Annotated in this window: 48 protein-coding genes, 1 pseudogene and 1 riboswitch (1 of these 50 only partly in view); of the genes and pseudogenes, 27 read left to right on the top strand and 22 right to left on the bottom strand. The window is 71.7% G+C overall.

Annotated features, from left to right (window positions below):
* Positions 1-131 precede the first annotated feature (131 nt).
* Positions 132-488, bottom strand: a complete 357-nt coding sequence (locus tag MTDSW087_RS14730; RefSeq protein WP_144765103.1) for a hypothetical protein — start codon at positions 486-488, stop codon at positions 132-134.
* Positions 489-831: 343 nt separating this feature from the next.
* On the opposite strand from MTDSW087_RS14730, the gene MTDSW087_RS14725 reads away from it, so the two are divergent.
* Entirely contained in the window at positions 832-2,211 is a 1,380-nt protein-coding gene (locus tag MTDSW087_RS14725) for an alginate export family protein (protein WP_373322069.1), read from the top strand.
* Between the two features lie 300 nt (positions 2,212-2,511).
* Here MTDSW087_RS14725 and MTDSW087_RS14720 read toward each other — a convergent pair whose 3' ends face one another.
* The 9 genes from MTDSW087_RS14720 to MTDSW087_RS14675 all read right to left on the bottom strand — a co-directional run bounded on the left by MTDSW087_RS14720 (position 2,512) and on the right by MTDSW087_RS14675 (position 11,547).
* Positions 2,512-5,070, bottom strand: coding sequence for a TonB-dependent receptor (locus MTDSW087_RS14720; protein ID WP_144765099.1), 2,559 nt, complete (start codon positions 5,068-5,070; stop codon positions 2,512-2,514).
* A gap of 468 nt (positions 5,071-5,538) precedes the next feature.
* On the bottom strand, positions 5,539-6,180 hold the full coding sequence (locus tag MTDSW087_RS14710; protein WP_373321986.1) for a hypothetical protein: 642 nt from the start codon (positions 6,178-6,180) through the stop codon (positions 5,539-5,541).
* A gap of 5 nt (positions 6,181-6,185) precedes the next feature.
* Complete coding sequence (locus tag MTDSW087_RS14705; RefSeq protein ID WP_238179176.1) at positions 6,186-7,073, bottom strand: ABC transporter permease; 888 nt, start codon at positions 7,071-7,073, stop codon at positions 6,186-6,188.
* A gap of 17 nt (positions 7,074-7,090) precedes the next feature.
* Positions 7,091-7,834 (bottom strand): ABC transporter ATP-binding protein, encoded by a 744-nt coding sequence (locus MTDSW087_RS14700; protein ID WP_144765095.1) that lies wholly within the window; start codon positions 7,832-7,834, stop codon positions 7,091-7,093.
* Positions 7,831-8,073, bottom strand: a complete 243-nt coding sequence (locus MTDSW087_RS14695; RefSeq protein ID WP_144765093.1) for a hypothetical protein — start codon at positions 8,071-8,073, stop codon at positions 7,831-7,833. The genes MTDSW087_RS14700 and MTDSW087_RS14695 overlap by 4 nt, the downstream gene beginning before the upstream one ends.
* Before the next feature lie 2 nt (positions 8,074-8,075).
* Positions 8,076-8,510 (bottom strand): cupredoxin domain-containing protein, encoded by a 435-nt coding sequence (locus tag MTDSW087_RS14690; RefSeq protein ID WP_144765091.1) that lies wholly within the window; start codon positions 8,508-8,510, stop codon positions 8,076-8,078.
* A gap of 17 nt (positions 8,511-8,527) precedes the next feature.
* Positions 8,528-9,514, bottom strand: a complete 987-nt coding sequence (locus tag MTDSW087_RS14685) for a YVTN family beta-propeller repeat protein (RefSeq protein WP_144765089.1) — start codon at positions 9,512-9,514, stop codon at positions 8,528-8,530.
* Positions 9,515-9,787: 273 nt separating this feature from the next.
* The gene (locus MTDSW087_RS14680) at positions 9,788-11,020 is read right to left on the bottom strand and encodes an ABC transporter substrate-binding protein (RefSeq protein WP_306421686.1); all 1,233 of its coding nucleotides are present in this window, start codon (positions 11,018-11,020) and stop codon (positions 9,788-9,790) included.
* 83 nt (positions 11,021-11,103) lie between these two features.
* Complete coding sequence (locus tag MTDSW087_RS14675) at positions 11,104-11,547, bottom strand: DUF3291 domain-containing protein (RefSeq protein WP_144765085.1); 444 nt, start codon at positions 11,545-11,547, stop codon at positions 11,104-11,106.
* 129 nt (positions 11,548-11,676) lie between these two features.
* Here MTDSW087_RS14675 and MTDSW087_RS14670 point away from each other — a divergent pair, with 129 nt between their 5' ends.
* From MTDSW087_RS14670 to MTDSW087_RS14635, 7 genes are read left to right on the top strand one after another with little or no spacing between them, the layout of a single operon-like run.
* Complete coding sequence (locus MTDSW087_RS14670) at positions 11,677-12,213, top strand: DUF3280 domain-containing protein (RefSeq protein ID WP_144765083.1); 537 nt, start codon at positions 11,677-11,679, stop codon at positions 12,211-12,213.
* Entirely contained in the window at positions 12,213-12,929 is a 717-nt protein-coding gene (locus MTDSW087_RS14665; protein WP_144765134.1) for a (5-formylfuran-3-yl)methyl phosphate synthase, read from the top strand. The genes MTDSW087_RS14670 and MTDSW087_RS14665 overlap by 1 nt, the downstream gene beginning before the upstream one ends.
* Entirely contained in the window at positions 12,926-13,681 is a 756-nt protein-coding gene (locus MTDSW087_RS30820) for an amino acid kinase family protein (RefSeq protein WP_238179173.1), read from the top strand. Before MTDSW087_RS14665 ends, MTDSW087_RS30820 begins: the two co-directional genes overlap by 4 nt.
* Positions 13,678-15,252 (top strand): DUF6513 domain-containing protein, encoded by a 1,575-nt coding sequence (locus MTDSW087_RS14650; RefSeq protein WP_144765081.1) that lies wholly within the window; start codon positions 13,678-13,680, stop codon positions 15,250-15,252. The genes MTDSW087_RS30820 and MTDSW087_RS14650 overlap by 4 nt, the downstream gene beginning before the upstream one ends.
* A 5-nt stretch (positions 15,253-15,257) precedes the next feature.
* Positions 15,258-15,854 (top strand): DUF447 domain-containing protein, encoded by a 597-nt coding sequence (locus MTDSW087_RS14645; RefSeq protein ID WP_144765080.1) that lies wholly within the window; start codon positions 15,258-15,260, stop codon positions 15,852-15,854.
* A 24-nt stretch (positions 15,855-15,878) separates the two neighbouring features.
* Positions 15,879-16,409 (top strand): SRPBCC family protein, encoded by a 531-nt coding sequence (locus MTDSW087_RS14640; protein ID WP_144765076.1) that lies wholly within the window; start codon positions 15,879-15,881, stop codon positions 16,407-16,409.
* Positions 16,406-17,395, top strand: a complete 990-nt coding sequence (locus MTDSW087_RS14635; RefSeq protein ID WP_144765074.1) for a beta-propeller fold lactonase family protein — start codon at positions 16,406-16,408, stop codon at positions 17,393-17,395. The genes MTDSW087_RS14640 and MTDSW087_RS14635 overlap by 4 nt, the downstream gene beginning before the upstream one ends.
* A 517-nt stretch (positions 17,396-17,912) precedes the next feature.
* On the opposite strand, the gene MTDSW087_RS14625 is transcribed toward MTDSW087_RS14635, so the two are convergent.
* On the bottom strand, positions 17,913-18,167 hold the full coding sequence (locus tag MTDSW087_RS14625; protein ID WP_144765072.1) for a hypothetical protein: 255 nt from the start codon (positions 18,165-18,167) through the stop codon (positions 17,913-17,915).
* 365 nt (positions 18,168-18,532) lie between these two features.
* Between MTDSW087_RS14625 and MTDSW087_RS14620 the strand changes: the two genes are divergently transcribed.
* The gene (locus MTDSW087_RS14620) at positions 18,533-18,994 is read left to right on the top strand and encodes a Ros/MucR family transcriptional regulator (protein ID WP_144765070.1); all 462 of its coding nucleotides are present in this window, start codon (positions 18,533-18,535) and stop codon (positions 18,992-18,994) included.
* Between the two features lie 179 nt (positions 18,995-19,173).
* The gene (locus tag MTDSW087_RS30160) at positions 19,174-19,323 is read left to right on the top strand and encodes a hypothetical protein (protein ID WP_185157001.1); all 150 of its coding nucleotides are present in this window, start codon (positions 19,174-19,176) and stop codon (positions 19,321-19,323) included.
* Positions 19,324-19,327: 4 nt separating this feature from the next.
* On the opposite strand, the gene MTDSW087_RS14615 is transcribed toward MTDSW087_RS30160, so the two are convergent.
* On the bottom strand, positions 19,328-21,553 hold the full coding sequence (locus MTDSW087_RS14615) for a TonB-dependent receptor (RefSeq protein WP_144765068.1): 2,226 nt from the start codon (positions 21,551-21,553) through the stop codon (positions 19,328-19,330).
* Positions 21,554-21,826: 273 nt separating this feature from the next.
* Positions 21,827-22,036: riboswitch (cobalamin riboswitch) on the bottom strand.
* 49 nt (positions 22,037-22,085) lie between these two features.
* On the bottom strand, positions 22,086-22,982 hold the full coding sequence (locus MTDSW087_RS14610) for a helix-turn-helix transcriptional regulator (RefSeq protein WP_144765066.1): 897 nt from the start codon (positions 22,980-22,982) through the stop codon (positions 22,086-22,088).
* A gap of 363 nt (positions 22,983-23,345) precedes the next feature.
* Here MTDSW087_RS14610 and MTDSW087_RS14605 point away from each other — a divergent pair, with 363 nt between their 5' ends.
* Genes MTDSW087_RS14605 through MTDSW087_RS14595 form a run of 3 tightly spaced genes read left to right on the top strand, consistent with a single transcriptional unit; the run spans position 23,346 to position 27,179 of the window.
* Positions 23,346-25,580 carry a TonB-dependent receptor gene (locus tag MTDSW087_RS14605; protein WP_238179171.1) on the top strand — a complete coding sequence of 745 codons (2,235 nt, stop codon included), beginning with the start codon at positions 23,346-23,348 and terminating at the stop codon, positions 25,578-25,580.
* Positions 25,581-25,584: 4 nt separating this feature from the next.
* Complete coding sequence (locus tag MTDSW087_RS14600; RefSeq protein ID WP_144765064.1) at positions 25,585-25,947, top strand: hypothetical protein; 363 nt, start codon at positions 25,585-25,587, stop codon at positions 25,945-25,947.
* Complete coding sequence (locus tag MTDSW087_RS14595) at positions 25,944-27,179, top strand: MFS transporter (protein WP_280525269.1); 1,236 nt, start codon at positions 25,944-25,946, stop codon at positions 27,177-27,179. The genes MTDSW087_RS14600 and MTDSW087_RS14595 overlap by 4 nt, the downstream gene beginning before the upstream one ends.
* On the opposite strand, the gene MTDSW087_RS14590 is transcribed toward MTDSW087_RS14595, so the two are convergent.
* Positions 27,167-28,369, bottom strand: a complete 1,203-nt coding sequence (locus MTDSW087_RS14590) for an MFS transporter (protein ID WP_144765062.1) — start codon at positions 28,367-28,369, stop codon at positions 27,167-27,169. The two genes, MTDSW087_RS14595 and MTDSW087_RS14590, sit on opposite strands and share 13 nt — an antisense overlap.
* 154 nt (positions 28,370-28,523) lie before the next feature.
* Here MTDSW087_RS14590 and MTDSW087_RS14585 point away from each other — a divergent pair, with 154 nt between their 5' ends.
* From MTDSW087_RS14585 to MTDSW087_RS14570, 4 genes are read left to right on the top strand one after another with little or no spacing between them, the layout of a single operon-like run.
* Positions 28,524-30,329: an IucA/IucC family protein gene (locus MTDSW087_RS14585; protein ID WP_144765060.1), complete on the top strand. Its 1,806-nt coding sequence runs from the start codon at positions 28,524-28,526 to the stop codon at positions 30,327-30,329.
* Positions 30,326-31,420, top strand: coding sequence for a GNAT family N-acetyltransferase (locus MTDSW087_RS14580; RefSeq protein ID WP_144765058.1), 1,095 nt, complete (start codon positions 30,326-30,328; stop codon positions 31,418-31,420). Before MTDSW087_RS14585 ends, MTDSW087_RS14580 begins: the two co-directional genes overlap by 4 nt.
* Positions 31,421-31,440: 20 nt before the next feature.
* Entirely contained in the window at positions 31,441-33,273 is a 1,833-nt protein-coding gene (locus tag MTDSW087_RS14575; protein WP_238179168.1) for an IucA/IucC family protein, read from the top strand.
* Positions 33,270-34,577 carry a lysine N(6)-hydroxylase/L-ornithine N(5)-oxygenase family protein gene (locus tag MTDSW087_RS14570; protein ID WP_144765054.1) on the top strand — a complete coding sequence of 436 codons (1,308 nt, stop codon included), beginning with the start codon at positions 33,270-33,272 and terminating at the stop codon, positions 34,575-34,577. The genes MTDSW087_RS14575 and MTDSW087_RS14570 overlap by 4 nt, the downstream gene beginning before the upstream one ends.
* Positions 34,578-34,624: 47 nt before the next feature.
* Here the strand turns inward: MTDSW087_RS14570 and MTDSW087_RS14565 are convergent, their stop codons facing one another.
* From MTDSW087_RS14565 to MTDSW087_RS14550, 4 genes and pseudogenes are all read right to left on the bottom strand, one after another.
* The gene (locus tag MTDSW087_RS14565) at positions 34,625-35,557 is read right to left on the bottom strand and encodes a dihydrodipicolinate synthase family protein (protein ID WP_144765052.1); all 933 of its coding nucleotides are present in this window, start codon (positions 35,555-35,557) and stop codon (positions 34,625-34,627) included.
* 116 nt (positions 35,558-35,673) lie between these two features.
* Positions 35,674-35,976, bottom strand: a pseudogene (locus MTDSW087_RS14560) (helix-turn-helix domain-containing protein); the annotation flags it as partial.
* Between the two features lie 17 nt (positions 35,977-35,993).
* Positions 35,994-36,320: a chaperone modulator CbpM gene (locus MTDSW087_RS14555; protein ID WP_238179167.1), complete on the bottom strand. Its 327-nt coding sequence runs from the start codon at positions 36,318-36,320 to the stop codon at positions 35,994-35,996.
* Positions 36,317-37,222 (bottom strand): DnaJ C-terminal domain-containing protein, encoded by a 906-nt coding sequence (locus MTDSW087_RS14550; RefSeq protein ID WP_210248290.1) that lies wholly within the window; start codon positions 37,220-37,222, stop codon positions 36,317-36,319. Before MTDSW087_RS14550 ends, MTDSW087_RS14555 begins: the two co-directional genes overlap by 4 nt.
* Positions 37,223-37,553: 331 nt before the next feature.
* Here MTDSW087_RS14550 and MTDSW087_RS14545 point away from each other — a divergent pair, with 331 nt between their 5' ends.
* The 3 genes from MTDSW087_RS14545 to MTDSW087_RS14535 all read left to right on the top strand — a co-directional run bounded on the left by MTDSW087_RS14545 (position 37,554) and on the right by MTDSW087_RS14535 (position 42,694).
* Entirely contained in the window at positions 37,554-39,188 is a 1,635-nt protein-coding gene (locus MTDSW087_RS14545; RefSeq protein WP_144765048.1) for an OFA family MFS transporter, read from the top strand.
* Between the two features lie 130 nt (positions 39,189-39,318).
* On the top strand, positions 39,319-40,707 hold the full coding sequence (locus MTDSW087_RS14540) for a sigma-54-dependent transcriptional regulator (protein WP_144765046.1): 1,389 nt from the start codon (positions 39,319-39,321) through the stop codon (positions 40,705-40,707).
* The gene (locus MTDSW087_RS14535; RefSeq protein ID WP_144765044.1) at positions 40,682-42,694 is read left to right on the top strand and encodes a sensor histidine kinase; all 2,013 of its coding nucleotides are present in this window, start codon (positions 40,682-40,684) and stop codon (positions 42,692-42,694) included. The genes MTDSW087_RS14540 and MTDSW087_RS14535 overlap by 26 nt, the downstream gene beginning before the upstream one ends.
* Positions 42,695-42,707: 13 nt before the next feature.
* Here the strand turns inward: MTDSW087_RS14535 and MTDSW087_RS14530 are convergent, their stop codons facing one another.
* Entirely contained in the window at positions 42,708-44,087 is a 1,380-nt protein-coding gene (locus MTDSW087_RS14530; protein WP_238179165.1) for a sensor histidine kinase, read from the bottom strand.
* Positions 44,084-44,752, bottom strand: a complete 669-nt coding sequence (locus tag MTDSW087_RS14525; RefSeq protein WP_144765042.1) for a response regulator transcription factor — start codon at positions 44,750-44,752, stop codon at positions 44,084-44,086. Before MTDSW087_RS14525 ends, MTDSW087_RS14530 begins: the two co-directional genes overlap by 4 nt.
* Positions 44,753-45,006: 254 nt before the next feature.
* Here MTDSW087_RS14525 and MTDSW087_RS14520 point away from each other — a divergent pair, with 254 nt between their 5' ends.
* The 7 genes from MTDSW087_RS14520 (at position 45,007) to MTDSW087_RS14490 (ending at position 52,423) form a co-directional block, all read left to right on the top strand.
* Positions 45,007-45,672 (top strand): DNA-binding protein, encoded by a 666-nt coding sequence (locus MTDSW087_RS14520; protein WP_144765040.1) that lies wholly within the window; start codon positions 45,007-45,009, stop codon positions 45,670-45,672.
* 302 nt (positions 45,673-45,974) lie between these two features.
* Positions 45,975-47,264: a metallophosphoesterase family protein gene (locus MTDSW087_RS14515; RefSeq protein ID WP_144765038.1), complete on the top strand. Its 1,290-nt coding sequence runs from the start codon at positions 45,975-45,977 to the stop codon at positions 47,262-47,264.
* A 57-nt stretch (positions 47,265-47,321) separates the two neighbouring features.
* Positions 47,322-48,593, top strand: coding sequence for an arsenic transporter (locus MTDSW087_RS14510; protein WP_144765036.1), 1,272 nt, complete (start codon positions 47,322-47,324; stop codon positions 48,591-48,593).
* Positions 48,594-48,615: 22 nt separating this feature from the next.
* Entirely contained in the window at positions 48,616-49,545 is a 930-nt protein-coding gene (locus MTDSW087_RS14505) for a DMT family transporter (protein ID WP_144765034.1), read from the top strand.
* 399 nt (positions 49,546-49,944) lie between these two features.
* Positions 49,945-51,228, top strand: a complete 1,284-nt coding sequence (locus tag MTDSW087_RS14500) for a TadE/TadG family type IV pilus assembly protein (RefSeq protein WP_186383851.1) — start codon at positions 49,945-49,947, stop codon at positions 51,226-51,228.
* Entirely contained in the window at positions 51,225-51,797 is a 573-nt protein-coding gene (locus MTDSW087_RS14495; protein WP_144765030.1) for a TadE/TadG family type IV pilus assembly protein, read from the top strand. The genes MTDSW087_RS14500 and MTDSW087_RS14495 overlap by 4 nt, the downstream gene beginning before the upstream one ends.
* Positions 51,797-52,423 (top strand): TadE/TadG family type IV pilus assembly protein, encoded by a 627-nt coding sequence (locus MTDSW087_RS14490; protein WP_144765028.1) that lies wholly within the window; start codon positions 51,797-51,799, stop codon positions 52,421-52,423. Before MTDSW087_RS14495 ends, MTDSW087_RS14490 begins: the two co-directional genes overlap by 1 nt.
* A gap of 78 nt (positions 52,424-52,501) precedes the next feature.
* On the opposite strand, the gene MTDSW087_RS14485 is transcribed toward MTDSW087_RS14490, so the two are convergent.
* Entirely contained in the window at positions 52,502-53,518 is a 1,017-nt protein-coding gene (locus MTDSW087_RS14485) for a PAS domain-containing protein (protein WP_144765026.1), read from the bottom strand.
* 291 nt (positions 53,519-53,809) lie between these two features.
* On the bottom strand, positions 53,810-54,836 hold the final stretch of the coding sequence (locus MTDSW087_RS14480) for a hypothetical protein (protein ID WP_144765024.1). Its footprint extends 2,060 nt past the window's final position; only the last 1,027 of its 3,087 coding nucleotides appear in the window; the start codon falls outside the window, past its right edge; the stop codon is at positions 53,810-53,812.

Here is a 54,836-nt window from a genome sequence, read left to right as displayed (position 1 = left end):
GGTCCCCGGTGCAGGCCCCCGAAAGGCATCTCAGGATCGCTCCTGCGATGCCGGGCGGCAGGTGCGGGCAAATGAGCACAAAACAGGAACATTGTCAAGGGGGCAGCGTCGAGATCCGCCCCCGTGCCGCCCTAGGGCAAGGCGCCGGCCTTCTCCTTGGCCTGCAGGATGCTGTCGCGGCAGGCATCGGCCTGGCCGGCCTTGTCCTCGGCGCGGGCCTTCTCCACCAGCTTGCGCGCCGCGTCGATGCCGGAGGCACTCGGCTTGGCGGCGGGGTCGCTCGGCTTCACGTTCGGCGCCTGGTCGAGGGCCTTCGGCGAATGCGAGGTGGTCGCGCCGCCCGGCGGCACCGTGCCGGTCACCTGCGCGGCGCCCGCGCTGTCGAGCCGCCGCTCCAGGGTGGCGATCTCCTCGGCGCAGGGGGTGGCGAGGGCGGGCGCGGCATTGGCGAGGATCAGCAGGCCGGCCAGGGTGGTCGTCATCCGCATCGGGCGTCTCTCCGTCTGGGGGGCGCTCCGGGATCGGAGCGCGAGGGGTCGCGGTGCCAATCGGATGATCGGCAGCGCCGTTCCCGAGACCTGAGGCCGCACACCCCCTCCCCGATCGGACCTGCGCGGGCGCGTAATCCCGCGCGATCCGAAAGATATATCCGCCCGCTCGGACCACATCCCGCGCCGATCGCGTGGAATAATGAATACAGCTTGAGCGTTCGACAGGTAGAGGCCGTGCGCATCGTGTACCCGATCGCCGGACTGATCCTTCCCTGACCTGTCGCGACGGGGCTATCCTTTGACGCGTTCGGTTCTGTATGCGTTTCCATGCGCGGCTCTACTGGCCGCCTGTCCCGGCCCAGCCCCCGCCCAGGAGGCGCCGGTCTTCTCCGCGGTGCCGCGGGAGCCGCGCTTCCTGCTGCACGAGGCCCTCGGCCGGCCGGACTCCTTCCGCATCAGCGGCTCGTTCCGGCCGCGGGCCGAGGGCATCGCCAACCAGTTCCGGCCCCCGAGCTTCGCCCGGGACGACATCCTCAACTCCTATCTCACCACGCTGTTCATGGAGTACCGGGCCGGCCCGGTCCGCATCGGCGGCGAGCTGTTCGACAGCCGCGGCTATTTCCAGAGGCGGAACTCCTCGGCCTTCACCACGGAGGTCAACGCCCTGGAGCCGGGCCAGGCCTATCTCGCCCTCGACCTCGGCGCGGTGGCCGGCGGGACGGGCAGCCTCACCCTCGGCCGCTTCACCAAGAACATCGGCTCGCGCCGGCTCGTCTCCCGGCAGCAGTTCCGCAACACCATCAACGCCTTCACCGGCCTGTCCTACGATTGGCACAACGCGGGCAAGGACCGCCTCACCGTGCTGTGGACCCTGCCGCACACGCGCCTGCCCGACGATCCCGACGGCATCCTCGGCAACGGAATCGCCTTCGACCGCGAGAGCCTCGACCTGCAATTGTTCGGCGCCTCCTACACCAAGGCCGGCGTGCTCGGCGGCGCGCTCGAGGTCTACGGCTACGGCCTGCTGGAGCGGGATTCGGGCACCGGCCTGCGCTCGGTTCAGACGCGCGACCGCCGCCTGTTCACCCCCGGGATCCGGCTGGCCCGCGCCCCCGGGCCCGGGCGGTTCGACTACGATGTGGAGGCGATCTACCAGACCGGCCGCGCCCGCGAGACGGCCGCCGCCACCGACCGGACCGACCTCGACGTCGCGGCCTATTTCCTCCATGCGGAGGCCGGCTACACCTTCGACGCCCCGTGGCGGCCCCGGATCGCCCTGCAATACGACCATGCCAGCGGCGACCGCGGGCGGGGCTCGTTCGGGCGCTTCGACACGCTGTTCGGCGCCCGCCGCTTCGAGTACGGCCCGACCGGGCTCTACGGGCCGGTGCAGCGCGCGAACCTGATCTCGCCGGCGCTGCGCCTGGAGGTGACGCCGAGCCGGACCTGGGACGCCTTCGTCGCCTACCGGCCGCTCTGGCTCGACAGCGCCACCGACGCCTTCGGCGCGACCCAGATCCGCGACCGCACCGGCCGCTCCGGCACCTTCGCCGGCCAGCAGGTCGAGGCCCGGCTGCGCACCTGGATCGTGCCCGACGCGATGCTGCTCGACATGGGCGCCGCCTACCTGATCAAGGGCCGCTTCCTGCGCGACGCCCCCAACGCGCCCGATACCGGGAACACGTTCTACGGCTATCTCAACACCACGTTCTTCTTCTGAGGGCCTGTCTGGCCGGCGCGCTGATCCCAACAGGATGATGTTGGGGGTCGAGCGCGCGACGCGGCATACCCCGACGCCTGCGGCCGAGCGCGACAGGCCCCCTCTCCCGAACGGGAGAGGGGACCCGCGCCTTGTCTGGGCAGCGTCGCGGAGAGCGCGACCGAGGGCACATGACGCGGGGCGATACCGTCGAGGCTTCCGCCATCACCCGCGCAGCACATCGGACATGCGAAGGCCCCGCGGATCCTTCGATCCGCGGGGCCTTCGGTTCTGGTCGGGAGCCTTGCGAGCCCGTACGCGTCAGTACTTGCGGACGATCGGCTCGGCCATCGGCACGGGCGCCTCGCCGAAGGTGTAACGGACGCCGCCATAGACCGAGAGCGGCTGGGCCAGGGTCGTGGTGCGGGTGTCGTTGACCGGGTAGCGGCCGGCGACGAGCCCGGGCTCGAAGAAGGTGCCGAAGGTGGCGTAGCGGTTGTTGGTCAGGTTGGTGACGTAGCCGAACACCTCGAGGTTCCGGTTCACCCGGTAGCTCGTGTTGAGGTTCAGCACGTAGTAGGGCGGCAGCTTGCGGTTCAGGTTCGACTCGTCGCCGCGGTAATAGGACGACGAGTAGGCCTGCAGCGCCATGCCGAGGCGCCAGTTCGGCAGCAGCTCCACGTCGAAGCCGGCCTTGAACTGGTGGTCGGGCACCAGCGGCACCTTGTTGCCCGGCACCACGTTGATGGCGCCGTTGTTCGAGAGCGGGTTGTTCGGCGAGGACAGGGTGCCGTTGAACTGGAAGGTGGCGTCGATCAGCGCGTAGTTCGCGTAGACGGTCAGCCAGTCGGCCACGTATTCGAGCCCGACCTCGACGCCCTGGCGCCGGGTGGCCGGCACGTTGACGAAGTAGCCGCGCGCCGCGTTGCCGGGGGTGGCGAGCTGCAGGATGTCGTTGGTCAGGTCGGTGCGGAAGGCGCCGATCTTATAGTTGACGAGACCCCCGTCGTAGAAGTTCGGCAGCGCGCCGCGGAAGCCCACCTCGTAGGTCTGGCCGGTGACCTGCTTGAGCGGCGGGTCGGCCACCAGCGAGTTCGGCAGCAGGCAGGGCCGCAGCGGGTTGGCGCAGGCGAGCTCCAGCGGGGTCGGGGCGCGGTTCGATTCCGAGTAGCTGCCGTAGAGGTTCAGGCCGGGGCTGAAGCGGTAGGTCAGGCCGGCCAGCGGGTTGATCTTGTTGAAGTAGTGCGTGCCCGTCACGTCCGGCGAGAAGCCGGTGAGGTCCTGCGTCGCGATGCGCGCGAAGTTCAGGCGCGCGCCGGCGGTGAGCGAGAGCGCGTCGGTCAGGTCGATCGTGTCGGTGGTGTAGAGGCCCATATAGAGGTTGGAGCCCTGCACGGCGCTCGGCGCGAGGCCGAGCGCGCCGGCCGTGCGGATGAACTGCGTGCCGAGGCCCGGGATGTTGCCGTAGAACGGGTTGCTCGGATTCGTGGTGACGCTCAGATCCGGGTTGATCACGCCGAGCGTGCTCGACGACTTGAAGCCGTAATTGGCGACGTCGATCGAGCCGCCGACGACGAAGCTGTTGTTGAAGCCGAACACCTTGTCGCGGTTGGCCGCCTGCAGCGAGCCGCCGTAGCCCTCGGCCTCGGTCTTGGTGGTATCGAGGGTGCCGTAGGGCACGCCCGCGGTGAACGGGATCAGCTGGTTCTGGCCGCCGAGGAGGCGCAGCGAGTTGCGGAAGGCGCGGCGCGCGGCGCTGCCCGGGGCGCCGACCGGCGTGAAGCCGTCGTCGTCGAGGCAGAGGTTGTTGGGGAAGTCCGTCTGGTTCGGGCTGCAGCGCTCGAAATCGGAATCGTTGCCGTCGATGTAGCGCTGGCTGAAGCGGCGGTAATAGGCGTTGCCGGAGAGATCCCAGGTCGGCGAGATGTCGACCCGGCCGGTGAGCTGGATGGTGCCGAGCTCGGTCGTCGTGGTCTGCGGGTAGGTGAAGATCGCGCGCGGGTCGACATGGGTGAAGTCGACGGGCGTCGCGGCGGCGGCGCCGAAATAGGTGCGCGCCATCTGCCCGATCAGGTGGAACTCGGAATCCGGCGTGCGGTAGCCGACATCGCCGTAGACGCGGCCGATCGTGCTCGGGCTCTGGTAGCGCCAGCCGCGGTCGTTCAGGCCCTCGCCCGCGAAGTAGAAGCTCCAGTTGTCGACCACCTTGCCGTGCTGGAGCGAGCCGGCGATGCGCCCGTCCGAGCCGCCGAGCGCGGTGATCTCGGTGCCCTGCCAGGTGAAGCCGTTCTTCATCTGGATGTTGAGCGCGCCGCCGAGCGCGTTGAGGCCGAAGACCGGGTTGCCGGTGACCACGTCGATGCGCTGGATCGCCACCTGCGGGATCAGGTCGAGGTTGACGATGTCGCCGAAGGCCTCGTTGATGCGCACGCCGTTCTGGTAGACGGCGAGCCCCTGCGGCACGCCGGTGACCGGCGAGGCCTGGAAGCCGCGGTAGTTGATGTCGACGCGGTTGTTGCTGCCCTGGCTGTCCGACAGGTTGAGGCCGGGCACGCGGCGGGCCAGCGTCTCCACCGTGTTGAAGGTGGCGCGGTCGAAGTCGAGGTCGCGGGCGGTGACCGTCTCGACGGTGCTCGGGATCTTGTAGAGCGGCTGGGCGCCGCCGCGCAGGCGCGGCTCGACCACCTGCGGGATGGCGCCCGGGGGCAGCGGTGCCGGCGCGATGCCGGGATCGTACCGGCCGCCCGCGGCGCCGACCGGCGTGGTCGCCACGACGCTGATCTCGCCGAGCGTCACCGCCGCCGTGCCCTGCGCGGCGGCGGCGAGCGGCAGCAGCGACACGGACGCGGCGAGCACGCCACGAAGCCCCCAAACGGACATTCCCCAACCCTCGAAAAACAGTCGACCCAAGGCCCCTTCTTTGCGCGGGGCTCGGATCAGTCATGCCGGGATCGCGGAGGGACGACAATCGGCCGGACGGGGGCGCCGGGGCAATTCGGGCGGGGCTCGGCGCTAATCACGGCCGCGTGACGTTGGAGCAACAGGATTGTCCTAGAAATTCAAGGACTTAGGGATAATCAAGCAATCAAAGCCGGGATGATTCGGCAAGGTTCTGAAACCCTTGCCTGTGGAGGTGCAATCGTGGGTGGACTGGGCCGGGCGCCTTGCCGGGCGCGGGCCGGCTCGAAGCGAGCCGTCCAGCCGGGGGGCGGCCCCGGCCGGTCCGCCCGGCGCGGGCGCGTCATACACATCCGGGTGATCCCTTCGGGATGGCGGATGTCGCCCTCGCTCAAGCGCCGCGCGGGGCTTGGCCGAGACCGCGCCCGGTCCGATCAACCGGACGCGGTATCAGAGCTTCGCCTGGATCTTGCGCGCGATCTCGCCGAGGCGCTGCTCCAGGAGCTGGGGCACCTCGCAGACATAGGTGAGGGACTGTGAGCGCTCCTGGAAGATGCGCCGGTCCCAGGCGAACTTGGTCTCCAGCTCCGACTGCTCCTTGGGCAATTCGCGGGCATCGGCCGCGCTGGGCGCGTCCTTGGTCTGGCTGATCTGGTCGGCCTCCTCGCGGATGCGCTCGGCCATGCGGCGCTGCCCTTGCGCGTAGCGGCCGATCCCGCTCATCACCTTGGCGCGCTCGCCGTTGATGACCTCGAACACGCCGGCATAGACCCGGGTGAGCCCCGTCTCGCGGGCCGCCTTGTCGGAGCCGAGCGTCTCCAGATAGCCGTCGATGAGTCCGTCGACCTCCGAGAGCTCGGTGCGGCGGGAGGCGATCTTCTGGGCGAGCGCCGCCGCGCCGTTGTCGCTGCCCCATTCGGTGGCGGCGGCGCCGAGCTCCGGCCCGGTCCAGAACTGGCCGGGGCTCAGGGCGCTCACCTTGCGCTGGACGCAGGGCCAGTCGGGATCGGTCTTGGGCTGGGCCAGAGCCGGGCCGGCGAGCAGCAGGGCGAGGAGAGAGGTGCCGAGGCGGGTCATGGATAGACGGGTCATGGGGGTCACGCGTTGTCTCCGGCCGGGCCGCCGCGCCGGGCCATGATGCCGCGGCCGGGATCGTAGGCGACGACCGCGAGGGCGAAGAAGGCGAGCGTGGTGCCGACCACCACGGCGCAGGCGATGGGCTCGAACTGGCCGTAGAGGGCGAAGCGGACGAGCTGCACCGCGTGGCTGAACGGGTTGCACTGGCAGATCCAGTACAGGGTCTCGGAGGATTCCCGGATGCGCCAGAGCGGGTAGAGCGCCGAGGAGGCGAAGAACATCGGGAAGATCACGAAGTTCATCACGCTGGCGAAGTTCTCGAGCTGGCGCACCAGCGAGGACAGGAACAGGCCGATGGCGCCGAGCATCAGGCCCGAGGCCAGGAAGGCCGGGAGCGCCGCCACGTAGCCGATGGGCGGGATGTCGGTCTCCCAGAAATACGCCACCGCCAGGAAGGCATAGGCCTGCACCACCGAGACGCAGACGCCCGCGATCAGCTTGGCGAGCAGCAGCAGCCAGCGCGGATAGGGGCTGGTCAGCAGCACCTTCATCGAGCCGACCTCGCGGTCGTAGACCATCGAGAGCGAGGATTGCATGCCGTTGAAGAGCTGGATCATCACGGCGAGACCCGGCACCACGTAGACCTCGTAGAGCACGTAGGTCTGGTAGGGCGGCTCGATCGAGACGCCGAGCGTGTTGCGGAAGCCCGCCGCGAAGATGAACAGCCAGACGAGCGGGCGCACCATCGCCGAGAAGAACCGCTCCTTCTGATTGAAGAAGCGCAGCAATTCCCGGCGCACGATGCCGCCGAGGCAGATCAGGTAGCCGGCCGCGTCGAGGCGCCCGAGATGGGCGGGCGCGCGGCGGGCCGGCTCGGCAGGGCTGCCGGCGATGGTGGGCGTGCTCATGCGTTCCTCGACCGGGCTCACGCCGCCGCCCTCCCCGGCTCGGAGACGAGGCGGCGGAAGGCCTCCTCCAGGCTCTCGGCCCCCTGCCCGATCGCGCCGGCTTTGCCGCGGGCGACGATCCGGCCCTTGTGCAGGACCACGGCGTCGTCCTCCGGGGAGATCTCCTCGAAGATGTGGGTCGCCCAGAGCACGGAGAGCCCCTCCTCCCGCACCAGGGCGCGCACGATGGCGACGATGTCGGCGCGGGATTCGAGGTCGAGGCCGACGGTGGGCTCGTCGAGGAGGAGCAGGCTCGGGCGGTGGATCAGCGAGCGGGCGATCTCGATGCGGCGCGACTGGCCGCCCGAGAGCGTGCGCACCTTGTCGGCGCGGCGGTCGCTGAGCCCCACCCGGTCGAGCAGCGTGCCGATCCGCTCGCGGGCGGCCTTGCGCCCGATGCCGTGCAGGCTCGCATGGTAGGCGAGGTTCTGCTCGACGGTGAGGTCGGTGTCGAGGGTGCGGGCCTGGAACACCACGCCGAGCCGGGCGAGCGCCCGCGACGGCTCGCGGTCGAGCCCGTGGCCGAAGATCGCGACCCGGCCCTCCTGGTTGTTGTAGAGCCGGGTGATCACCGAGAAGAGCGTGGTCTTGCCCGCGCCGTTCGGGCCGAGCAGCGCCGTGAAGCGCCCGCGCTCCACGCTCAGAGATACGTCCGCGAGCGCGGCGCGCGCGCCGAAGCGGTGGCCGACCTGCGAGACCGAGAGGGCGGGCGCCTCGCTCACCGCTTCAGCACCCGCTTGGCGTCGCCCACCGCGTCGAGGCACTCGTCGAACTCGCCCTCGCCCTGCTCGCGCTCGGCGACGCGCAGCGCCTTCCTCAGCTTCGGCAGGGCGGCCTCGGGCGGAGTCTTCGCGATCGCGTCCTTGATCATGGCGATGCCGTCCGCGCAGGCCGCCTTGTCGTCGGCGCGGGCGGGCGCGGCGAGGAGGAACGCGGCGAGACAGAGGAGAGCGGAGCGCATCGTCACTTCACCGTAATCGTGCCGGTCATGCCCTTGGATTCGAGGCCGCGGGCCGCCCAGGTGTAGGTGCCCGGCTTGATCGCCACGAACTCGATGGCGATCTCGCCCGGATCGTCGAATTCGAGATGGTCCGGCGGGCCGCCGCCATGGATCTCGAGGTGGTTGATCACGATCTGGTTGAACCAGATGTAGCGGAAGAACTCGGGCGCGTAGAATTTGTATTCCTGCCGGCCCTTGGCGACGATGCGCAGGCGGTAGGCCTTGCCGCCTTCCAGCGTGATGTCCTTGTTCTCCACGACGAAGTCGTTGCCCTCCTCGTTGCCGAGAACGAGGTCGGGCAGGTTCTCCCGCTTCTTGGTGAGGTCGAGGGCGGAGGCGGGGGCGGCCGCGAGCAGGGCGGCGAGGCCGAGCAGGGCCGGCCTCATGAGGATGCGCATCGGCAAGGTCCCGGAACTTAGTGCGGAGAGATGGCGACGCCCCAGGGGAGCAGGCCGACGGGGATGCTCTTGACCACCTTCTCGGCCGCGACGTCGATCACCGAGACGTCGTTCGAGGTGCCGTTGGTGGAGAACAGGAGCTTCTGGTCCGGGGTGAAGGCGAGCTGCCAGACGCGCTGGCCCACCGGCAGGTACTTCTGCACCTCGAAGCTCTTCGCATCGATCACGGCGACGCGGTTGGCGGGCCCGAGCGCCACGAAGGCCTTGGCGCCGTCCTGCGTGATGCGCACGCCCACCGGCTGGATCGCCTCGTCGTTCACGCCCGGGATCTTGAAGGTGATCTTCTTCACGACGCGCCGCGTGGCGACGTCGATGACGCTGACCGTGCCGCCGACCTCGGCCGAGACCCAGAGGAACTTGCCGTCGCTGGTGAACTCGGCGAAGCGCGGGCGCGCGTCCACCAGCACGTTGTCGATCACCTGGAAGGTCTTGGTGTCGATGAAGTGGGCCATGTTGGTGGTCTCGGAGGTGTTGACGAGAATCTTCCCGTCCGGCGACAGGCCCATCCCCTCCGGCTCCACGCCCACCGGCACCTCGGCGAGCACCTTGTTCTTCTCGATGTCGATGATGGTGACCTGGCTGTCATCCTCGTTGGCGACGTAGAGGGGGTTGCCGGAGCGGTCGAGGATGAACTGCTCGGGGTCCGGCCCGGAGCGCAGGGAGCGCACCACCTTGCCGGTGGCGGCGTCCAGCACGTCGATGCGGTCGTCGTCGCTCGCGCAGACGAAGACCTCCTTGCCGTCCTTGCTCACCGTGATGCCGCGCGGGCGCCGCCCGACCTTCCAGGTCGCCGTCACCGCCATGGTGGCGGTGTCGATCACGCTGACCGAGTTGCCCTTCTCGTTCGAGACGTAGACCGTGTAGGCCTGCGCCCCGCCCGCCATCCCGCCGGTCAGCCCGGCGAGCACGGCCAGTCCCAACCCTGCCTTCACGCAGCGGTCCATCCCGATCCTCCCTTGGGCGCGCGCTCTTCGACACGGCGCTGGCCCCTCGCGACCCCGATTGTAGTGCCTTTCCCGCCGCTTGCGAGGCCGGCGCGCGTCATCGCCGCATTCCGGCCCTCCCTGGGGGATCTCGGGTTTCGCAAGGGGTCGCCCCTTTCGCGGGTCCAGGGCGGCGCCCCGGAATGGCCATCAGGGCTTCGCCCCGAGACCCCACCAAAGGGATGATCCCTTTGGGATCCCCGGGTTCCGGGCTTCCGATCGGGATCCGATCCCTCACGGGAACTTGCACGTCGTCTCGGGCAGGTCGGTGCCCAGGGTGTCGAGGGGCGTGCGCTGGTGCAGGAAGCCCTGCTCCGGCGCCACCGAGACCAGCATCTTCGGCTGCACCACGATGAGCGGCTGGCGCAGCTGGTGGTCCCAGGGGCGGAAGGTGAGCGACACGCCCTTGTAGGCGGGCAGGCTGAAGGCCGGATCGGTGAGGTAGGGCGCGATCGCGGCCGGGTCGGAGCCCTTCTGCACGGTCGCCGCGTCGCCGACCGCCCGCACCGAGGCCCAGACCTGGTAGTCGAGGGGGCGCATCAGCCGGCCGGCGAGCCGCCGGAAGCGGTTCTGCGCCTGGGCCGCCCCCCAGGTCTCCAGCACCGGCGACCAGGTTGTGGCGACGAGGCCCTGCGTGCCGGCCACGGGGCGCGGATCGACGGTCCGGTAGGGCACGTAGTCGCCCCAGTCGCCCGCCTCGTCGGCGACCACCACCATGTCGTAGTCGAGCCCCCGGGTGAACACCATCGCCTCGGCCCGGGTCGGCGTGTCGCCCCGCGCCTTGGCGAGCGGCCCGAAGGTCCAGGGCTTCTCGGCGGTGATCTTGAGGCCGAACTTGCGCGCGGCGTTCTTCACCGCCTCGGCGTAGAGCTTGTCCGCCGGGTTCGGGCCCACGATCAGGAAGATCTTCCGCCAGCGCATCAGGGTCAGGTACTGCGCCAGCGCGTCCGCCTGCATCGCCCGGGACGGCACCACGTGGAAGACGTTCTTCCGGCAATCGGCCCCGCGCAGACGGTCGTCGGGGGCGGCGGCGTTGAACACGACGGCGCCCGTATCCTTCACCGCGTCGGCGACGGCGAGCACCTCGTCGGCGGGCAGGGCCAGGACGAGGTACTTGGTGCCCTTGGCCACCAGCGCCCGGGCGGCCTCCGCGGCGGAGGGGCCGCCCTCGCTGAGCGCGGCCTCGTCGAGGGCGTAGGCCTGCTTGGTGAAGCGGCCGGTGGTGTTGTTGTCGGCGATGCCCATGCGGGCGCCGGCGAGCCCCTCGTCCTCGGGCGGGGCCTCCGCGTCGTAGGAGGAGGGCTGGGGCTGGACCCGGTAGATCAGGCCGATCCGCGTCTCCGCGGGGGCGGCGCCCTGCGGCTGGGGCGCGGGTGGGCTCGCGGGTTCCTGCCCGGCTGCGGGCGAGGCCAGGACGGCGCCCGCGAGGGCGAGCGACAGGATGAAGGATTGTGCAGGAGCGCGCATGCAGGCGGCACGTAACAGCATTCGTCGCCCGCACTCAACGGGGCGCGGCCCCGCCGCGCGGGCGCGCCGCTCTCATATTTCCCTCAGGATTTCGCCGCCGCCGCCGGGGGGAGCGCGCTGGTCCCGCCGAAGCGCGGCGGGCGGTAGCTCAGGGTGTCGTGCCGCGGGCTCGGGTGGCGCACGCGGGAGGTGCGCCCGCTGTCGCGCATGCGCTTGTCGGCCTCGGGCCAGGCGGGCAGCCCCGCCTCGTCCCGGTCCCAGTGGACCACGGACGCTTCGTCGCACCAGTGCTGGAGATGCGGCATCGCGGCCCGGTGGGCGCCCGCGCCCATGTAGCCGCGCATGCTCTCGATGCGGTCCCAGGCGGTCAGGGTCCAGAAGGTCCAGTCCCGGTCGCGCAGGATCGCGCCGCCGCGATAGCCCGGCGCGCCCCGCACCTGCCGCGCCGTCCGCACCGCATGGAGCGCGAAGGCCGGCAGGAAGCGGATGGAGCGGATCCGCAGGCGCGTGACGCTGATGAACGGCATGACGATCCCCCGACCCCGTCCCTCCTTGTGGCCGGGAACGCACGGGATTGCCAAACCGTCCCGGCGCCCGACCTATGGCTGTCGCGAGGCCGCCTCCCCGAGCGGGCGGCCGCACCAGGGAGAGACGCCATGCCCGCACGCCTGATCGCAGGCGCCCTCGCCGGATCGCTGGCCGGAGTGCTGGTTGCCGGGCCGCTCCTCGCGCTGCCCGCCGCGGCGGGCCAGAAGGCGGCGATCTTCCCCGTGGAGCTGCTCGATCCGGGCGTGGTCGGCGGGCGCAAGGCCCGGCCGGACGAGAGCCGCAAGCTCGCCCTCGTCACCGAGGAGCTCAAGACCGCGCTCGCCAAGCAGGCCGAGGTCGAGCCGGTGGACACCGCCCCGCAATCGGCCGAGATCGCCAAGCAATCGCCCTTCTACAAATGCGAGGGCTGCGCGGCGCCCATCGCCAAGACGCTGGGTGCGGATCTCGCCGTGACCGGCTATGTGGAGCGGGGATCGACCCAGATCTTCAACCTGTTCGTCACCATCGCCGATGCCGGCTCCGGCAAGGTGGTGCGCGCCGGGCAGGTGGTGATCCGGGCCGATACCGACGACACCTGGGCGCACGCCATGCGCTGGGTCGTCAAGAACCGCCTGCTCGCCGAGCCCCTGCCCGGAAAATCGTGATTTTCTCGAAGACCTTCCGCGACGATCCTCACGCGCTCCGTCTCCTCGTCAGCGTCCGCGACGCGGGCGAGGCCGCCCTCGCCCTCGCGGCCGGCGCCGACCTGATCGACGCCAAGGACCCCGAGCGGGGCGCGCTCGGCGCGCTGCCGCCGGAGACCGTGCGCGCCATCGCCGCGCGGGTGGGTGATCGTGCCCTCACCAGCGCGGTTGCCGGCGAGCCGGAGCCCGCGGCGCTGCCCGCGGCGGTGCGCGCCATGGCCGGGACCGGCATCGGCTTCGTGAAGGTCGCCCTGCGACCGGGCTGCCCGCCCGGGGCGCTCACCGAGGCGGCCGGGGCCGCGCCGGGCCGGCTGATCGCGGTGCTCTTCGCCGAGGACGCGCCGCGCGCCGAGGCGGTGCCGGCGCTCGCCGCCGCGGGTCTCGCCGGGGCGATGATCGACACCGCCTCCAAGGACGGGCGGCGCCTCACCGATCTCCTTACGCCCGCCGACCTCGCCGCCTTCACCGAGGCCTGCCGGGCGCACGGCCTGCTCTCGGGTCTCGCCGGATCGCTCCGGGTCTCCGACATCCCGGTCCTCGCGCCCGTCCGGCCGAGCTATCTCGGCTTCCGCGGCGGCCTCTGCCGGGCTCGCGACCGCCGCCTCGGCCTCGATCCGGAGGCGCTCGCCGAGGCGGTCCGCACCCTGCGCGCCCTCCCCGCCCTGGAGGCCGCGTGAGCGCGGCCCCCATCGTGGTGAAGCTCGGCGGCAGCCTGCTCGGCGAGCCCGCCCGCCTGCGCGCCTGGCTCGCCCGCCTCACTGCTGGCGCGCTCGGCCCCTGCCTGATCGTGCCCGGCGGCGGCCCCTTCGCCGACGCCGTGCGGAACGCGCAAGGCGCGCTCGGCTTCGACGACGCCCTCGCCCACCGCCTCGCCCTCGACGCGATGGGGCGGATGGCGGAGGTGTTTTGCGCGCTGGAGCCCGGTTTGGAGATCGTCTCCGACCTGCCGGTGCCTGCGAGCGCGCCGCTTCCGGTGGATGCGCAGGTCTCCTCTCCCGTTCGGGAGAGGGACAGGATGAGGGTCGAGAACGATCCGGAAAGCGCGGAACCGGGGGCGCTTCACCGTTGCGACCTCACTGGCGCGTTCTCGTCCCTCACCCCAACCCTCTCCCGAACGGGAGAGGGGGCGCGTCGCGCTTCCCGAGAGGCGCCACGGGCGCGCGTCTGGGACCCCCGCGCCTTGCGCGCCGGCCATCCGGACATCCCCGAATCCTGGGCTGTCACCTCCGACAGCCTCGCTCTCTGGCTCGCGACGGAGACCGGTGCCCCCGCCTGCCTTCTCGTGAAGTCGGCCCCCGCCCCGCGCGGCAGCGGGCCGCAGGACTGGGCGCGCCTGGGGCTGGTGGATGCGGCCTTCCCGGCCTTCGCCGCGCGTTATCCCGGCGAGATCCGCATCGAGGGACCGGCCGACGGCCGGGTCGCCGCGTGAGCGAGAGCCCCGAACAGAGCCCCGAGCACCTCGTCTTCGTCACCGGCAAGCTCGCCCGCGCCCGGCTGGAGAAGGTCGCGGCCACCCTGCCGCCGGAGCGCTTCGCCTGGAGCATCGCCGATGCCGGCGTGAAGGTCGCCGCGCTGATGACGGAGGAGATCATCCGCCGCCGCGTCACCCTGCCGGAGGGCGCGACGCGGGTGATCCTGCCCGGCCGCTGCCGCGCCGACACGGAGGCGCTCGGCCGCCATTTCGGCCTGCCCGTGGAGCGCGGCCCCGACGAGATCGTGGACCTGCCGGCCTGGCTCGGCCTCGCCGGCCGCAAGCTCGACCTGTCGGGCCACGACCTGCGCATCTTCGCCGAGATCGTGGACGCCTCGAAGATGACGCCGGAGGCGATCCTGGCGAAGGGCCTCGACCTCGCCCGGCGCGGGGCCGACGTGATCGACCTCGGCGGCCTGCCCGACACCGCCTTCCCGCATCTCGAGGACAGCGTGCGGCTGATGAAGGAGGCGGGGCTCACGGTCAGCGTCGATTCCTTCTCCCTCGACGAATTGACCCGCGGGGCGAAGGCGGGGGCCGACTACCTCCTCAGCCTCAACGAGGAGACGCTGGGCCTCGCCTTCGAGACGGGGGCCGTGCCGGTCCTCGTGCCGATGCGCCCCGACGACCTGCCCTCCCTCGACCGCGCCATCGCGCGGATGGAGAAGGCCGGCCTGCCCTATCTCGCCGACCCGATCCTGGAGCCGATCCATTTCGGCTTCGTGAACTCGGTCGCCCGCTACCGCGAGGTCCGCGCCCGTTGGCCGCAGGCCGAGATGATGATGGGCACCGGCAACCTGACGGAGCTGACCGAGGCCGACAGCCTCGGGGTGACGGCGCTGCTCGCGGGAATGTGCTCGGAGCTCGGCATCCGCAACGTGCTGATCGTGCAGGTCTCGAACCACACCCGCCGCACCGTGGAGGAGCACGACGCGGCCCGGCGCGTGATGTATGCGGCCAAGGCCGACGCGGCCCTGCCCAAGGGCTACGGCCGGGCACTTCTGGCACTTCACGACAAGCGCCCCTTCGTGCAGACCCCCGATGAGATCGCTGGCCTTGCCGCCGAGGTCCGCGACCCGAACTATCGCATCGCCGTCGCCGAGGACGGCATCCACGTCTACAACCGCGACATCCACAGGGTCGGCACCGACGCGATGGCCTTCTTCCCCGAACTCAACGTGGCGAGCGACGGGGCCCATGCCTTCTATCTCGGGGCGGAGCTCGCCAAGGCCGAGACCGCGTGGCGGCTCGGCAAGCGCTACGTGCAGGACGAGCCCCTCGACTGGGGCGCCGCCGCCGACGCCGAGGTCGAGGATGCCACCGCCTTCAAGAAGGCCGGGCACACCAAGCATTCCGGCCCCGACGCCCCCCCGCCCGGCACCCGCGACCTGCGCAAGGCCGCCGAGGCCGACGCGGCGCCGCCCGAGACGATCGGCGCGGCGGACGCGCGGGCCGAGACGGACGTCGCCGCGACACCGAATCCCCAAAAGACCCGGCTCGTCTGCGGCAAGCTGGTCGCCGAGGACTGAGAGCCGTGCCGCTGATCCTCGAGACCGTCGTCACCACGCTGTCGCCGGAGGGCGCGCTGCACCTCGTGCCCTTCGGGCTGATCCGCGAGGGCGACGCCTACATCCTGGCGCCGTTCCGGCCCTCGCCGACCATCGCCAACCTGGAGGCGAACCCGTATTTCGCGGCCTCGAGCCCGCGCGACATCCGGGTGATCGCGGGCGCCGTCACCGGCCGGCGCGACTGGCCTGTGGCCGATTGCGAGGCGATTCCCGGCAAGCGCCTCGCCGACAGCTTCGGCCATGCCGAGTTCGCGGTGGAGTCGGTCGAGGACGACGCCACCCGTCCCCGCTTCCGCGGCCGGCTGGTCAAGGCCACCGCGCACGAGCCCTTCATCGGCTACAACCGGGCGCAAGGAGCCGTGCTCGAGGCCGCGATCCTGTCGACGCGGCTGCACATGCTGACCCCGGACAAGATCCTGACGGAGATGGCCTATCTCGCCATCGCGATATCCAAGACCGCCGGGCCGCGCGAGCGCGAGGCCTGGGACTGGATCGAGGACAAGGTCGCCGCCGCCCTCGGGCGCAGCGAGCGGATCCTCGCAAACCCCGGCGCCGCACCCTAGACGGCGCACGAAGGAGAAGCGTCCATGAAGTTCATGAGACTCGCGGCCGTGGCGGCACTCGCCACGGTGTCGTTCACGGCGCAGGCCCATGGCCCGACCCGGCAGAAGGTCGCCGAGACCGTCGAGATCAACGCGCCCGCCGACAAGGTCTGGGCCGTGGTCGGCAACTTCCAGGATGCGAGCTGGATCCCGGTGGTCGAGAAGACCGAGGGCAAGGGCGGCAACGAGGTCAAGGCCACGCGCACCCTGACGCTGAAGGGCGGCGCCACGGTCGAGGAAGAGCTCGCCAAGTACGATGCCGAGAAGAAGACCCTGATGTACCGGATCAACAAGGTCGACGTGAAGACCCTGCCGGTGAACGACTATTCCTCGACCATCGAGGTCGAGGGCGAGGGCGCGAAGACCAAGGTCACCTGGCGCGGCGCCTTCTACCGCGGCTACATGAACAACGATCCGCCGCCGGACCTCAACGACGAGGCCTCGAAGAAGGCCGTGCAGGGCCTCTACCGGGCGAGCCTCGACAACCTGAAGGCCAAGGTCGAGAAGGGCTCGTGAGCCCGGCCGGACGCACGCGTCCCGCGGGAGGCCGGCGCCGCGCCGGCCTCCTCGCGCTCCTCTGCCTGACCGCCGCGATCACCCTGCCACGCTCGGCCGCCGCGGGCGAGGCCCTCGTCACCGTCCAGGGCGGCAACGCCGTCGAGGTGGTCGACCTCGCGGCCGGCAAGGTGGTGCAGTCGATCCCCGTCTCGGGCTCGCCCGCCGGCATCGCGCTCTCGCCCGACCGCGGCACCGCCTACGTCACCCGGCCCGACCTGCCGGGGCTCGCGGTGATCGACGCGAAGGCGCGCACGCTCACGGCCACGGTCAAGCTGCCGGGCGGCCCGCTCGGCATCGGCGTCGATCCGAAGGCCGGCACCGTCTACGTCGCCGACTGGTACGCGCAGCGCATCTTCGTGCTGCGCCCCGAGGGCGGCAGCCTGGCGCCGGACGGCGAGATCGCGGTCGGCGCCTCGCCCTCGGGCGTCGCGGTGACCCCGGACGGCACCACCCTGCTGGTGGCCAACCGCGAGGCCGACACCGTCTCGGTGGTCGACGTCGCGAGCCGCCGCGAGGTCGCGACGATCCCGGTGGGGCATCACCCGTTCGGCCTCGTGGTCGATGCGGCGGGCGCGCGCGCCTACACCGCCAACGTGACCGGCGACGACGTCTCGGTGATCGACATCGCCGCGCGCCGCGAGGTGGGCCGCGTGAAGACCGGCGAGCGGCCCTACGTGGTGGCGCTGGCGCAGGGCCGCGGCTTCGTCACCGACCAGTACGGCAACAGCGTCACCGCCTTCGACCTCGACAGCCTCAAGGTGCTGCGCACGATCGATGTCGGCGACCATCCGGAGGGGATCGGCGCGGACGCGGCCGGCCGCTTCCTCTACGTGGCCAATTGGGGCTCCAACACCCTGAGCGTCATCGACGCCGCGGCGATGACGGTGGTGCGCGAGATCCCGACCGGCGAGAGCCCCCGCGCCTTCGGCGACTTCCTGCGGTAGGTCCTTGCGGGCTCGCAACAGCCCTCTCCTCCCCCTTGCGGGGAGGAGCCGGAGGTGGGGGTGGTGCAGGATCGAGCGGAGCGGTGCCTTCTGAGCCACCCCCACCCCTGACCCCTCCCCGCAAGGGAGAGGGGAAGCCTTCACTCGCCCAGCGCGATGCCGGCCGTGCCGATCACCGTGGCGATCAGGCCGCAGGTGAAGGCGCCGATCATCGCGTAGGTCACGATCTTCGAGAACATGGAGCCCCCTTCGCGCGTCTCTTGCGCGCCTCTCGCGTTGCGGTGGCGTCCCTGCGGACGCGCTGCCTCAACGTGCCATGCGGCGAAGGGTTGCTGCGTCGCAGCATGGCCCCGCGACGCGCGAAGCCCGCATCCGGGGATGCGGGCTCCGGCTGTCTCATACGACATCCGGGTGATCCCTTCGGGATGGCGGATGTCGCCTTCGCTCAAGCGCCGCGCGGGCTTGGCCGAGACCGCGTCCGGTCCGATCGACCGGACACGGTCTCAGGCCTGGGGCGTCAGCAGGAATAGCCGCCCGAGGTCTGGCCGTACTGCTTCACCGGCCGGGTCTGCTGGTTGGCGTTGCCCTCGCTCGCGGAGCTGGAGAAGCAGCGCTCGTAGAAGGGCGTGTCGTGCACGCCGACCGAGCCGGTCACGGCCGGGTCGTGGGGCGCGAAGAACGGGGAGCGGCCGTAGCCGTCGAAGGCCGAGGCGGTGGAGAGGGGCGCGGCGGCCAGAAGCAGGGCGGCGAGGGCGAGGCGGGTCTTGGTCATCCGGGTCGGTCTCCTGTGCGGGACGCGGCGGGGATATTCGTGCCGGGTCTCAAACGTCGATGACCACAAGATAGGGACTATTGTCCGCTCAAGCCGTGTCGATCCGCACGATGCGGCCGGGATTAAAACTTGGATCGACTGTATAGAGCTTGGCCACAGCTTCGCTTCGGAGGCCGGCCCCGATGCGGAGCCCCTGCGCCGGCGCGGCCGGGCGGAAGATGCATCGCCCGAGCATAGTTTCCGTTTCGTTTCCAAGAGGGGCTACCCAGGCAGGGTCGTTTCTGTGTAATGACCCCGACTTCCCTTGATTTCGCCATGTGAATGGTGATTTTAGGCCCCGAGGGGCATCTCAACGGACAGGTGTAATGACAGAAGAATTCCAGGGCCCTGCCCTCGACGTCGTCGAACTCGCGGGTGACATCGTTTCGGCCTACGTGTCCAACAACTCCGTTCCTGCCTCCGAGCTTCCTGCCCTGATCGCCAGCATCCACGCGGCCCTCCTCGGCCTCGGCACGGGCGCCCAGGCCGCGGCGGCCGAGCCGGTCGCCGAGGTGGAGAAGCCGACCGCTGCCCAGATCCGCCGGTCGATCACCGACGAGGGCATCGTCAGCTTCCTCGACGGCAAGACCTACAAGACCCTGAAGCGCCACCTCACCGCCTACGGCCTGGAGCCCCGCTCCTACCGCGAGCGCTTCGGCCTGCCGGCCGACTACCCGATGGTGGCCCCGGCCTATGCCGCCCAGCGCTCGGCGCTCGCCAAGCAGATCGGCCTCGGCCGTCCGGGCGCCCTGGCGGAGCGCCAGCCCAGCCGCCGCCAGGCGGCCTGAGGACGGCCCCGGCGGGGGCGGCCGGGCGCGCCGCGCCCCCTCCCCCGAGCGGTCCCGGCCCTGCCCGAGATCGGCAACGAGAGCCCTTTCCGTGATCCCCGGGTCACGGAAAGGGCTCTCTTTCGTTGAGGGGGCCGCATCGTCCTTCCCGGGGACGGGGCACGCCCTATCCTGATGGCATGCCCCGCTGGATCTTCGTCCTCTTCGCCGCCGCCCTGTTCCTCAGCGTGTTCGGCATCGTCCTGACCTTCATCAAGACCGGGCCGACGCAGAACCAGCCCAGCCGGCCCCCCGAGCAACCCGCGGCGACGGCCCCGCGCAATCCGTGACGCGTCACCACGTCACGGTATAGGCGACCTCCACCGAGCGCGGCCGCCCGAGCAGCCAGTTGGTGCCCACGCCCCCCACCGCGTTGCCGCTGATCGCGTAGACCTTGTCGAACAGGTTGTAGACGCGCAGGCTCAGGCGTGAATCCGCCGTCACCTGATGGTCGAGCACGGCGTTGACGAGCGTGTAGGCCGGCCGCCGGGCGGTGTTGCCGAAATCGCTGTAGACCTGCCCGACATTCTGCAGACCGATCCGCGCGGTCCAGTCCCGCAGACCGTCCCAGGTCAGCCAGAGATTGGCCACGCGCTCGGGCACGTCGATCGGCTGCTTGCCGGCATAGGACACCGCCGCCCCGTTCTCGATCTGGCTGAAGCTGTCGTACTGGGCGTGCAGCAGGGCGAGGTTGCCGTCGAGGCGCCAGCCCGGCGCGACCCGCCAGCCCAGCGCCAATTCGAAGCCTTGCGAGGACTGGCTGCCGACCTGGACCCCGACGGCGGAGCTGCCCGGCAGCCGGGAGATCAGGTTGTCCTTGACGATGCGGTAGCCTGCGACCGTCCATTCGAGCGCGCCGTCGAAGGCCAGCCCCTTGGCGCCGATCTCGACCTGGTCGCCGGTGGCGAGCTTGAAGCCGGCCAGCGACTGGGAGAGCGTGATCAGGCTGCCGACGGGATCGGTGGCGAAGCTGTACTGGGCGTAGAGCGCGCTGTCGGGCGTCGGGTTGTAGACGAGGCCGAAGCGGTAGCCGAGCGACTTGTAGGTGCGCTCGAACTGCGTCCCCGAGCGCAGGTCCTCGCGCTGGAGCGTCGGCGCGTCGAAGCGCACCCCCGTGAGGAACGAGAGCCGGTCGGTGAGGATCACCCGGTCCTCGGCGAAGACCGAGGCCTGGTTGGTGCGCGTCCGGTAGGCCGGCGTCGCCCGGCCCTCCGGCGGGAACGTCCCGAGGAAGCCGCCGACGAGGGGCACGCTGTCGGACTTGTCGAAGAAGAAGTTGTTGGTGTGCCGGAAGTCGATGCGGTTCACGTCGAATCCGGCCAGGAACGCGTTGCGGAACCCGAACAGGCTGCCCTTGAAGGCGGCGTCGAAGCGGTTCCCGACCTGTTCCTGGCTGTGGTAGATCTCGAGATAGTCCGAACGGTCGACGAGCCCCGTGCCGCGGTTGAAGGCGTATTGCTCCACGTCGAGCCAGTGCCGGCTGCTGGTGAGCCGGTAGGCGGTGTTGCGGATGGTGACGTCGGCTGACGGCGTCCACTCCGTCTTCAACTGGGTCCAGTTGTCGGCCCAGGTGACCTTCGGATCGAGGATGTTGTAGTTCCGGAACCGGACCAGATCGGTGATGCGGCCCTCGACGAGCGGCGTGCCCCAGTAGCGGGCCGGCTCCTGGTAGCCGAGATCGTGGCTGAGGGTGAAGGCGAGGTCGGGGCTCGGCTGGAACAGCAGCGCGGCCGAGACCGCGAGGTTGCGGAAGTCGCCGACCGGATGGACCCAGCCGTCGGCGCGGTTGCCGCTGACGTTCAGCCGGTAGGCGAAGGTGTTGCCGAACTCGGCCTGGCCGATCGCCCCGCCGGAATCGAGGGCGAGCCGCGCCACCCCGTCGGTGCCGATCACCGCGCGGGCCGCGTTCACGGACGCGAAGGTCGGCTTCTTGGGCACCACATTGATCACGCCGCCGATGGCGCCGTCGCCGTAGAGCACCGAGGACGGCCCGCGCAGCACCTCGATGCGCTCCACGTTCCAGGTGTCGAACGGGAAGGTCACGGTGCCGGCGCCCACGTAGAAGCGGGTGCCGTCGTAGAGCTGCTGGATCGAGTTCGGTCCCGAGAAGCCGCGGGCCGTGAAGGCGCCGTTGCCGTTGCCGGGCGCGGCGATGGTGGTGATGCCGGTGCCGTCCTGGGTCACGGCCTCGGCGATCGTGTCCTGCCCGCGCAGGCGCGCGGTCTCGCCGGAGATGATGTCGAGGCTCGCCGGCGTCTCCAGCGGCGTCAGGCCGAGGCGGCTGGCGCTGCGGCCCTGTGCGCGCAGGTTGAGGCCCACGGGGCTGACGCGCCCGGGGCCGGAGCCCTCGACGGCGAGCTCGTCGAGGGCGACCGCCTCTTGTGCCCGGGCCTCCCCGCAGAGGAGGCCGCAGGGGAGGAGGAGGGCCGGCAAGGCGCGGAGGGGCAAGCCTCGGAGGGGCAAGGCGCGGATGGTGAGGACGCGCGCGGAAACGCTCCGGCGGGCGGGCCGGGCGGGCATGGACGGGTTCGGCATGGTGCGGGATCACGAAGCGGGCGGCACGCCCGGCCGGATCGTCCTAGCCTGAATGTAACAATGTTACAATCTCTGGTCGAGCGGAACGGCGCGTGCGCTGGGCGCGGCCGTCGCGGGCCGGAGGGAGGCGTCGAGGCGAGCATCGGCGGTGCGGCGGGCCCTGTGGCACGTCACCGCGAACGAGGCCGGCGCGCCGCCTCCTCGCAGGATCGACGGCGCATCGGCACCCGCCAGGACACCCCGCCCGGCGCGCTTCGCGTGTGACCACGGCTGACGGCAGGTCTCCTGGCTCGCGGGTCGCCGCCCTCTCACCGTCTTCCCGGGTGGTGACACCCAGTGACGTGGTGGTGAAGGGCTCGCCGCTCACAGTTGCGGGGGCAGCCGCGGCATCGCGCAGATCCTTGGCAGGCCTGCCCTCACCGCGTTCCCTTTTGATCCCCGAGGGGAACCGTCGGGCGCGAGCTTGACCGTTGCGCGGGGCCGCGTCAACGGCGCCCGGGCCACGCCGGCGCCGGGATCACGCGGGGACGCTGTGGATGCGGCGGACCTGGGACGGCGTGAGGCCGAAGCGCTTGCGGAAGGTGCGGTTGAAGTAGGAGAGGTCGCCGAACCCGACATCGAAGGCGATGGCGCCGACCGGGCGCGTGTCGGCCGGGTCGGTCAGGCGCTGCATCGCCCGGTCGAGGCGGCGACCGAGGACGAAACCGGAGAAGGTCTCGCCCTCCGCCTGGAACATCGCCTGGACCTGCCGGCTGGAGATGCGCTGCGCCTGCGCGACCGCCTCGAGGCTGAGGTCCGCCCGGCCGAGGCGCTGCTCGACCTCGGCCTTGAGCGCCTGGATCCGCAGGTCGCGCCGGCTCGGGACCGGCGCGTCGGCCTCCCGGGTGGGGTCGAGCACGATGAAGGCGAGGAGCTGGATGAGGTGGTCGCGCACCAGCTCCGAGAGCTCGGAGCAGGCGACCGGGATCAGCCCCCGCAGCAGGCTCGCCGCGTAGACGGTCAGGGTCTGCAGGCCGGGATGGTCCCGGCCGATCCGCCGGAGGGTGCCGGGCTCCAGCGCGGCGAGCGGGCCCGTCAGCCGCTCCCGCTCGATCGACAGGAGGTCGATCCGGTCGACGCCCATCGCGTCGAACACGGCGCCGCGGCTCGCCGGGACGAGCAGCGCGTCCCGCGAGCAGCAGGCGAGGCTGCGCGCGCCGAGCGTCACCTGGAGGCGCCCCACCGCCGGCCGCACCAGCAGCAGGCGCTCGCCCGGGCCCTCGTCGCGCCAGCGCTGGGACGGCCCGAACACCGAGGCGATGCCGAGGTCGGGCACGAGGCGGATCGCCGTCTGGCCGCGGAAGGGGACGTCCGCGGGATCCTCGATCACCCGGGGGACGGCGCCGCCGGCCGGATCCCCGGCCGCGGCGCTCACCGCGGCGCTCACCGGGGCGCCCACGGCCGCGCCCGCGCGCGGCCCTTCGAGGCCGCGGCACCGGCCGGAAATCCCTGCTTCGTCATCGCGTCCCCACGCCGGCACCGCTGCGCGGCAGTCCGCACTGTTGCTCGCCCGAGTCCAAGCGGACCAGCAATCATCATGCTAGAGCCGCCGGGAGATGTCGAGAGTTCGTGCGATTTCGACTTCTGGGCCAGGGGTCCTGGACGCACGTGCTTTACATTAGACGCGTTTTAAACTGCGCGCCGGGCGGTTCTCTTGTGGGTTCTACAGGGGAGTGCGGCCCGGTTCTGTCCGGAACGGGCCGCCCCGCCGGGGTGAGCGAAGACGATTCCGTCAAGAGTGGGTCTGAAGGTCATGCGGTATGCCGGTCTCGTCGTGGTCCTCGGTGCGGGGGCGGCCCTCGCGGGGCCGGCCGAGGCGCAGACGGCCGCTCCCTCCGTTGCCCTGGACGAGCTCTCGGTGACGGCCGCGCGCGCGCCGCGGCCGGTGGAGGACATTCCGCAGAGCGTCCAGATCGTCAATCGCGACCAGATCCGCCAGCAGCTCGCCCTCACCTCCAGCCCCTCGGCCGTGCTGTCGAAGCTGGTGCCGGGCTTCTCCGCCCCGAACGGCACCATCTCCAGCGCCTCCGAGAACTTCCGGGGCCGCAACCTGCTGGTCCTGATCGACGGCGTGCCCGTGAACACGCCGCTGCGTGACGTCTCGCGCATCCTCAACCTGATCGACCTGAACTCCGTCGAGCGGATCGAGGTGGTGGCCGGCGCCTCCAGCCTCTACAGCGCGGGCGCCACCGGCGGCACGGTCAACTTCATCACCCGCCGCCCGACGGACGGGACGCCGATCGTCACCGTCAACACGGCGCTCCGGACCTTCACCGCCGATCCGGTGCACGGGCTCGCCCCCGAGACCTCGATCAGCGTGACCGGCAAGGTGCCGGACGGGGTCGACTACGCCTTCACCGGCTCCGGGCGCTTCGCGGCGCGCACCTATGACGGCAAGGGCCGGGAGATGGCCTCCGACGGCCAGCTCGGCCAGGGCGGCGGCGACCGCTTCCAGCTCGGCAACATCAACCTGCGGCTCGGCTACGACCTCGACCTCGCCAAGCGCATCGAGTTCGGCCTCACCCAGATCCTGCTCAACCAGGATCCGCGCTACCTGACCGATTACAGCGCGCCCTTCGCGCGGCCGAACTACGCGCGGCTCTATCCGGGCCTGCCGGTGGCCGAGGACACGCGCTCGCTCTACCTGCGCTACACCGACCGCGACACGCCGCTGGGCAGCCTCTCGCTGCTCGGATTCTACAACGACATCAACAAGCGCTTCAATTACTCGGAGTTCTCCTACCCGGCGAACCCGTTCGTCACCTACTCGCTCAACCCGGCCTCGCCGACGAGCCTCGCCAACCAGACGGCGCTCGCCACCGAGCGCGGCGGCATCAACCTCACCTTCGACACGGACCTCGGCGTCCTCCTGCCCGGGATGAAGCTGACCTGGGGCTCCGACGTGATCTCGGAGAGCACGCGCCAGCGGGCGCGGGACGGCTCGGACGTGTTCACGCCCCTGCAGCAGAACAGCTATGCCGGCTTCGCCCTCCTCCAGATCCCCGTGGGCGAGCGCCTGACGCTGCGCGGCGGCATGCGCTACGAGCATTTCGACCTCGACGTGGCGGGCTTCTCGCGGCCGACCACCTTCGCGGCGACCGCGGCGCGAACGCCGCTCGGCTACTCGACCTTCGTCCTGCCGGCCATCAACGTCACGGGCGGCAGATTTTCTTACTCGGCCCCGACCTTCAACGCGGGCGCGACCTTCAACCTCCTGCCCGGCATCGACCTCTACGGCGGCTTCAGCCAGGGCTACGCGCTCGCCGATATCGGCGCCTTCACGCGGCGGGCCGGCCTGTCGCTGGCCTATGCCTGCCCGGTGACGCGGCCCTTCTGCCTGCCGGCCGGCACCACCATCGCCTATTCCAGCATCGCGCCCCAGGCGCAGATCGTGAACTCCTACGATTTCGGCATCCGCGGCCGGAGCGGGATCTTCTCCGGCAGCCTCGGCGGCTTCGTCTCGACCTCGGACGAGGGCACCACCTTCGACCCGCTCACCAACCGGCTGAGCCAGCAGAAGGAGATGATCTACGGCGTCGAGTTCGTGGGCAACGCCCAGGTCACCGAGCAGCTGAACCTCGGCACCGTGCTCGGCTACCGCGAGGGCCGCTACGACACCAACAGGGACGGGCGCCTCGACAGCTTCCTGCCGAACAACCGCATCGGCGCGCCCTTCCGCGCCACGGTCTCGGGCACCTACCTGTTCGAGAACGGCGTGTCGCTCCGCCTCGAGGGCGAGGGCTTCAGCGGCCGCGACGCCCGCATCGACCTCACGGGCACCCGCTACCGCCTGAAGGACGCCTTCACGGTGAACGCGGCCGTCGGCGCGCCGCTGGCGGGCGGCGAGCTCTACGCCTCCGTCGACAACCTCTTCGACGTCGCCTACTGGAACCCCACCGCGACCTCGGTGCGCAACCTGACCGTCTACGGGCTCGGCCGCACCGTCACGGTCGGCTACCGCCGGACCTTCTGAGCCGATGGTCGCCCTGGAGGAGACGGACGACCTCGTCGTCCTGCGCTATCTCGCCCCGGCGGAGCCCGGCGACGAGACGGCCTATCTCGACGCCCTGGAGCGGGTCGGCGCGCGGCCCGCGCCCTTCGCCCTGATCCTGGTGCTCGGCGGCGTCGGCAAGCTGTCGGCGGCCTCCGAGCGGGCGCAGGCGCTCTGGTTCAAGCGCACCCGCGCCGACCTCGACCGGCGCTGCCGCGGCCTCGTCATCGTGCGGCCGGGCTTCGAGGAGGCGGGGGCCGACGTGTTCCGCCGGCTCTGGGCCTTCCCGATCCGGATCGCGGCGGACGAGGCCGCCGCCCGGGCCGCCGTGCGGGAGCATTTCGCGTGAGCGCCGCCGGGACCGTCCTGGCGCCGCCGCCCGCCCGCGGCGAGCGCCTCTCGCTCTTCGCGGTGCTCGCCGCGCTCTACATGGCGCAGGCGATCCCCTCCTACCTGATCGCCGCGGCGCTGCCGCCGATCATGCGGGAGGCCGGGATCTCGCGCGCCGCGATCGGCTATCTCAGCCTGCTGTTCCTGCCCCTCGTCCTGAAGTTCCTGTGGGCGCCGCTGATCGACCGCGTGCGGCCCTTCGCGCGGGCGCACCGGGCGGGCTGGGTGATCGTCACGCAGGTCGGCGTCATCGGCTGCATCCTCGCCATGCTGCCGCTCGGGCCCACCAACGTGCCCGGCATCATCGGCGTCGGCTTCCTCGCCTCGCTGCTGATCTCGACCCAGGACATCGCCACCGACGGCTACGCGGTGAAGCGGCTGCGGCCCGAGGACCGGGCGGTCGGCAACGCCATCCAGGGCGGCTCGGTCGCCCTCGGCGTGGTGGTGGGCGGCACGCTGAGCCTCGTCCTCTACCACCATGTCGGCTGGGCGGGCATGCTGCTCACCGCCGCCGCCTTCTCGCTGGCCCCGCTCGCCGCCGCCTTCTTCATGCGCGAGGGCGAGCCGGCCCCCGCCGCCGCGCCGCGCCCCTCGATCCGCGCCTTCCTGCGGCGGCCGGAGGTGCGCACCATCCTCTGGGTGGCGCTGACCTACCGGGTGAGCGAGGGGCTCGTGAAGGCGATGGAGGGCCCCTACCTCGTCGATGCCGGCGTGCCCCTCGACCGGATCGGCTACCTCTCCGGCGTCTCGGCGATGACGGCGGGGCTCGCCGGCTCCGGCATCGCGGCGCTGCTCGTGCGCCGCTACGGCACGGCGGCGACGCTCGGGCTGCTCGGGGCGCTGCGCACCCTCTGCTTCGCGCTGTTCACCGCCCACGCGCTCGGGCTCGTGCTCGGCCTGTGGCCGCTCTTCGGCGCCGCCGGGTTCCAGACCCTGATCCGCTACATGGAGATCGTGGCGCTCTACAGCCTGTTCATGGCGGTCTCCTCGACCGACCAGCCCGGCACCGACTTCACGATCCTCGCCTGCGCCCAGCTCGTGGTCTACCTCGTCGGCTCGCTCGTCTCGGGCAAGCTCGCCGACCTCCTCGGCTACGGCGCCCTGTTCGGCCTCGCCACGCTGCTCTCCGGCCTCGCCACCCTGGCGACCGTGCGGATGCTCGGGGTCGGCCGCGCCGGTCAGGCCGCCTGATGGCCGGGCGCGCCCGGCCGCAGCCGCGCGGCGGCGATCGCCAGCGCGCCGCCGAGCGCCGCGCAGGTCCAGAACGGCAAGGCGGGCGCGAGCCCGAACGCCGCGCCGCCGCACAGGGCGCCGATCCCCTGTCCCAGCACGTGCATGCTCGCGAGCCAGCCCGCGGCGGCGGCCTGGGCGTGCTCCGGCACCCGGGCGACGAGGGCGGCGGTGTAGTTCGGCGTCGCCACGGCGATGCCGGTCCCGGCGAGGCTCGCGCCGAGCACGGCGAGCCAGGGGGCCGCCGCGCCGGCGATCAGCCCGGCGCCCAGGGCGAAGCCCGCGAGGCCGAGGCACAGGGTGCGCCGCAGGTCGCGGCCGAGGCGCGGCACCACGAGGAGCTGCGTCAGGATCATCGTCGCGGCGACGAGGGCGAAGGTGGCGCCGGCGAGCCCCGCGGCCTCCGCCGCGCCGAGGCCGAAGCGTGCCTGCAGGAACAGGCCGAGCACGATCTGGATCTGGCCGAGGCCGAAGGTGAGGCCGAAGCCGATCGCGAGCAGCGGCGCGGCCCCGCGCGGGAAGCCGATGCGGAGGCGTCTCCTCTCTTCGGCCGGTCCGGCCCGGCGTTCGCCCGCCGCGAGGTCCGGCGCGGCCAGCAGCAGGAGCGGGCTCGCCGCGAGCGCCGCCAGGGGCGCCGCCGCCCCGAGGATGGCGGCCGCCATCACCAGCGAGCCGAGGATGCGGCCCGCCGACAGCCCGGCGCCGAGCCGGCCGAGGGCGGCCGGGCGCGCGGCCTCCGGCACCGTCCGGACCAGGGCGGCCTGGGCGTGCGGCATCACCCCCGCCGCCCCCGCCCCGTAGGCGACCCGCGACGCGGCGAGGAGGACGAGGGAGGCTGCGGGCAGCGTCTCGAGGGTCAGCGCGAGGCCGAACAGGAGGTGGCCGAGCCCCATCAGCCCGGCGAGCAGGCCGAACAGGCGGCGCAGGCGCCAGCCGGTGCCCCAATGACCCCAGGCGGGCGCGCAGACCAGGAACGCGACCGCGCCCAGGAAGGCGACGCCCCCGATCGCGCCCGCATCGAGCCCCGTGCGCGCGGCGGCGACCGGCACCAGCGCGAGGATTGCCGACTGGCCGAACCCGACCGCGGCGGCAGCGAGCGATAGCCGCGCGGCCAGCCCGCCGCCGTGAGAGCGCATATCGTCCGGAATCATGGAAACCTCGTCTTTGGGAGAGTTCTTATCGAAACATCCTCCGTTGAGGCAATAGATTATCGGTAAATCTATAATAATTCTATAGTATGCGCGATGTATTGCGCCATGAGTTGCCTTTGATTATCGATGCAGATTGCGGGATGGAGAGCGGTTCATGGTCGAGGCGGACATCTCATTTGCCGATGTTGCTTGCCAGATCTCGGCGCGCAGCTTCCTCAACAGCCTGATGCGGGAATGGACCGGCTGGTCCCTGGTCCCGTCCGAGGGGCCGGAGGGCGAGACGGCGCCCCTCATGCTGCGCATCCCGCTGCCGAGCCGGGATTCGGTCGTCGCGATCGCGGTCGTCCATCTCTCGGGCGTCGGCCAGCACGTGTTCCGGCTGCCCTTCCGCGAGCACCGCGCCGGCGCGGCGCCCCGCATCATGGCCTTCGCCGATCTCGCCGCGGCGATCGCCTGCGAGCCGGCCGTCGTCGGGCCGGCGGCAACGCAGGCCGCGCCGACCTTCCTCCGCCGCGTCTTCCAGAGCGCGGCGGCGGTCGAGGACGTGCTCGCCCGGGCGCCGGCCCGCAGCGTCGCCCTGAGCCGCGATCCCGGCTTCCTCGAAGCCGAGCAGGCGCTCCGCTTCGGCCATTCGGTGCATCCGACCCCGCGCAGCCGGGACGAGTTCACGCTGGAGGATTCCCGCACCTTCGCGCCCGAATACGGCCGGGGCTTCGCGCTGCGCTGGTGGTCGGCTGCGCCGGACGCGGTGGCGCAGGGCTCGTCGCGCCCTGAGACGGCCGCAGCGCTGAGCGCGGAGCTCGCCGCGGAGGATCCCGCCTTCGACCGGCAGGTCCTCGCCGCGAGCGCGGGCCGCGTCCTCCTGCCGATGCATCCCTGGCAGGCGGCCCGCCTCGCTCTCGACCCCGCGATCGACGCCCTGTTCCGCTCAGGAGCGCTCCTCGACCACGGCCGGGCGGGCGCGCCGTGGTACGCGACCACCTCGCTGCGCAGCCTCTACGCGCCGCATGCGCGCTTCATGCTGAAGCACTCGCTGAGCCTCCGGCTCACCAACTCGCTGCGCCTCATCAAGGAGATCGAGTGCGCGCGCGGCCTCGTGGCCGACGCGGTGCTCGCCGGCCCGGTCGGGGCGGAGCTCGCCGCGCGCTGGCCGCGCTTCCGCATCCTCGGCGAGCCGGCCTATCTCGCCCTGCGCGGGGCCGACGGCATGGTGCTGCCGCAGACCATCGTGGCTTTGCGCGAGAACCCGTTCCGCGGGCCCGGGCAGCGGCCGGCCGCGGTGCTCGCCGCCCTCTGCGAGATCTATCCCGACGGGCGCGGCAGCGCGCTCGCCGACACGATCCTGCGCGCCGCCGAGGGCGGCGACTCCCTCGAGGCCGCGGCGCTCGCCTGGTTCGAGCGCTTCCTCGACGTCGCGGTCGGGCCGCTCCTCGAGATCCAGTGCGATCTCGGCCTGCTGTTCGGGGCGCACCAGCAGAACCTCGTGATCGGGCTGGAGGACGGCTGGCCGGTGGAGGCCTTCTTCCGCGACTGCCAGGGCACCGGCTACGTGCGCGAGTTCCTGCCCGCGCTCCGCGAGGCCGCGCCGGGGCTCGACCTCGAGGCCGGCCACATCTTCGGCTCGGCGGAGGCCGCGCGGATCATGGCCTACTACCTCGTGGTCAACAGCATCTTCGCGGTCGTCGGCGCCATCGCGATCGCCGGCCTCGCCCCCGAGGCGGCGCTCACGCGGGCGCTGCGGCGCTTCGTCGAGGCGCTGGCCGCCAAGGACCTCCGCGACAGGAGCTGCCTGCGCCTCCTGCTCGACGCCCCGACCCTCGGGAGCAAGGGCAACTTCATGATCTGCTTCCGCAACATCAACGAGAACACGGACGTGACGGACCCCCTCGCGGGCTACGTGCCCATGCCCAATCCCCTGGTGTCGGATCCATTGGCGGCCTTCGCGGAGGCCCGGCCATGACCCTGCGCGCCCGCATCGACAGCGTCTCCAAGACGGCGCTGGACGGCTGGACCGGGACGAGCCGGCACTGGCCCGTCTCAGGGGAGCCCCTCGCCGTCGAGAGCCTGCCCCGCGACGCCCGCTCCGCTCGGCTCCTCGCCACCCGCGACGGCGCGGCGCTCGCCGAGGCGGGGCTGCATGCGCTCGACGGCGGCGAGGCGGTCCTCACCCTGGTGAGCCCGGAGGGCCGGCATCCCGCCGACACCCCGGTGGTCGCCGCCCTGGTCGAGGCCGCCTTCCAGCGCTGCCCGGACGCGCAGCGGCTGCGCGTCGCCGGGCTCGGCGGTGCCCCCGCCCTCCTCGCCCTGGCGGCGGAGACGCGCGCGGCGGCAGGCTCGGACCGGCCCGACGCCATCGTCGAGCGGAGCCTGTTCCTCCAGCTCCCCCTGCTCTGGCTCGCCCCGGGGACGCGGGCGGCCTACCCGCTGATCCGCTCGGCCATCGGGCCGCAGGACCGCCTGCCTCCCTTGCGCCCGCCCCAGCCGAACGGCCCGATGTACCGGCGCTGGCTGCCGCATCTCGGCACGACCCTGTCCTTCCGCGCCATCGACCGGCGCCGCGACCTCGCCCTGTTCCACGGCTGGATGAACCAGCCCCGGGTCGCCTTCTACTGGGAGCTGGCGCAGAGCGCGGCGGAGCTCGACCGCTACCTCGCCGACCAGGAGGCCGACCCGCACCTGTTCGGCGTGATCGGCAGCTTCGACGAGGTGCCGGTCGGCTATTTCGAGTTCTACTGGGCTAAGGAGGACCGGCTCGGGCCCTATTACGACGCCGAGGATTTCGACCGCGGCTGGCACGGGCTGATCGGCAACGCGGACCATCTCGGGCGGCCGAAGACGCTGGCCTGGTTCCGGGCCGTCACCCACTACCTGTTCCTGGACGAGCCCCGCACCCGGCGGATCATGGGCGAGCCGCGCGCCTCGCACCGCAAGATGCTGAGCTACTGCGCCGACGCGGCCTACGACACGCTCAAGGAGTTCGATTTCCCGCACAAGCGCGCGGCCCTCGTCTGCTGCGAGCGCGAGCGCTTCTTCCGCGAGGTGCCCCTGTGAGCGGCCCTGTGAGCGCGGATGTGAGCGCGGGCCCGCTGCCGGGCGGCGCCCGGGTGAGCGCGCCGCTCTGGCTCGACCTCAATCGGGCGCTGATCGCCAAGACGATCTCGGAACTCGCCTTCGAGGAGGGACTCGCGCCCGAGCCGGTGAACCCTGCGGGCACGCAATGGCTGCTGCGGCTCGAAGGCGGCATCGCCTATCGCTTCGCGGCCGAGCGCCGGATCTGGGGCAACCTCGCGATCGATCCGGCCAGCCTGTTCCGCATTGCGGACACCATCGTGAGCCCGGCCGGCGACGCGGCGGGCTTCCTCGTCGATGCGAGCGGGACGCTCGGCATCGCGCCCGCGACCCTGTGCGCCTATGCGGGCGAGGTGCTGAGCACGCTCGCGGCCGATGCCCGCATCGCCGCCCTCAGTTGCGGCGTGAGCGGGCCGGACCTCCTCGCCCTGAGCGACCGCATCCTGCAGGCCTATCTCGACGGCCACCCGAAGGCGCCCGCGAGCAAGGGCCGCATCGGCTGGGGGCTCTCCGATTTCGAGGCCTACGCGCCGGAATTCCGGCCGGAGATCCGGCTGTTCTGGGTCGCGGCCGACCGCGCCGCCTGCCGCCTCGGCCTGGAGCCGGGCCTCGCCGAGGCTGACCTCGTCGCCGACGCCCTCGACGAGCCCGAGCGGGCGCGCCTGGAGGCGGCCTGCCGCGCAGCCGGCATCGATTCCGCGACGCATCTCCTCCTGCCGGTCCATCCCTGGCAGTGGGACAACCGGATCGTGCTGCATTTCGCAGGGGACATTGCGGCCGGGCGCCTCGTCCCGCTCGGCAGCTTCGGCCGCCCCTACCTGCCCCAGCAATCCCTGCGCACCCTCGCCTGCGCGGAGGCGGCGGGCCGCCTCGACGTGAAGCTCGCGCTCACCATCCTCAACACCTCCGCCTGGCGCGGCGTGCCGGGCAAGTACATGGCGGTCGGTCCGGCCTTCTCGGCCTGGCTCGCCGACAAGGCGGCCCGCGACCCGGAGCTTGCCGGCACCGTGATCCTGCGCGAGCGGGCCGGGGCCTTCTATCCGCACCCCATCTACGAGCGGATCGCCGACGCGCCCTACCAGTACCGCGAGATGCTGGGCGTGATCTGGCGGGAGGGCATCGCCGGGCGCCTCGGGCCCGGCCGCTCCGCGATGATGATGGGCGCGCTCCTGAAGACGGATGCGGACGGCCGCCCCCTCGTCGGCAGCCTGATCGCGCAATCCGGCCTCGACCCGGAGGCGTGGCTGGAGCGGCTGTTCGACCATGTCGCGGTGCCGCTCTACCACTTCCTCTGCCGCTACGGCGTCGGCTTCATCGCCCACGGCCAGAACGTCACCCTGATCCTGGAGGACGGGGTGCCCTGCGGCGTGGCGCTGAAGGACTTCCAGGGCGACGCCGACCTCGTCGACCAGGATTTCCCCGAGGCGGACGACCTGCCCGCGGGCGTGCGCGGGACGCTGCTGCGCCGCCCGGCCGCGCACCTGCTGCAGCACCTGCAGACGGGGCATTTCGCGAGCCTGCTGCGCTTCGTCTCGGACGCGCTCCTGCGCGGCGAGGGCCTGCCCGAGATCGCCTTCTACTGCGCCCTGGCGCGGTCGCTGCGCCGCTACCAGGCGCGGCAGCCGGAACTCGCGGAGCGCTTCGGCCTGTTCGAGCTGTTCGCGCCGCGCGTGCCGCGGGTCTGCATCAACCGCGTCCGGCTCGCCCTCGGCTACGGCGATTCCAACCTGCGGCCGGTCCCGCGCCTCGGCACCGACCTCGTCAATCCCCTCCATCGCGCGGAGACCTCCGCGCCGGGCAAGGCAGGCACCAAGACAGGACTCCGCGCATCATGACGGACCACCCGCTCGACCTCGCCGGCATCGGCATCGGCCCGTTCAACCTGAGCCTCGCGGCGCAGCTCGACGCGGTCGACGACCTCGACGCCCTGTTCTTCGACCGGGGCCCGGCCTTCGACTGGCATCCGGGCATGATGCTCCCGGACGTCTCGCTGCAGACCTCGTTCCTCAAGGACCTCGTCACGGCGGCGAACCCGACGAGCCCGTGGAGCTTCCTCGCCTATCTCGTGGCGCAGAAGCGCTTCTACGAGTTTCTCAACGCCGAGTTCGAGGCGGTGCCCCGCCAGGAATTCGCGCAGTACCTCGCCTGGGTCGCGGCCCGGCTGCCGAGCCTGCGCTTCGGGAGCGCGATCCGCGAGGTCCGCTTCGAGGGCGGCGCCTTCCGGCTCGCCGGCGACCGGGTGAATGTTGCCGCGCGCAACCTCGCCCTCGGCGTCGGCCTGCAGCCGGACCTGCCGGCCTTCGCGGCCAAGCTCGACCCGCGCGACCGCTTCCACAGCGCGCAGGCGGCCTTCGCCCTCGACCGCACGGCGGGCCGGCGCGTCGCGGTGATCGGCGGCGGCCAGAGCGGCGCGGAGATCGTGCTGAACCTGCTGAGCCGGGGCGCCGACGCGCCGGCCTCGGTGGAGTGGATCAGCCGGCGCCCGAACTTCCAGCCGATCGACGCGACGCCCTTCACGAACGAGCTGTTCACGCCCCACTACGTGGAGAGCTTCCACGCCCTGCCGGACGCCCGCCGCCGCTCCACCGTGGCGCGCCAGAAGCTCGCGGGCGACGGCATCTCGGCCTCCACCCTCCAGGCGATCTACCGCCGCCTCTACGCCTTACGCCACCTGGAGGGCGAGCCGGTCGCGACGAGCCTGCTGCCGCATCGCGAGGTGCTCGACGTCGACCGGGCCGGCGGCTACCGCCTCGTCATGCGCAACGGCTTCGATGGCCGCATCGAGGTCTCGCAGGCGGACATGGTCGTGCTGGCCACCGGCTACCGCTACGCGCTGCCGCCCTGCCTCGACCCGCTCCGCGACCGCCTCGCCCTCGACGCCACCGGCCGGCCGCAGATCGGCGCCGACTTCTCCGCCGCCTGGGACGGGCCGGCGGGCAACCGCATCTTCGTCCTCAACGGCGGCCTGATCAGCCACGGCATCGCCGAGCCGCAGCTCAGCCTCATGGCCTGGCGCAGCGCCGTCATCGTCAACGCGCTCGCGGGCCGCCCGGTCTTCGACATCGAGGCCCTGCCCTCCCCCGTCGCCTGGTCCCGGGCCGACCCCGAGCGCAGCTCCCGGACGTCGGAGCCGGTCTGACGCCCGGGTCCGGGCCGACCGGCCGGCATCCGGCCCGGCCGCCCCGCTCAGCGCGGCAGGGCGCGCGGGTCGTGCTGGGCGAGGCGTGCGAGCAGGTACTCGATCTCGGCCCTAGCCGTCGCGGTCAGGCCGCCGGCGGGCCTGCGCTGCGCGTCGGAGGCGATGAGGCCGCGCCGGGCCATCAGGTACTTGCGCACGGCGAGCCCCACGCCCGGCTGCTGCTCGTAGCGCAGCAGCGGCAGGTGCGCGTCGAACAGGTCGTGGGCGGCATCCCGCTCGCCGGCCTGCGACAGCCGCACCACGTCCACCAGCATGTCGGGGAAGGCGTAGCCGGTCATGGCGCCGTCCGCGCCCCGCTCGCACTCGAAGTCGAGGAACAGGCCGCCATTGCCGCACAGGATCGAGATCGGCCGCATGGTGCCGTCCGCCTGGAAGGCGCGGAGCTGCGAGATCTTCTCCAGGCCCGGCCAATCCTCGTGCTTGAGCATGACGCAAGCGGCGTTCTCCTGGACGATGCGGCGGATCACGCCCGGCGTCATCACCACCGAGAAGTTCAGCGGGTAATCCTGGATCACGAAGGGCACGTCCGCGCCGATCGCTTCCGCCGCCTGCCGGTAATAGGTCGCGATCTGGTCGTCGGTGCGTAAGCTGTTCGGGGGCGCGATCATCACGCCGGCCGCCCCCGCCTCCATGCTGGCGTGGGCGAGGCCCGCCATGGCGGCGAAGCCCGGCGCCGAGACGCCGACGATGACGGGCAGGCCGGCGGCGCGCCGGATGTAGCGGGTGGCGACCGCGATCCCCTCCGCCTGGTCGAGCTTTCCCGCCTCGCCCATGACGCCGAGCACGGTCAGCCCGGTGGCGCCGCAGCCCACGTAGAAGTCGGTCAGGCGGTCGATCGAGTCGACATCGATGGTGCCGTCCGGGTGGAACGGGGTCGGGGCGATCGGGTAGACGCCGCGCGCCGTGGCATCGAGGGGCATGGGGAATCCTCTTCCGGGTCGGTGGGCGGATGGAGCCGCGTTCCGCCCTCATAGCAAATCCGGCCGGTCCCTTCGGCTCGGATCCAGGCCTCGAGGGCTTACCGACGCGGGCTTCGTTACGCCGGGCCGGGCGCGCCGCAGGCCTTCCGCACACGGGGCGGCCCGTCCCGGAGCACGCTCCGCGCATCGCCCGGGGTCATGCCATGGGCGCGGTGGAAGGCCCGGTAGAAGGTGGCGATGCTGTCGAAGCCGCAGGCGAAGGCGATCTCCGTCACCGACAGCGCCGGGGCCGTCGTCAGCAGGCGATGGGCCTCCGCGACCCGGAGCGCGGTCAGCGTCCGGGCCATGCTCGACCCGGTCGGCTCGAACAGCACGTGCACCTGGCGCGGCGAGATCGCGAGCTCCCGCGCCACGGAGGCTCTGAATGCGCGGACGATCAGGGCGCCGCCTGCGCGTCGCGCAGCGCGGTGAGCGCGCGGCGCAGATCGTAGAGCTGGTCCGTCAGATGAAGGATCACGCCGACGCCCTCGTCGTTGACGCCGAAGTCCCGGATCAGGTCCCGGATCAGCCGGGCGCGAGCCAGGTCCATGGCGGTGAAGCGGGGATCGCCCGCCGTGCGGTCCGGCAGGATCCACTGGCGGTCGAGCCAGATCTCGAGCGTCACGACCTCGATGCCGGAATGGACGAGGAAGTCCTGCTGGCTCATGGGCGATGAGGTGGGCGACGAGGTGGGCGACGAGGTGGGGGGCGTGGTCGGGGTCATGGACGCTCCTCGCGCGGATCATGCGACTTGCCGGCTTCCCACCCGGACACGAAGGCTTCGAGATCGGGGTCGGGCGTCCTCGGCAGGACGACCTTCAGCGTGACGAACTCATCCCCCTGGCCGCCGCCACGGCGCGGCGCGCCCTTGCCCCGCAGCCTCAGGCGCGTGCCGGTGTTCGAGCCCTTCGGGACCGTCATGGTCACGGCACCGGTCGGCGTCGGCACGCGGATGCGGCCGCCGAGGATCGCCTCGGTGAGGGAGATCGGCATCTCGACATGGATGTCGTCGCCGTCGCGGACGAAGCGCGGATCGGGCCGAACCTCGATCTCGATCAGCGCATCGCCCGGCTCCCCCGCCCCCGATCCGGGCGCGCCCTTGCCCCGCAGCCTGAGGGTCTGCCCGTCGACGAGGCCGGGCGGGATCCTGACGTCGAGCGTCCCGCCATCCGGCAGCGTCAGGCGCTTGTCGGCCCCCGCGATCGATTCCGAGAAGTCGATCGGCAGGGTGTAGTGCCGGTCGGCGCCGCGCCGGTTCGCCCGCGCCTGCCGGCTGCGCCGCAGCAGCTCTGCCAAGTCGTCGTCGCCATCCATGAAATCGGCGAAGCCGCCGCCATCGGCATAGGGGTGGTCGGAGCCGGCATCCGCATAGTCGCGATAGTACGGGCGCTGCGGCCGCTCGGCCCCGGTCTCGTCGATCTCGCCCTTGTCGAACCGCTCGCGCTTCTCCGCATCCCCCAGGAGATCGTAGGCGGCCGCGACCTCCTTGAACTGCTCCTCGGCGGCGGCATTCCCGGGATTGAGATCGGGATGCAGTTTCTTCGCGAGCGTCCGATAGGCCTTCTGGATCTCGGGCGCCGTCGCAGAGGGGGCGACGCCGAGCACGTCGTACGGATTGCTCACGATCCTCTCCGCCGGTGGCGTGGGGCCGCCGGAGGGCGACGGTCCCACGCGCAGGAACGTAACGCCCGGTCACAGCCTGTGAAGTCCGGCCGTGAAGTCCCGGCCGCACGCGCGGAGGCCAGCGGGGACGTGGGCCGGTCAACTTGTCCACTTCCATCGGCGCCGCGGAGCCCCGGCATGGACAAAATGTCCGCCCGCGATTTCTCTAAAATACGCGCAAATCACTGATGAAATTCGATAAAATCGATGCTCCGACAGCTGGCTCGGACATTGCTGACTGAGGCCTTGCAGTGCGGCGGAGACCGCACCCGAGACAATGCCCCCAGGAGGATACATGTCGATCAGCATCGCAGCCGAACCCGGCTTCTTCAGTCGCGAGCGCACCATCGCCGCGCCGACCTTCAACCGCTGGCTGGTGCCGCCGGCGGCGCTCGCCATCCATCTCTGCATCGGGATGGCCTACGGCTTCAGCGTGTTCTGGCTGCCCCTGTCGCGCGCCGTCGGGATCACGCAGCCGGTCGCCTGCCCGGCCGAGATGGGCTTCCTCGCCGGGCTCGTCGCCACGGGCTGCGACTGGAAGATCAGCCAGCTCGGCTGGATGTACACGCTGTTCTTCGTGCTGCTCGGCTGCTCCGCGGCGGTCTGGGGCGGCTGGCTCGAGCGCGCCGGGCCCCGCAAGGCCGGCCTCGTCTCGGCCGTGTGCTGGTGCGGCGGCCTGCTGATCTCCGCGCTCGGCGTCTACCTGCATCAGCTCTGGATGCTCTGGCTCGGTTCCGGCGTCATCGGCGGCATCGGCCTCGGGCTCGGCTACATCTCCCCGGTCTCGACCCTGATCAAATGGTTCCCCGACCGGCGCGGCATGGCCACCGGCATGGCGATCATGGGCTTCGGCGGCGGCGCGATGATCGGCGCCCCGCTCGCCGACTGGCTGATGCGCCAGTTCGCGACCCCGACCTCCGTCGGCGTCTGGCAGACCTTCGTGGCGATGGCGGCGATCTACGCCGTGTTCATGGTGGCCGGCGCCCTCGGCTATCGCGTGCCGCGGGACAGCTGGAAGCCGGCGGGCTGGACGCCGCCGGCGACGAGCAAGAGCGCGATGGTCTCCTCCAAGAACGTCGATCTCGACGTCGCGTCGCGCACGCCGCAATTCTGGCTGATCTGGGCCGCGCTCTGCCTCAACGTCTCCGCCGGCATCGGCGTCATCGGCATGGCCTCGCCGATGCTGCAGGAGATGTTCGGCGGCCGGCTGATCGGGCTCGACATCCCCTTCGGCCAGCTCGACGCCGCGCAGAAGGCGCAGATCGCGGCCATCGCCGCGGGCTTCACCGGGCTGCTCAGCCTGTGCAACATCGGCGGACGCTTCCTGTGGGCGACCTCCTCGGACAGGCTCGGCCGCAAGCTCACCTTCGCGATCTTCTTCCTGCTCGGCATCGTGCTCTACGCCGCGGTGCCGACCCTCGCGGGCCTCGGCACGACGCTGTTCTTCGTGCTCGCCATGGGCGTCATCATCTCGATGTATGGCGGCGGCTTCGCGACGGTGCCGGCCTACCTCGCCGACATGTTCGGGACGAAGATGGTCGGCGCCATCCATGGCCGGCTGCTCACCGCCTGGGCGACCGCGGGCATCCTCGGCCCGGTGCTCGTGAACTACCTGCGCGAGTACCAGCTCGCCGCGGGCCTGCCCAACGCCCAGGCCTACAACCAGACCATGTACATCCTGGCCGGCCTCCTGGTGCTGGGCCTGATCTGCAACCTGCTGGTCCGCCCGGTCGCGGCGCGCCACCACATGGCGGACGAGAAGGCGCCGGTGCTCGCCCGCGCGGAGGCGCAGCCCTCGCTCGCCGCCACGCCGACGGCCGAGCGCACCACCGCGCCCGCCCTCGTCGGGCTGGCCTGGGCCGCGGTCGGCGTTCCGCTCGCGGCCGGCGTGCTGATCACGCTCCAGAAGGCGGCGATCCTGTTGCATTGACGGCTTACGTGCAACCCGCCGGCCCCCGGCCGGCGGGTCAGCGCATCGCCAGCGGGGCGGGCTTCCTCTAAGCAGACTCGGCCGTGAGCCTGCTTGCGGCGGCCCCTCCCGCTGGACCGATCACGGTTCCATGACCCTTGGCCCCGGCGCCACAGACGATCCCGCCGCTGCCGGCGACCCCTGGCTCGCCCAGGCGCAGATCCTCGTCGTCGACGACGAGCCGGGCATGCGCAACTTCCTCCTGCGGACGCTGGCCCCGCGCTGCGCCCGGGTCGAGGCGGTGGGCGACACCGCCGCCGCCGGGGCGCTGCTCGAGACGAGCCGGTTCGACCTCATCATCCTCGACAACATCCTGGGCGGGCGCACGGGGCTCTCCTGGCTCGCGGACCTGCGCCGCGACGGCCTGTTCACGGACGTGATCCTGATCACCGCCTTCGCGGATCTCGAGACCGCGATCGAGGCCCTGCGGGCGGGCGCGGCCGATTTCGTGCTCAAGCCGTTCCGCACCAAGCAGATCCTCAACGCGGTGGTGCGCTGCCTCGACCGGGCGGCCCTGCGGCGGGAGAACTTCGTCCTCCGCCGTCAGTTCGGGACGGTGGCGCGGACGCAGGCCGTCGACCGCATCGTCGGCACCTCGCCGCAGATGGTCCGCACCCGTGATCTCGTCGCGCGCGCCGCGGCGACGCGCAGCACCGTGCTGATCACCGGCGAGTCGGGCACCGCCAAGGAGATCACGGCGCGCGCCCTCCACGAGCAATCGCCCTTCGCCGACCGGCCGTTCGTGCCGGTGAATTGCGGGGCGATCGCCGCCGACATCATCGAGAGCGAGCTGTTCGGCCACGTGAAGGGCGCCTTCACCAGCGCCGCCTCCTCCCGCGAGGGCCTGTTCTTCTACGCCCAGGGCGGCACGCTCTTCCTCGACGAGATCGCCGAATTGCCGCTGCCCATGCAGGCGAAGCTCCTGCGGGTGATCGAGGACCGCAAGGTGCGCCCCGTGGGCTCGGACCGCGAGATCCCGATCGACGTGCGCCTCGTTGCGGCCACCAACGCCGACCTCGCCGCCCGCGTCGCGGCCGGCCAGTTCCGGGCCGACCTCTACTACCGGCTCGACGTGGTCCGCATCCCCCTGCCGCCGCTGCGCGAGCGGGTCGAGGATATCGAGCCGCTCGCGCGGATGTTCATGGAGCAGCTCTCGGTGCAGCTCGGCCTGCCGCCGCTGCCGATCGCGTCGAGCGTGCTGCAGCGCTTCGAGGCCTATCCGTGGCCGGGCAACGCCCGGGAGCTCCGCAACCGCATCGAGCGCGCCCTGATCCTCGGCACCTTCGGGGAGCCCGGCTCCGGCGCGCCCGCGGAGCAGCGGACCGACGACCTCGCCGAGGTCGAGAAGCGCCACATCCTGCGGGTGCTCTCCGCCTCCGACGGCAACCGGGCCGAGGCCGCGCGCCGGCTCGGCGTCTCGCGCAAGACCCTCGACCGCAAATGCGCGGAATGGAATGCCGAGCCGCCCGCCGATCTCTGAGCCGTCCGCGGGCGGCTGGGGGCTCCGCTCGGTCCGCGTCCGCCTGCTCGCCATCGCGCTGCTGCCGATGGTGGCGGTGCTGCCCGTCGTCCTCGGCTTCGCCCTGTTCTGGTGGCTCGCCCAGTTCGATGCGCTGCTCGTCTCGAAGGCGCATGACGACCTGATCATCGCCCGCCAGTACCTCCGCCGCATCATGGAGCGCGGCGACGAGCAGATCGCGGCGCTCGGGCAATCGGCGGCCTTCGCCGGGGCCGCGCGCGCCGGCGGCCTCGACGCGCTCCTCGAGGCGCGCCGGACCGCGCTCGGCCTCGACTTCCTCTACCTGACGGCCCCCGACGGCACGATCCTGGCTGCCTCGCCCGCGGGAGCGGCGCCGTCGAACCCCGCCCGCTGGCAGGTCGTTGCCACGGCGCTCGCCGGCCGGCCGGAGACCGCGCTCGACATCCTCGAGTCCGGCGAGATGGCCGCGCTCTCGCCCGACATGGCGGCGCGGGCGCGCCTCGACCTCGTGCCGACGCCGGCCGCGGCCGAGACCGACCGCACGGTGGAGACGCGGGGCCTCGTCATCCACTCGGCGAGCCCCGCGCCGCTCGCCGACGGCCGCAGCGGCGCCCTCGTCGGAGGCTCGCTCCTGAACGGCAATCTCGGCTTCGTCGACACCATCAACGAGCTGATCTACGCCCATGCCGACCTGCCCGCCGGCAGCCAGGGCACCGCGACGCTGTTCCTCGGCGACGTGCGCGTCGCCACCAACGTGCGCCTGTTCGGCAACCGCCGCGCGCTCGGCACCCGGGTCTCGCGGGAGGTGCGCGACGCCGTGCTCGGCCAGGGCCGCACCTGGCTCGACAGCGCCTTCGTCGTGAACGACCGCTACATCTCGGCCTACGAGCCGGTCGCCGACAGCGCCGGCCGCCGGGTCGGCATGCTCTATGTCGGCTTCCTCGAGCGTCCGTTCCGCCTCGCGCGCTGGGCCATGGTGACGGCGGTGATCGCCGCCTTCGCCGTCGCGGCCATCGTCACGGTGCCGTTCCTGCTCAGGCTCGCCCGCGCGATCTTCCAGCCGCTGGAGCGCATGAACCGCACCATCGCGGCCGTCGATGCCGGCGATCTCGGTGCGCGCACCGGAACCGTCCCCAGCCACGACGAGATCGGCCTCGTGGCGCGCCGCTTCGACGAGCTGCTCGACCGCCTCGAAGCGCGCGACGCGGAATTGCGCGCCTTCGCCCGCGAGCTCGACGCGCGGGTCGAGGAGCGCACCCGCCAGCTCGAGGAGACGCGCCGCCAGCTCGTGATGTCGGAGAAGCTCGCCTCGATCGGCGAGATCACGGCCGGCGTCGCCCACGAGATCAACAACCCGATCGCCGTGATCCAGGGCAATCTCGAGGTCGCGCGCGAGGCGCTCGGGCCGGCGGCGGACGAGGTCCGGACCGAGTTCGACCTCATCGACCAGCAGGTCTACCGCGTGAACATGATCGTCACGCGCCTGCTCCAGTTCGCCCGGCCGGACGAATATGCCGGCTACGTCGAATCCGTGGTGCCGGCCGCTGTCGTGGCCGATTGCCTCGTGCTCGTCCGCCATCTGCTCGAGCGCGCCGACGTCACGATCGAGAGCGCGGATGCGGCCACCCGCACCGTCGAGGTCAGCCCGACGGAGTTGCAGCAGGTCGTGATCAACCTGATGGTCAACGCCATCCACGCGATGCCGCAGGGCGGCCTGCTCCGGCTGACGACGGCGGACGAGGACCGCGCCGGCACCGAGGGCGTCGCGATCGCGGTGGCGGATACCGGGGTCGGCATCCCGCCCGACCGGCTGCGGAAGGTCTTCGATCCCTTCTTCACCACCCGCACGCATGGCGGCACCGGGCTCGGCCTCTCGATCAGCTACACGCTGATGGCGCGCTACGGCGGCATGATCACGGTCGAGAGCGAGGTCGGCCGCGGCTCGGTCTTCACGGTCTGGCTGCCGGCGATCCACGTGCCGGGCTGATCTGCGCCCCGGGTCAGGCCGGCAGCGTCACGCGCACCGCGAGGCCGCCGAGATCGGAGGTGTCGAGCACGAGGGAGCCGCCGTAGAACGCCGCGAGTTCCAGGGCGATGGGCAGCCCGAATCCGTGGCCGGGCTGGCTCTCGTCGAGGCGGCGCCCGCGCTGCAGGATCGCGTCCCGGACCCCGTCGGGAAGGCCCGGCCCGTCATCCTCGATCCGCACGACCACCTCGGTCCCTAAGCGCCGCGCCGCGATCCGGACGCGGCCGCGGCACCATTGGCAGGCGTTCTCGATCAGGTTTCCCAGCATCTCGTCGAGATCCTGGGGGTCGCAGGCCAAAGCGAGGTCGCCCGGCACGTCCGCCGCGAACGCGATGTCCTTGCCGGCATGGAGGCGGCCGAGGACCAGGCACAGGTCGGCCACGTGCGCGGCGAGTTCGGCCCGGGCGCGGACGGGGCCGCCGACGGCCGCCGCCCGGGCGCGGCGCAGGTGATGGCGGATGCGCCGGTCCATGCCCTCGACCAGCCGCGCGAGCGCGCCGTCGCGGTCGGACGGGGCGTCGGCGAGCGCCAGCGACAGGGTCGCGAGCGGGGTCTTCAGGCCGTGGGCGAGGTTGGCGACATGGGCGCGGGCGTGGTCCAGATTGGCGGCGTTCTGGTCGAGCAGCGCGTTCATCTCGGCGACCAGGGGGCGGACCTCCGCGGGCTGCCGCTCCGGAAGCCGGTGCAGGCCCCCAGTTCGCACCGCGGCGAGCTGGTCGCGCAGCCGCAGCAGCGGGCGCAGCCCGAGGCGGATCTGCACGAGCACCCCGGCGAACAGGAACAGGCCGATCACCCCGAGGCAGGCGGCGAGCGTGCGCAGGGCCTCCAGGACCGGGCCGCGCAGGGCGGCCGTGGGGGCGGAGGCGACGAGCACGGTCGGGGCGGCGTCGCCCTTGCCGGGCAGGGTCAGCACCCGGAGGATCAGGCTCTCGCCCCACGGGCCGACACCGTCCGCGGGCACGGGCTCCTCGGATTTCCGGCGCCGGCCCGCAATCTCGGGGACGGCGAGGTCGCGCCCCTCCAGCGCGGCGGAGCCGAGCCGCGCCTCGCCGCGGCGGATCTGCCAGTACCAGCCGGAGCGGGGCCGGTCGAAGGGCGGGCCGTCGCGGTCCCGGCCGAGGGAGAGGCCGCCGCCGGGCGCCGGGCGCAGGTCGGAGACCAGGGACAGGATGCGGTCGTCGAGCCGTCCGTCGACCTGCCCGCGCACGAAGCGGTGCAGGATGAAGCCGATGGAGAGGCCGGCCGCGACGAGCGCGATGCCGAGGAAGGCCCCCGCGGCCAGCAGGAGTCGCCGCTGAAGCGAGCCGGGTGGGCCGAGGAACCGCCTGCGCAGCGCCGGGCGGGGCGCGGTCACGCGGCGCCCGCGGGCATCAGCCGGTAGCCGTGGCCGCGCACGGTCTCGATGGAGGCAGGCGCGATCTTGCGGCGCAGGCGCGTGATGATGACCTCGACCGAGTTCGAATCGACCTCGGCATCGCCGTCATAGACCCGCTCGATCAGCTCGGCGCGCGGCACCACCACCTCCTTGCGCAGGGTGAGGCAGCACAGGACCCGCCATTCGAGCCCGGTCAGCCGCAGCGGCAGCCCGTGATGCTCGAAGGTGCCGAGGCCGGGATCGAAGACGAGGGGGCCGCAGGTGATGCGGGGCGCGCCGCTGGCCTGGCTGCGGCGCACCAGCGCGCGCAGGCGCATCACGAGCTCCTCCACCCGCACCGGCTTGACGAGATAGTCGTCGGCGCCCGCCTTGAAGCCGGCGACCTTGTCGCTCCAGCCGTCCCGCGCCGTGAGGACGAGCACCGGCATCGTGCGCCCGGCCGCGCGCCAATCCTGCAGCACCGCGACGCCGTCCCGCTTCGGCAGGCCGAGATCGAGCACGACGGCGTCGTAGATTTCCGTCTCGCCGAGATGCCCGGCATCGACGCCGTTGCGGGCCAGATCGAGGGCGAAGCCCGCCGCGCGCAGCACCCGGGACAGCTCGGCGGCGAGCGCCGCGTCGTCCTCGACCAGCAGGATCTTCATGGCGGTACCGGCAAAGGCGTCCGAGGATTGCGCTCGCGTGCGGGTCCCTGCGCCGAACCGGAAGCCTGTTCGGTGAAAGAGAGCGCGTCACGACAAGGGCTTGGAGTCGCGTCCCGATCCAACGTGATCGGGCACGGCTCTAGGAGCGGCTGTTTAACCGAACCTGAACGAATTGGTTCAGGGTGGATTTCGGCCGGAATCCTAGAGGTCTGCCAACCCCGAAGGGGCAATGGCAGACAGGACACCCGATCACCATGACCGACGGCAAGCTCATCGACGGCACCGCCCGCGAGGTCGCGGAGCCGCGCTCGACCCCACCCCGCCGCCCGCGCCGCGGGCTCGTGGTCGGCGCCATCGCGGCGCCCCTCGCCCTCGGCGCGGTCGGCCTCTCGCTCGCCCAGCCCGGCCCGGCGATGCAGCCCACCCCGGTGGCGCCGACCGCCATTTCGGCCCTCGCCCCGTCCGGCGCCATCGCCGCCAAGGGGGAGGTCGCCGAGATCTTCGGCAATAAGTTCGTCCTCCAGGACGGGACCGGCCGCGCCCTGGTGGAGACCGGCCGCGCGGGCGAGGACGGCGCGCTCGTCGCCAAGGGCGAGACCGTCACCGTCCAGGGCCGCTTCGAGAAGGGCTTCCTCCACGCCCGCATGATCACCCGCGCGGACGGCGCCCCGACGCTCCTCGGCCGGGCCGGAGGCCCGTCGCCCGGCAGCCTGGACTGGGCGAAGGACCGGGTCGGCCTCGCCCCCCGGCCGGACCTGCCCGCCCTGACCGCGGCCGTCGAGCGGGCGGGCTACGGCGACGTCCGCGTCACCGGTCGCGGACCGCGCCACCTGGAGGTCGCGGCCAAGGGCCAGGACGGGCGGGAACGCCTGCTGCACGTCGATTTCGACGGCCGCATCCGCGAGCGCCCACTGCTCTGAGAGCCCGGCGGCCGCATCCGAAAGGTGAGGCCTGGATTCAGCAACTGACAGTTGAATAATGGATCGGGCGGGGCGTGGGTTTAGCCTGATGTTCTGGATATCCCAGGCCCTCGCGCCCTCGTGATGCGCTGTGCCGGAACCCGGCCCCGTGCCGGAACTTGAGCGGCGGCTGCCCGGAAGGGTTGAGCCGCCCCTCGCCTGAACGCGATGATTGTCGACGGAGCACGGTCGGATGCAAGCTGACGAGCGCCCTTCCTCCGCCCATGCCGCCCGGCCGCCGATCCGGGCGTTCGGGGCCTGAGATGGCCGCCGCCCGGACGCGCCGCCCGAGGGGAGACGACCCCTTCGTCTTCCTGCATGTCGGGGACCTTCACCTCACCGGGCGCGGCGAGGCCAATGCGCGCGACCTCGCCGCCATCCTCGACCAGATCGCCGCCTGCGCGCCGCGCGAGGCCTTCGACTTCGTCTACCTGCCGGGGGACATCGCGGAGGATGGGACGGCCCGGCAATACGCGATCCTGCGCGCCGCCCTCGCGCGCCACCCGGCCCTGCCGATCCGGCTGATCCCGGGCGACCACGACCGCCAGCACGGGTCCGTCGCGGCGTTCCACGATCTGTTCACGGAGGTCGCGGACAGCGCGGGCGGCTGGAGGCAGCCGCCGGTGGTGAACCGCCTGCCGCAGCCGGAGGCCGAGCGGGACGTCGCGCAATACTACTATGCCGAGACGGTCTCGGGGGTGCGCTGCCTGTTCGTGGACATGGTCAGCGCCGGCTTCGGCCGCAAAGGCATCGGCCTCGACTTCCGCCTCGGCCGCGCGCAGACCTGCTGGCTCTCGGATGAGATCACGGCCGCCGCCGGCCATGGCCAGCCCTGCGCGGTCTTCATGCACGCCTATCCCGACGATCTGCGGGTGCCCGACGAGCGGCTCGACATCGCCGGGCTGATCTGGGGCGGGCGCGTGCGCCTCGTGGAGATGGGCCACACCCACTACAACGAGCTGGCGCATGACGGGCGCACCCTCTACGCGGCGGCCCGCTCGGTCGGCCAGAACGAGGACGGCTCGGTGGGCTACGCGGTCGCGGCCATCGACGGCCCGGTGACGAGCTGGCGCTTCCGGGCGCTCGACCGGCAGCCGCCCTTCGTCCTCATCACGAGCCCGGCCGACCGCCGGATCGCCGCGGTGCCGGCCAGCGCCGAGACCAGCGGCATGGTCCCCGACGCGCGGGGGCGCATCCGCGTGCGCGCCCTCGTGCTCTCCGACCGGGATCCGGCCTATTGCCACTGCCGGGTCGATTGCGGCGCCTGGACCGTGATGGAGCGCGTCTCGGCGCGCAGCTTCGAGGCCCGGATCGCCTGGCCGGCCGGAGCGCGCAGCCTCCAGGTCGAGGCGGTGGACGCGCGCTGGCCGGGGCACGGGCCGGACTTCGTCGATACCGACGTGATCGAGCCGCCCGACCTCGCCGCCGAGCCCCAGGCGGAGCCGGCGATCCCGGACCGGCCGGGCAGCGACGCCGTCCGGATCGGGGCCTGGCTCCAGAAGGGCGTGCGCGGCGACCAGCTCGGCCCGAACCGGGCCGGGCGCAAATGGTAACCCAATCCGGCCGGCCTGCCGGCCGCCGATCCTTCCTCGAGACGTGAGACGACGACCGTGGCTGCCGCCTGGGGGCTCCCCCTCAACCTGACCACCTGGATCATCGCCGCCGTGGCGACCCTCGGCGTGATCCTGCGGCCCTTCTCCTGGCCGGAGGCGATCTGGGCGATGCTCGGCGCCGCCCTCCTCGTCGTTCTCGGCCTGATGCCGTGGCAGGTGGCCCTCGAGGGCGTGGCCAAGGGCACCGACGTCTACCTGTTCCTCGTCGGCATGATGCTGCTCTCCGAGATCGCCCGGAAGGAGGGCCTGTTCGACTGGCTCGCCGCCCATGCCGTGCGGGCTGCGAAGGGCTCGGCGACGCGCCTGTTCCTGCTCGTCTACGTCGTCGGCACCGTGGTCACGGTGTTCCTCTCGAACGACGCCTGCGCCGTGGTGCTGACGCCGGCCGTCTTCGCCGCCACCAAGGCCGCGGGGGTGCGGCAGCCGCTGCCCTACCTGTTCGTCTGCGCCTTCATCGCCAACGCGGCGAGCTTCGTGCTGCCGATCTCCAACCCGGCCAACCTCGTCGTCTTCGCCGACCATATGCCGCCGCTGGGCCGCTGGCTCGCGACCTTCACCCTGCCCTCCGTGCTCGCCATCGTGGCGACCTATGTCGCGCTCCGCCTCACCCAGAACCGCTCGCTCAAGGGCGAGACGGTGGCGACCGACGTCGCGACGCCCGGCCTCGGGCTCAGTGGCAAGGTCGCGGGCGCCGGCATCGTCGCCACCGGCGCGGCCCTGATCGGCGCCTCGGCGGCCGGGATCGAGCTCGGCCTGCCGACCTTCGCCGCCGGCCTCGCCACCACCCTGGTCGTGCTGCTGATCAACCGCGGCGGCCTCGTGGAGGTCGTGAAGGACGTGTCGTGGAGCGTGCTGCCGCTGGTGGCGGGCCTGTTCGTTCTGGTGGAGGCCCTGGAGAAGACCGGCGTGCTCGGCATGCTCGCCGACCTGCTGAAGCGCGCCGCGCAAGGCGATCCGGCCGCGACCGCCTGGGCCGGCGGTGCCATCGTGGCCTTCGGCTCGAACCTCGTGAACAACCTCCCGGCGGGCCTGCTGGCGGGTGCCGCCGTGCAGGCGGCCCACGTCCCGGAGACGATCGCCGGCGCGATCCTGATCGGCGTCGATCTCGGGCCGAACCTCTCGGTCACCGGCTCGCTCGCGACCATCCTCTGGCTCACCGCGATCCGGCGCGAGGGCGAGGACGTGTCGGCCTGGGCCTTCCTGAAGCTCGGGCTCCTCGTGATGCCGCCGGCCCTCGTCCTGGCGCTCGCCGCCCTGATCCTCGTCTGATCCCGCTCCGGAGAGTGACCGCGTGACCGCCGCCCTGCTCTACCCCTTCATCATCGTGGCCGGCGCCCTGCAGGCGCTCGGCAACTCCATGAACTCGCAGCTGCGCGGGCATCTCGTCAACCCGTTCCTGGCGGCCTCGGTCTCCTTCCTGCCCATCGTCTTCGTCTTCGCGACGCTGTTCATCGTGATGCCGACGCCGCTGCCCGGCCTCGACAGCCTCGCGGCCATGCCCTGGTACGCGCCGCTCGGCGGCGTGGCCGGCGCGGTGGCGGTGTTCGGCGGCCTCGCCTTCGTCGACAAGGTCGGCGCCGGCCCCTTCAACGGCCTGACGCTGACCGCCAACATCCTGACCTCGCTCGCGCTGGATTCCCTCGGCCTGTTCGGGCTGCAGGGGGGCGGCTTCAAGCCGATGCCCTGGCTCGGCGGCCTGCTCATGGCCATCGGCGTCACCTTCATCGCCCGCGTCACGCCGGACAAGGGCGCGGCGAAGGAGGACGGCCACGGCCTCAACCCGAAGCTGCTCTACCCCTTCATCGTCGTGGCTGGCGCGCTCCAGGCGATCGGCGTGGTCTGGAACGCGCAATTGCGCGGCGCCCTGGTCAACCCCTGGCTGGCGGCGCTCGTCTCGTTCCTGCCGGTGGTCTTCGTCTTCGTGCTGGTCTTCCTGCTGCGTCCGAAGCCGCTGCCGCAGCGAGCCGACATCGAAGGCGTGCGCTGGTGGATGCCGCTCGCCGGCCTCACCGGCGCGGTGGCGGTGTTCGCCGGCCTGCTCTTCGTCGACAAGGTCGGCGCGGGCGCCTTCAACGGCCTGCTCATCACCGCGAACCTGCTGACCTCGGTGGCGCTCGACCATTTCGGCTGGCTCGGCATGAAGCAGGTGCGGGCGGGCGCCGCGCGTCTCGGCGGGGCCGCCCTGATGGTGGCCGGCATCGTCCTGATCTCGCTGTTCTGACGGAAGGCGGATGCGCGCCTGCCGGCCGTCGTGGTGCTCGCGGCCGGCACCGTGGCGGCCCGGTAGCGCAGGGCGCGGTCGCCGTGGCGGCATCCACCGAATCAACCGGCGCTGCGATCGGGCTCGGCCGGCCTGCCGAGGCCGGCGCAAATAAACGCACCACAACTCCATGCAATCATTGCCGGCATTTAATGCAAACAGCATTTGAATCTGCACTTTGGAGCATGATGTTGGATTTTATTGCCGCGAATGTTAACGTATTTTTATTTTACATCACCAAAATCGAACGTCGTGCGCTCGTCGAGGCGAAGCATGCCGCCGAAGACGGGAAACAACGCTGCGATCAAAGAATCGAATGCCTCAGTCACGCCGCGTCGGACAACTTAGATGATACGGACGATGCGCGCGCCGACGACGCTCCGGCGGCTGGCGCGTCGGGTCGTGATGGATCGTCGCGGCTCGATGCCGATCCTGTTCGGGATATTCCTGCTGCCGCTGATCGCTCTTGCCGGTGGGGCGATCGACTATGGCCGGGCGATCCAGGATCGAACCCGGATCAACAACGCCCTCGACGCCGCCGTCATCGTCGCGGCCAACAAGGCACAGGCGGACGATGCCCGGAATCTCTCGACGGCCACCATCGTGGCGAACGCCCTGCAGGCCGCCAACGACTCGTTCAACTCCGCCCCGAACCTGCCGCCCGGCACCAAGGCCACCTTCACCATCGTGCCGCAGAACCGCACCGTCACGGTGACGGGCAGCTACACCGCGGCGACCGCGACGACGCTGCTCAAGGTCACCGGCTTCAAGCAGTTCCCGCTGGGCGGCACCGCGGTCTCGAGCCTCAACCTCTCCCCGATGGTGGACATCTACCTGCTGATCGACGTCTCGGGCTCGATGGCGATCGGCGCGACGCAGGCCGACATCGACAAGCTCAACAACAACATCGGCTGCGCCTTCGCGTGCCATGACGGCGCGCCGGTGAAGAACACGTCCTACGATGCCTTCCAGTGGGCGCAGAAGAACGGCGTCACCTTGCGGATCAACGAGATCGACAAGGGCATCACCGACTTCGTCACCTGGCTGCAGAACCAGAGCTCGGCCTCGCGGCGGCTCCGAATCGCGGTCTATTCCTTCAGCACCACCCTGACGGCCGTGGTGCCGCTCACGAGCACGCTCGGCACCGCCTCCAGCAACCTGCCCCAGGCGCCGTCGACCTCGGGCGACTATGACGGGGCGACCCTGTTCGGCACGCTCATGCCCTCCTTCGCCTCGGCGGTGGGAACGGGCGGCGACGGGACCACGACGGCCAAGAAGCTCGTCATCATCGCCACCGACGGCGTGCAGGATCCGACCCGGACCTGGAGCAGCTCGCAGCCCTGGCTGAGGCCGCAGGTCACGCCGTTCGCGCCGGCCGATTGCCGCAAGCTCGACCGCAGCGTCTCGGTCGGCGTCCTCTACGCGCCCTACCTCAAGATGACCTGGGACTGGGGCTACATGGCCACGCTCGGCCAGCCGAGTCGGATCGGCAATCCCGGCACCCGCTTCGACGACATCGTCCCGCAGCTGACCGCCTGCGCCAGCACGCCGAACCTGTTCGTGAACGCGGCGACGACCCCTTCGATCGGTGCGGCCTTCCAGGTGATCTTCCAGAACTTCACGCAGGTGAGGCTGTCGCAATGAGGACGCTCCGCCGCTTCAGCCGGGAGAGCGGGGGCGCCTACACGGTCGAGTTCGCCATCGTCGGCAGCCTGTTCATCATCCTGGCGCTGGTCCTCTGCCAGTATGCGATGGTCTATCTCGCGCGCGACAGCCTCGCGCTCGCCCTGCAGCAGGCCACGCGCAGCCTGCTCACCGGCACCTTCCAGCAGAGCAATGCCGGCTCGACCGACCAAGTCCAGATCCTGCGCAACCTGCAGGCGAGCATCTGCGGGCAGAACCTCGATTCCCACGACTGGATGTTCCGCTGCACGGACCTGAAGCTCGACGTGCGCGTGGCGAGCTCGTTCACGTCGAGCTCGGCCAGCGCCTCGGCGGTGACTGCAGGCAACTGGGCCGCCGGCTTCGGCAGCACCTATGCCTGCCCCGGGCCGAAGAGCATCGCCGTGGTGCGGGCCGCGGTGAAGTACCCGCTCTTCGCGCGCGGCCTGAGCTTCGGGCTCTCGGCCTTCTCGGACGGCTCGGCCCTCCTCCAGGCCGCGGCGGTGTTCCGGGTCGAGCCCTACCAGTCCGGCAGCGGGAGCGCCTGCTGATGTCGTCGGAGCGCCTGCTTTGGCCGAGCGCGCTCCGTCGCTTCCGCTGGGCGCGCGAGGGCATCGCCGCGGTGGAATTCGCCCTCCTCCTGCCGATCCTGCTCACCCTCGTCCTGGCCACGGCGGAGGTCGTCAACGCCGTCGACCAGAGGCGCAAGGTGGTCCAGCTCGGCCGGACCCTGGCCGATCTCACGGCCCAGGGCGACAGCCAGAGCCCGATCGCGCAAGCCCTGATGTCCGACATCCTGGCCTCGGCCGGGCCGGTCCTCGCCCCGTTCCAGGCCTCGGCGGCCACGATCCAGATCTCCGCGATCGGGATCTACCAGGCGAACGGCCATGACGCGGCCTATGTCTGCTCCACCTACCCGACCTCCGGCAAGCGCGCGGTCGGGACCGCGGCCGGCATCCTCGTGCCGACGAACTTCCAGCGGGTGGGCGCGCGCTTCGTCCTGGCCGAGGTGACGATGCCCTACAAGTCGATCCTCGGCGCGGTGGTGCCGAAGGTGGTCAAGGGGCTCAACCTCTCCCTCACATGGTCGGAGGCGGTGACCTGGCCGGTGCGGTCCGGGACCAGCTTCTCCGCCGATCCGGAAGTGGTGATGCCGGGCGGCGCGGCCTGTCCCTGAAGGGGCGGCGCATGTCGGCTCCGGCTTGCCTCATGCTCTGGCTCCGACGCGCGCCCTCGCCCCGAGTCCGCATCCCCTTCAGCGCTTGCCGATGGCCAGAACCCCGTCATCCATCAGCGAGAAGACGATGCCGTGCGACCGCAGGGCCGCGACGGCAGCGTGCAGCGCGCGTTCGGAGGCCCCCGCATCGCCGTCCTCCAATCGGCGGATGGTCGACAGCGAGAGGCCGCTCGCCTCGGAGAACTGGTGCATCGACCAGTCGAGCAGGGCACGCCCGGCCCGCAGGTGCTCGCCGCGCACCTTCCGCTCCAGCCCCTCCCGGAGAAGGCCCGTCGCATGTCCGGGCAGGTCGAGCGGCGCGATGTAGTTCGCCCAGCAGGCGACGTTGCCGTGCGCGTCGCGCACCGGCACCATGACCATGCGGTAGCGCACGGTCTCGCCGCTCGCCAGGTGCAGGCATGGCTGCGTGTGGACGACCTGCTTCGTCAGGTAGAGTTCCCGACCATGCTCGCGCCAGCGCGTCCGCTCCTCCTTGACAATCGGCAGGGTCGGCTCCTCCAGAAGCGCCTGTTTCGGCAGGCCGACGAGTTCCAGCCACTCGGGCGAGAAGTCGATGTAGGGATAGACCGCACTCGTCGAGGTGAAGGCGCCGACCTGCTCGAAGATGGCGCGCCTGCGCCGTCGCTCGGCTTCCTGCGCGCGCGCCAGGGCCTCGCGGTCGCTCACGTCGATGAGCATGCCCATCGCCTGGACCGGACGTCCGTCCGGCGCCACGATCACCTCGCCGCGGCTCATCACGGTGCGCAGCGTCCCGTCGGGGCGGATGATCCGGAAGGTCTGCTGCGCGAGGTGCCCGGTCTGCAGCAGGTCCGAGGCCGAGGTCACGTCCTGCCGGTCGTCCGGATGGACCAGCGCGAGCAGGAGGCCGTACTCCGCGCGCGCGCTGGCCGGTTCGAGCCCGAGGATGCGGAACAGGCCGGGCGACCAGACATGCGCGTCCGTCGCGAAGGTCCACGACCACGTTCCCACGAGCCCCGCGCTTTCCACCAGGCGCAGGAAATCCCGGGAAGACGCTTCAAGGTCGATCGAGCGCATCGTCGGCGTTGTCGTACAACTCTCGATTGCCCGCAACCGATTGAGACTGCGCGGGGACGGATCCTTGACGGCCGGCTGGAGCATTTTTCGCGGACGTGGATACCGGTTCGGCGAAGAAGAGCCCGTCAAAACAAGGTACTTGGAGCCGTTCCCGATTGCACCGCGATCAGGAACGGCTCCGGGCGGCGGAATGGGCGCCAGCCTGGTCCGAACTCATGTCGGGACGATGAACGGATGCGGCCCGTCGTGACGGGGCCGAGGGTCGGATGTTCGCCGTCGGGGCTTTCATCGTCAGGTGTGATGGTACAGGTCGTGAACGGGGTGAGCCTGATCCGAAATCCCCACGAGACCTACAGTCGGATGCGCCGCCGGATCGTCCGGGCCGTGTGAGGCGGCCGGGGGCGCCGGGTCTCGATGGTTGTCGGCGTGGAACACGAGGTTGCCGCTCGCGTCGATCGCCGCGCGTGGAGGGGGCTGATCCGGTCCGGCATGGCCGGACAGGGCGTTGGCCGTCCCCGTCGAGCCGGTTTGGCCAGGAGGCGGAAGCGCCACGGCTTTGGCGGCATCCTCCCCGGACGGATGTTGAGGCTGAGCGTCCGGGGTCTGACTGGCCGGAGACTCGGCCGATCCGTGATCGACGCGATCGCCGGCCGGACCGCCGGCAGCGACCTGTCCCTGGACGTGATGGGCCGGTGAGGTCTCGGACTGCGAAGTCGTCTCGGCCTGCGAAGCCGCCGTCGGGCTCGGTCCGCGGGATGGCGCGGCTAAGCCGTTGTCCGCGCCGTGTGCGGTCGCTTCCTGGCCGGCCGCAGGTGTCGCAGCGGTAACGGCACTGGCGGCTCCGTGATCGGCCGGGGCTTGGCCTGCCTGGGCGTGGCCGTTCCCCGAGGACGCGGTCTGGGCTGCCGAAGCGGGGGGCGTGCCGGGGTGATCCTCCGCCGTGGCCGGCCCGCTCCCGGTCTGCATGGGCGGGCCATGGTCCGCGGCGTCGGGGCTCTGCCCGTGCGCCGCCGCGGCGCCGTGCTCCTTCGCGCCGGACAGGCCTCCGTTCGGCGGGTCGGACGACGTCGTGGAATCCGCGGCATGAGCGGGTCCGTGATCCGAGGGACCGCCCCGCGCGTGCTCCGCGGACGGCGACCCCGCATCCTGGGAGTGCCCGTTCGGCTGCGCGGACGCATGATCCGCGGCGGCGCCACGGCCCGAGGCCTCGCTACCGGTCGCTCCGTGTCCGTCATTCGGCAGCTGGGCATCCGTGGCCTTGTCCGCTCCATGGCCGGAGGCCGCCGGATTGGCCGATGCATGTGCCGGAGCGCCCGGC

The organism is Methylobacterium dankookense (assembly GCF_902141855.1).
GTDB classification, from domain to species: domain Bacteria; phylum Pseudomonadota; class Alphaproteobacteria; order Rhizobiales; family Beijerinckiaceae; genus Methylobacterium; species Methylobacterium dankookense.
Note: the sequence above shows the minus strand (reverse complement) of the source record. Positions and strands in the feature narration are given on the sequence as shown.

What these genes read in the sequence shown, in the direction of transcription:
- MTDSW087_RS14730 (WP_144765103.1), bottom strand. Translation starts at nt 488, where the DNA reads ATGCGGATGACGACCACCCTGGCCGGCCTGCTGATCCTCGCCAATGCC.
- MTDSW087_RS14720 (WP_144765099.1), bottom strand. Translation starts at nt 5,070, where the DNA reads ATGTCCGTTTGGGGGCTTCGTGGCGTGCTCGCCGCGTCCGTGTCGCTG.
- MTDSW087_RS14710 (WP_373321986.1), bottom strand. Translation starts at nt 6,180, where the DNA reads ATGACCCGTCTATCCATGACCCGCCTCGGCACCTCTCTCCTCGCCCTG.
- MTDSW087_RS14705 (WP_238179176.1), bottom strand. Translation starts at nt 7,073, where the DNA reads ATGAGCACGCCCACCATCGCCGGCAGCCCTGCCGAGCCGGCCCGCCGC.
- MTDSW087_RS14695 (WP_144765093.1), bottom strand. Translation starts at nt 8,073, where the DNA reads ATGCGCTCCGCTCTCCTCTGTCTCGCCGCGTTCCTCCTCGCCGCGCCC.
- MTDSW087_RS14690 (WP_144765091.1), bottom strand. Translation starts at nt 8,510, where the DNA reads ATGCGCATCCTCATGAGGCCGGCCCTGCTCGGCCTCGCCGCCCTGCTC.
- MTDSW087_RS14685 (WP_144765089.1), bottom strand. Translation starts at nt 9,514, where the DNA reads ATGGACCGCTGCGTGAAGGCAGGGTTGGGACTGGCCGTGCTCGCCGGG.
- MTDSW087_RS14680 (WP_306421686.1), bottom strand. Translation starts at nt 11,020, where the DNA reads ATGCGCGCTCCTGCACAATCCTTCATCCTGTCGCTCGCCCTCGCGGGC.
- MTDSW087_RS14675 (WP_144765085.1), bottom strand. Translation starts at nt 11,547, where the DNA reads ATGCCGTTCATCAGCGTCACGCGCCTGCGGATCCGCTCCATCCGCTTC.
- MTDSW087_RS14670 (WP_144765083.1), top strand. Translation starts at nt 11,677, where the DNA reads ATGCCCGCACGCCTGATCGCAGGCGCCCTCGCCGGATCGCTGGCCGGA.
- MTDSW087_RS14640 (WP_144765076.1), top strand. Translation starts at nt 15,879, where the DNA reads ATGAAGTTCATGAGACTCGCGGCCGTGGCGGCACTCGCCACGGTGTCG.
- MTDSW087_RS14625 (WP_144765072.1), bottom strand. Translation starts at nt 18,167, where the DNA reads ATGACCAAGACCCGCCTCGCCCTCGCCGCCCTGCTTCTGGCCGCCGCG.
- MTDSW087_RS14620 (WP_144765070.1), top strand. Translation starts at nt 18,533, where the DNA reads ATGACAGAAGAATTCCAGGGCCCTGCCCTCGACGTCGTCGAACTCGCG.
- MTDSW087_RS30160 (WP_185157001.1), top strand. Translation starts at nt 19,174, where the DNA reads ATGCCCCGCTGGATCTTCGTCCTCTTCGCCGCCGCCCTGTTCCTCAGC.
- MTDSW087_RS14615 (WP_144765068.1), bottom strand. Translation starts at nt 21,553, where the DNA reads ATGCCCGCCCGGCCCGCCCGCCGGAGCGTTTCCGCGCGCGTCCTCACC.
- MTDSW087_RS14600 (WP_144765064.1), top strand. Translation starts at nt 25,585, where the DNA reads ATGGTCGCCCTGGAGGAGACGGACGACCTCGTCGTCCTGCGCTATCTC.
- MTDSW087_RS14590 (WP_144765062.1), bottom strand. Translation starts at nt 28,369, where the DNA reads ATGATTCCGGACGATATGCGCTCTCACGGCGGCGGGCTGGCCGCGCGG.
- MTDSW087_RS14585 (WP_144765060.1), top strand. Translation starts at nt 28,524, where the DNA reads ATGGTCGAGGCGGACATCTCATTTGCCGATGTTGCTTGCCAGATCTCG.
- MTDSW087_RS14580 (WP_144765058.1), top strand. Translation starts at nt 30,326, where the DNA reads ATGACCCTGCGCGCCCGCATCGACAGCGTCTCCAAGACGGCGCTGGAC.
- MTDSW087_RS14570 (WP_144765054.1), top strand. Translation starts at nt 33,270, where the DNA reads ATGACGGACCACCCGCTCGACCTCGCCGGCATCGGCATCGGCCCGTTC.
- MTDSW087_RS14565 (WP_144765052.1), bottom strand. Translation starts at nt 35,557, where the DNA reads ATGCCCCTCGATGCCACGGCGCGCGGCGTCTACCCGATCGCCCCGACC.
- MTDSW087_RS14555 (WP_238179167.1), bottom strand. Translation starts at nt 36,320, where the DNA reads ATGACCCCGACCACGCCCCCCACCTCGTCGCCCACCTCGTCGCCCACC.
- MTDSW087_RS14545 (WP_144765048.1), top strand. Translation starts at nt 37,554, where the DNA reads ATGTCGATCAGCATCGCAGCCGAACCCGGCTTCTTCAGTCGCGAGCGC.
- MTDSW087_RS14540 (WP_144765046.1), top strand. Translation starts at nt 39,319, where the DNA reads ATGACCCTTGGCCCCGGCGCCACAGACGATCCCGCCGCTGCCGGCGAC.
- MTDSW087_RS14535 (WP_144765044.1), top strand. Translation starts at nt 40,682, where the DNA reads ATGCCGAGCCGCCCGCCGATCTCTGAGCCGTCCGCGGGCGGCTGGGGG.
- MTDSW087_RS14525 (WP_144765042.1), bottom strand. Translation starts at nt 44,752, where the DNA reads ATGAAGATCCTGCTGGTCGAGGACGACGCGGCGCTCGCCGCCGAGCTG.
- MTDSW087_RS14520 (WP_144765040.1), top strand. Translation starts at nt 45,007, where the DNA reads ATGACCGACGGCAAGCTCATCGACGGCACCGCCCGCGAGGTCGCGGAG.
- MTDSW087_RS14515 (WP_144765038.1), top strand. Translation starts at nt 45,975, where the DNA reads ATGGCCGCCGCCCGGACGCGCCGCCCGAGGGGAGACGACCCCTTCGTC.
- MTDSW087_RS14500 (WP_186383851.1), top strand. Translation starts at nt 49,945, where the DNA reads ATGCGCGCGCCGACGACGCTCCGGCGGCTGGCGCGTCGGGTCGTGATG.
- MTDSW087_RS14495 (WP_144765030.1), top strand. Translation starts at nt 51,225, where the DNA reads ATGAGGACGCTCCGCCGCTTCAGCCGGGAGAGCGGGGGCGCCTACACG.
- MTDSW087_RS14490 (WP_144765028.1), top strand. Translation starts at nt 51,797, where the DNA reads ATGTCGTCGGAGCGCCTGCTTTGGCCGAGCGCGCTCCGTCGCTTCCGC.
- MTDSW087_RS14485 (WP_144765026.1), bottom strand. Translation starts at nt 53,518, where the DNA reads ATGCGCTCGATCGACCTTGAAGCGTCTTCCCGGGATTTCCTGCGCCTG.